Below are 57,671 nucleotides of genomic sequence, written 5' to 3' on the forward strand. Positions count from 1 at the left end.
GGGGAATGGGGAATGAAATTTTCATCCTATGTCTTGCAACGCCTTCTGCGAAATAACTACTATCTTCCTAAAGAAACGGCGGAACAATTGGCTGTGTATTTCCCTGCTGAAATGAGAGGTACGTTGGAGCGGATTGCCGCTTCGGTGACAAAGCAGGAGAACAATACGACTTTTTACTTTTGCCGGTTGGTACTGGAGTACATGGATGTAAAACAGAAAATAGATACCTTAATTAAATAACGAACAATAAAAACTGAAAGATATGAGCGCTTTATTGAGAGAACATGCCGAACAGCAATTTGCAGAAGAACTTCATGAGTTGAAAAAGAACGAGATTTATGCCATTCCGGAGAACTGGGAAATGTCTCCGCAGTCTGTGGTCACTTATCTGATGGGTGGCAAGTTGAAGAATAGTTTCGAAGTCTCTCCGAAATATATCGGCCACCGTCGTCTGATGGAAATAGCGGTCGCCACTTTGGCAACCGACCGCGCGTTGTTGCTTTACGGCTTACCCGGAACGGCAAAAAGCTGGGTGAGTGAGCATATTGCGGCTGCCATCTCGGGCAATTCGACGTTGATAGTGCAGGGTACAGCCGGAACAGGTGAAGAGGCCATCCGTTATGGATGGAACTATGCACGTTTGCTGGCGGAAGGACCAAGTGAGGGTGCTTTGATACAGACTCCTGTCATGAAAGCGATGCAGGAAGGAAAGATCGGGCGTATTGAAGAGCTGACCCGAATCGGTTCGGATGTACAGGATACTTTGATTACGATTCTCTCAGAAAAGACGCTCCCCGTTCCTGAGTTGAATAAAGAGATACAGGCTGTCCGCGGCTTCAATATCATTGCCACCGCCAACAATCGCGATAAGGGGGTGAATGAACTTTCGAGTGCTTTGAAGCGACGTTTCAATACGGTCATTTTGCCTTTGCCTGACTCTATTGACGAGGAGATTGATATTGTCCGTCGTCGGGTGGAAAGCTTTGAGAAGGTGATGCAGCTTCCGGCAGAGAAGCCGGCGTTGTCGGAAATTCGGCGGGTGGTCACCATTTTCCGTGAACTGCGGCAGGGGGCGACTGTCGATGGCAAGACCAAACTGAAAACACCGAGTGGTACACTTAGCACGGCTGAAGCCATCTCGGTTGTGAATAACGGCTTGGCAATGGCCGGTTATTTCGGCGATGGAGAAATCCATGCGGAAGATTTGGTATCCGGTATCTTGGGAGCAGTGGTAAAAGACCCGGTACAAGATAAAGTCGTTTGGCAGGAATACATGGAAACAGTCGTGAAGAACCGGGAGGGTTGGAAAGACATCTATCGTGCTTCAAGGGATATGATCTAAAAAGAAGAGAAAATGGCGATTCATTTATTAGGTATCAGGCATCATGGTCCCGGTTCATGCCGCAATGTGCTGAATTACCTGCAAGAACTGCAACCGGATTTGATTTTGGTAGAAGGTCCGGCAGAAGCAGAGGCATTGCTTGCTTGTGTGGGAAATCCGCAGATGGTTCCTCCCGTTGCGTTGTTGGCTTATCAGCCCGACGAACCGCAACGGGCAGTATTCTATCCGTTTGCTGAGTTCTCTCCGGAATGGCAGGCGATGCGATATGCCGTACAGAATGGGGTTCCTCTTCGTTTCTTCGATTTGCCTTTGGTTTATTCGATGGCTCTCCGTAAACAGGAAGAACTGAAGGCTTCGGAAGAATTGACGGAATCCGTTGACGAACAAACAGACCCGACCGAAAAGGAAACGATCGAAATGGAAGCTGCAGAAATGGAAGTGGCGGAAGAAACAGTCACAGCGGCAGAAGAAAAGAAAGAAGAATCAATCGGCGATCCGTTTGATTGGCTGGCTCGTGCCGCCGGATGTACCGATGGAGAATCCTGGTGGGAAATGATGATTGAACACCGAAAGGAATCTGAAGATATATTTCAGGCGGTGAAGGAAGCGGTCACTGCTCTTCGGGAAGAACTGTCCGGACAGACTTCCGCCCGTGATTTGCTTCGTGAAGCCTGGATGCGTAAAATGATACGGGCGGCACAGAAAGAAAACTTTGAGCGCATTGCCGTTGTTTGCGGTGCTTGGCATGTGCCCGCACTGGAGGATATGCCTAAAGTGAAAGAGGATAACGCATTGCTGAAAGGCTTGCCGAAAGTAAAAATAGAATGTACATGGATTCCGTGGACATATAATCGGTTGGCTCTGCGTAGCGGTTATGGCGCGGGAATCGAATCTCCGGGATGGTATCACTATCTTTGGCATCATCCGGAAGATGACGGTACGCTTTGGATAAGCCGGATAGCCTCCTTGTTGCGGCAGAAGAATATGGATATTTCGGTGGCTCACGTCATTGAGACTGTCCGACTGGCACAAGCTACGGCCGCACTCCGAAATCTGCCCTATCCTTCACTGAACGAATATAACGAGGCTGTGACTACAGTGATGGGGTTTGGAGATGACATCCTGTTGCAAATCATTCGTGAAGAGCTCATTATCAGCAACCGTTTGGGAAGCGTTCCCGATAATGTGCCCAAGGTGCCGTTGCTGGTAGATGTGGAGAAGACACAGAAAAGTCTGCGTGTTCCGTTCACTGCCGAAATAAAAGAGCTGATACTGGACCTCCGCAAACCCAATGACCTCGAACGGAGTATCTTTTTTCATCGTCTGCAATTGTTGGGAATTGACTGGGCGATTCACGGAGAAATAGACGGTAAAGGTACTTTTAAAGAACAATGGACCTTATATCATAAACCGGAACAGATTATCGATATCATTGAGCGGGCGATATGGGGGAATACGGTGATGGAAGCTACCCAAAAGTATTTGCAGGCAACCATGGAGGAGATTTGTCATATTCCTGAGTTGACCGCATTATTGAACGGGGTGCTTCCGGCAGATCTTCCCGCATTGGTGGAGACTATGACCGTGCGGCTGGATGCGCTTTCGGCAGCCTCGACCGATATTCTTGAAATGATGGAAGCGATTCCCGGACTGGTGAATATCGTCCGTTACGGAAATGTCCGCAACCTCGACTTCTCGAAGGTAGGCAGTATGCTTGAGGCGATGGTTGCGCGTATTCTTGCAGGCGGTGTGTTGGTATGTATCAATATTGATGAAGAAGCGGCAAGCGGTCTGCTCGACAAATTAGTTGCCACAGACTATGCCCTTTCTATTCTGAATCGGGAAGAACTGAACCGGATGTGGCGTAATTTTATCTGTCAAATACGCTTATCGGCCAATGTCCATCCGTTATTGTCCGGTTACGCCACTCGTTTGCTGAATGATAAAGGCGAGATAACGATGGAAGAAATGCAGGATACGTTAAGTTACTATTCGTCGGTTGGTAATTCTCCGGCAGACATGGCTTATTGGTTTGAAGGATTCCTGCGCTCTTCGGGTTCGGTGTTACTATTGGACGATCGTCTTTGGAATCTGGTAAATACTTGGGTGTGTGCGCAGGAGCAAGAGACGTTTATGGAGTTGTTGCCGATTCTGCGGCGTACTTTCAGTGAATTTACTTCGGCCGAGCGCCGTAAACTGGGAGAAAAGGCACGTCATGCCGGAACTGCCACCGCCCGTCCCCTTGCCGGAACAGAGGATTTGAATCTCGACCGGGAAGAGGCGGCAAGAGTAATTCCGGTGATTCGTCAGTTGTTGGGACTTGAAACAAAGTAAAAGAAAAGAAATGGAAGAAGAATTACTGAAAAGATGGCGTTTGATATTGGGGGGTGATGAGGCCGATGGTACAGGCGTATCGTTGAGCGTGGAAGAACGGCGGATCGACCAATCCTTGGAAGCCGTATATGATAGCGACAGGAGGGGAGGGCTGGGCTCCTCGGCTCCCAAAGTCAGCCGATGGCTGGGGGAGATTCGTGAGTTTTTCCCACAGACAGTGGTGCAGGTGATTCAGCGGGATGCCATCAAACGGTTGAATCTGACTACGTTGCTTACAGAAAAGGAGATGTTGGAAACGGTGGTTCCCGATGTGCATCTGGTGGCTACCTTGATGTCTTTAAGTCAGGTGATTCCGGAGAAGAATAAAGAGATGGCGCGTCAGGTAGTCCGTCGGGTGGTTGATGAATTGCTCCGCAAACTGTCGGCACCTACCCAACAGGCGGTGACCGGTGCGTTGAATCGCTCCGCCCGTCGCCGGAATCCCCGCTATAATGAAATAGACTGGAAAACAACCATTACGAAGAACCTGAAAAATTACCAGCCTGAGTATAAGACGATTATTCCTGAAATACGTATCGGATACGGCCGTAAGAGGAAAGCCATGAAAGATATCATTCTGTGTTTGGACCAGAGTGGTTCTATGGGGACATCCGTGATTTACTCCGGCATTTTCGGTTCTGTATTGGCGTCTATTCCGGCTGTCTCTACCCGAATGGTCGTGTTTGACACGGCGGTTGTCGACCTTACGGACGATTTGCAAGACCCTGTCGATTTGCTTTTTGGGGTGCAACTGGGCGGAGGGACGGATATTGCCCGGGCTTTGACTTATTGTCAAGGCATAGTGACCCGCCCGCAAGATACAGTGCTCGTATTGGTGACCGACCTTTATGAAGGGGGCGATCCGCGAGAGATGCGAAAGAGGTTTGCGTCTCTTGTCGACAGCGGCGTGCAACTGATTGTGTTGCCGGCATTGAATGATGATGGTGCTCCGTCTTATGACAAGAACCATGCGGAGTTTTTAGCTTCTATCGGCGTACCTACTTTCGCCTGCACTCCGGATAAGTTTCCCGACCTGATGGCGGCTGCTCTTAGCAAACAGGATATCGGTATGTGGGTTTCTCAAAACATAAAGATGTCCTGACAATCGAATACCGGATATTCGGTGGCAACGAAAAAGGCCGTTCCTCGTTGTGAAGAACAGCCTTTCTTGATATATAAAGTAAGGGGATTAATTACAGAGCACCTACTTCTTTCAAAGCAGCGTTCGTTCCGTGAACAGCTTTTGCGCTAGCTGCGAACTTAGCTTTTTCGTCTTCGTTCAGGTTCAGTTCAACGATTTTTTCGATACCGTTCTTGCCAAGGATTACAGGAACGCCGATGCAAAGATCTGATTCGCCGTATTCACCTTCCAATAATACAGAACAAGGAATCATCTTCTTTTGGTCATGAAGGATAGATTCAACTACGAATGCTCCTGCTGCACCCGGTGCATACCATGCAGAAGTACCCAGCAATTTAGTCAGCGTAGCACCACCTACCATAGTAGCAGCAGCAACTTCTTCCAATTTCTCTGCAGAGATGAAATTAGCTACAGGCATACCTTTGTAAGTAGCGAAACGAGTCAAAGGAATCATCGTAGTATCACCGTGACCACCGATAACCATACCTTCTACTTCGTTAGCGTTGCAACCGATAGCTTGAGACAAGAAATATTTGAAACGAGAGCTATCCAAAGCACCACCCATACCGATTACACGGTTTTTCGGCAAGCCCAGAGCCTTCAATGCCAAATAAGTCATTGTATCCATCGGGTTAGAAATAACAACGATGATAGCGTTAGGAGAATATTTCAACAGGTTTTCTGCTACCGACTTAACGATACCAGCGTTCACACCGATCAATTCTTCACGAGTCATACCCGGTTTACGAGGAATACCTGAAGTAATCACAACAACGTCAGAGTTAGCAGTTTGAGCATAGTCGTTAGTGCAGCCTACCAATGTAGTGTCGAAACCCAGCAATTGAGCTGTCTGCATCATATCCATTGCTTTACCTTCTGAAACGCCTTCTTTAACGTCCAGCATTACTACTTCGTCTGCTACTTCATTAAAAGCAAGTACATTTGCACATGTAGCACCTACGTTACCTGCGCCTACTACGGTTACTTTTGACATAATACTATATATTTAAAAAGTTGATAATTTGTTTTATCTTTTAGCGCGACAAAATTACAACGATAATCCTGATTAAAGAAATTTTTCCGTAATAATTTTAGTTAAAGGTCAAACTTCCTAATAATATGACGTCAGTTTGATATAAGCCATGCGGGCGAACTTATATCGAACTGACGTTAATATAATAGGTAGGATGAAAAGTTTGGGCAAAGGAAGCTGTTTGAGGTACGGTTATAAACCGAATGTAGCTATAGTGAGAGTGCACTGTTATGGAGAATTGTTTATTTAGCCATTTTTTTATAGCTGCTTGCCTATTCGGATTTACTTCGTTCGCTACTATTACTTCGTTTCACTATAGTTATACGCAAGAGTAACTATAGTTAAACGAAGTAAAAATAGGCAGTGGAGTTAATAATAGTAGGCAATAAGATAAGTTTAATTGGCATCTTGGCGAAAAAAGGTGTTTGAGTGCTTTGCTTTTGCCAATTTGAATAAATTAGCAAGCAAATAAGTTAAAATTATATGGATTAGCAGCGGGGGATAAAAAACTCTCTGTATTTCTGCTTGACTTCTGTTGCGAAATGATTACTTTTGCGCACGTTATCAATTCACAACTGAAACTATGAGTAAAAAAAGCCTTCTTATTGCGGCCGTGGCTATCTTGGTGATAGCTATTATTGGTATTACTTATTTATTGTTTACCGAAAAAAAAGCTAATCGGGAGTTAGTGCAGGAATTCCAATTGGATAAGGAAGATCTGGAAAACGAATATAGTCGTTTTGTGCAAGAATATGATGAATTGAAGTTTAAGGTTACTAATGACTCGTTGGGAGTATTATTGGAGCAGGAACAGTTGAAGACCCAACGTCTATTGGAAGAACTTCGTACTGTGAAGAGTTCGAATGCAACAGAGATTCGTCGTCTAAAGAAAGAATTGGCTACCTTGCGTAAAGTAATGGTTGGTTATATTAATCAGATTGATTCACTAAATAAACTGGCTGCACAACAGAAACAGGTCATTGCAGAAGTAACACAAAAATATAATCAGGCTTCACAACAAATCAGCAGTCTTTCCGAAGAAAAGAAAAATCTGGATAAGAAGGTGACGTTGGCAGCGCAACTTGATGCAACTAATATTCGTATCGAACCACGTAATAAACGTGGTAAAGTGGCTAAGAAAGTGAAGGATATTGTGAAATTGGCTATTAGTTTTACCATTGTGAAAAATATAACCGCTGAAAATGGTGAGCGTACCATTTATGTGCGTATTGCCAAACCGGATAATGATGTGTTGACCAAAAGTGCATCAAATACATTTCCTTATGAGAACCGTACATTGGCTTATTCTATCAAGAAGTATATTGATTATAACGGGGAAGAGCAGAATGTGAACGTATTTTGGGATGTAGAAGAATTCCTGTATGCCGGAAACTACCGTGTTGATATCTTCGAAGGTGGCAATCTGATCGGTTCGCAGTCGTTTACATTAAATTAATATCAGGGTATTATTTTTCTCTACCGATATTTTAATTTTCTTCTATATTAACTAACCCGATGGTCTGTTTTTAATATTTCTTCGGGTAACAGCTGTTCTTTTATGGATGAACTGGGGAAAGAACTGCATAAATAATCGCAATAATATACAGAAAATAGGGTGAATGTAGCATGAATTTGCATACAATATGCGGCTTTTTAATCGTAGAAGCCTTCGTTGGATTAAAATCAACGAGATGTCCCTCACCGAGGAAGCATAAGTTCTTCGGTGAGGGACAACTCTTTTCTCGGTGAGGAACTCATATGGGAATGATTGGAAGCAGTTTTTCTCTCTAGTTTGTATGCGAATAAAGATAAGGAGAAATTGATAAAATGAAGGACTGTTGTCTATAAAAGAATGATTTGTAAATGCAATCAGTATAATTTTAATTTTATTGAGTAAATATAAGGGGAAATTATGTTAATCTAATTTCTGAAGATAGTAAATCTTGGCCCTTCTTCTCTTTAGTTGGAATCTATACCCAATTTGTTGCATTCCCAACAACTTGAATGTCCCTTTTTTTTAGAAGTTCTATTTTTAAGTACCGTATAGTTGAATCGGGTGATGAGGAATAACGGTTGCATAATGTGAACTGCTTACCGTCTTCCGTCAGCTCCCCACATCATTTTGCTGCGGAGTGTATCGAAAAAAATGTGATTAAAACGTTTCACTACCTTTATGCTGTAATCTGCCCGACGGATGGTTAGTTGAGTCGTTTCTTTGCAAGTCTCGCTCCTCCCGTCAATGGCGACGAGGAAGTTGTGACTTCTGCTTTCTACATCTAATGTAATCTCCCAGTCATCCCGAATAACGATAGGGCGGACGTTGAGACTATGTGGAGCCACCGGAGTGATGGCAATAGTGTTGGAATGAGGGACGATGATCGGGCCTCCTACACTCAAAGAGTAGGCTGTGGAACCTGTTGGAGTGGCAATTACTAATCCGTCAGCTTGATAAGTATTCAGATACGCGCCATTAATAGCTGTCCGGATACTAATCATTGAGGAGCTGTCTCGTTTGAGAATAGCTATTTCGTTGAGGGCATAAGGAGAATCTTGGAGATGTTTGTCGTTGCAGATCAACTGAAGTACACTTCGTTCCTCCACACTATATCTGCCGTTTTGGATTTCATCAAATGTTTCCTCCATTTCCTCCGGCGAAATATCTGCCAGAAATCCTAAACGTCCTGTGTTAATTCCCAAAATAGGAATCCCTTTTCTTCCTACGCGGCGGGCAGCTTTCAGAAATGTTCCGTCGCCTCCGATGCTGATTACCATATCGGCAGTAAAATCATCACCATCAAATAATTGATCTGCTTTAATATCCATATTTTCAGAAACTAGGAATTGATAAAATTCCCTGCACATACCAATCTCTGCTCCCTGTTTCTTTAAAAGTTTAAACAAGGTGACAGCATGAGAGGACTTTTTAGCCTGATAAGTATTTCCGAAAATGGCGAATCTCATAAGCAATATCATTAGTTTAGGATGCAAATTTGGCATTTTTTCTTGGATTTCTACTTTAAATAACCAAAAAAGAAACGAGAATGCGTTTCGTATTATTAGGCAACTAATAATAATATTTGTATTTTTGCGGCAAATATAACGTAGAACTATGACTAAATTAAGTGTAAATATAAACAAGATTGCTACGCTAAGGAATGCTCGCGGAGGAAATGTCCCCGATGTAGTGAAGGTAGCACTTGATTGTGAATCTTTTGGTGCAGACGGTATTACAGTTCATCCTCGTCCGGATGAACGTCACATACGTCGTTCGGATGTATATGATTTGCGCCCTTTGCTGCGCACGGAGTTTAATATCGAAGGTTATCCCGCTCCGGAATTTATTGACCTGGTGTTGAAAGTTAAACCTCATCAAGTAACTTTGGTCCCCGACGATCCTTCACAGATTACTTCTAATTCCGGTTGGGACACCAAAGCAAATCTGGAATTCCTGACTGAAGTGCTCGATCAGTTTAACAGCGCCGGTATTCGTACTTCCGTTTTTGTGGCAGCCGACCCTGAAATGGTGGAATATGCTGCGAAAGCAGGGGCGGATCGTGTCGAACTGTATACCGAACCATACGCAGCGAACTATCCGAAAAATCCGGAAGCTGCCATCGCTCCTTTTATCGAAGCCGCGAAGACTGCCCGTAAACTAGGTATCGGTTTGAACGCCGGACACGACTTGAGTATGGTTAATTTAAATTATTTCTATAAAAACATTCCTTGGGTGGATGAAGTCTCCATCGGACATGCGTTGATTAGCGATGCATTGTATCTGGGACTCGAACGTACCATTCAGGAATATAAAAACTGTCTACGCTCATGAATGCAATGATCTTGTTAGCCCAAGGGGCTATGAATATCGCCGACTCGCTGGCTACTGCCAATCCCGTATTGACGGAAGTAAACGCTCCTGAAATGAACATGCTTGATATGGCTATCAAGGGCGGATGGATTATGATTGTACTAGGGGTACTGTCTGTTGTCTGTTTCTATATCCTGTTTGAACGTAACTACATGATTCGCAAGGCTGGAAAAGAGGACCCTATGTTTATGGAGCGGATTAAAGACTATATCCATAGTGGTGAGATCAAAGCAGCTATTAACTATTGCCGCACAATGAATACCCCTTCGGCACGTATGATAGAAAAAGGTATCAGCCGTTTGGGACGTCCTATTAACGATGTGCAGGTAGCCATTGAGAATGTAGGTAATATTGAAGTGGCGAAACTGGAAAAAGGATTGACTGTAATGGCAACTATTTCCGGAGGTGCTCCGATGCTCGGATTCCTCGGCACGGTGACTGGTATGGTACGTGCATTCTACGAAATGGCGAATGCCGGAAGCGGTAACATCGATATCACTTTGCTTTCCGGTGGTATCTATGAAGCCATGATTACTACGGTCGGTGGTCTGATTGTCGGTATCATTGCTATGTTTGCCTACAATTATCTGGTGATGCTGGTAGACCGCGTGGTAAATAAAATGGAGTCTCGTACCATGGAGTTCATGGACTTGTTGAACGAGCCGGCGGGAAAATGAACCGGTATTCCAATCTGTTAATCACTAATCACTAACCCCTAATCAAACATAAAGTGGGATTAAAAAGAAGAAATAGAATATCGCCCAATTTCAGCATGGCTTCCATGACGGACGTCATCTTCCTGTTGCTGATATTCTTTATGATAACCTCTACGGTGGTGTCGCCCAATGCTATCAAAGTGTTGTTGCCGCAAGGTAAACAGCAAACTTCGGCCAAACCGCTGACAAGAGTGGTTATTGATAAAGACTTGAATTTCTATGCTGCTTTCGGCAATGAAAAAGAGCAGCCGGTGGCGCTGAACGATCTGACTTCATTCTTGCAGAGTTGTGCAGAGAAGGAGCCGGAAATGTACGTGGCATTGTATGCGGATGAATCGGTACCTTACCGGGAGATTGTAAGGGTATTGAACATTGCGAACGAGAATCATTTTAAGATGGTGTTGGCTACGCGCCCGCCTGAAAATAAATAAGAAACAATGGACAGAAGAAAAAAGGGTGAATATGTAGGAGCACTGGGTGCACTGTTGGTGCATGTGGCAGTGATTGCTCTTTTGATTCTGGTGAGCTTTACTGTCCCCCAACCGGATGAAGATGCAGGCGGAGTGCCTGTGATGATGGGAAATGTAGACGCGGCAAGTGGTTTCGATGATCCCTCTTTGGTGGATGTGGATATCATGGATGAAGATGTGGCAGCACCCGCGGAAACAACACCGGAACTTCCTTCGGAACAGGATTTATTGACGCAGACCGAAGAGGAAACAGTAACCCTGAAACCTAAGACGGAAGAACCGAAAAAAGAAACGGTGAAACCTAAAGAGGTAGTCAAGCCGAAAGAACCAGTGAAGAAGCCCGAAAAAACGGAAGCCGAAAAAGCTGCGGAAGCCAAACGGCTGGCAGAAGAAAAAGCGGAACGTGAACGTAAGGCTGCCGAAGAAGCTGCCAGAAAGAGGGTGTCCGGTGCGTTTGGAAAAGGAGCGCAAATGACAGGAAACAAAGGAACAGCGGCTAGTGGTACGGGAACCGAAGGCAGCAAGGAGGGAAACTCTTCTACCGGAGCGAAGACCGGAACCGGAGGTTACGGAACATTTGATCTTGGCGGACGTTCTTTAGGTACAGGCAGTTTGCCGAAGCCTGCATATAATGTGCAGGAAGAAGGACGTGTTGTGGTGAATATCACCGTGAATCCTGCAGGACAAGTGATTTCGACCAGCATTAGCCCTCAAACGAATACGGTAAATTCCGCTTTGCGTAAGGCAGCGGAGGATGCAGCGAAGAAAGCCCGTTTTAATACGATAGATGGAGTGACGAACCAGACAGGTACAATCACCTATTATTTTAACTTGAGATAGTATCATTAACCAAATATAGTAAGCATTATGGGAACTGTATACGCTTTTTTTGCAGATGGCTTTGAAGAAATTGAAGCTTTGACTGCTATTGACACGTTGAGACGTGCCGGACTTAATGTAGAAATCGTATCCGTTACACCGGATGAAATTGTAGTAGGAGCACATGACGTATCCGTCCTTTGCGATATTAACTTCGAGAATTGCGATTTCTTCGATGCAGAACTGCTACTGTTGCCGGGAGGAATGCCGGGAGCTGCCACACTTGACAAGCACGAAGGGTTGCGTAAATTGATTCTTGATTTTGCCGCAAAAGATAAACCTATTGCTGCTATTTGTGCTGCTCCGATGGTGTTGGGTAAGCTGGGACTGCTGAAAGGAAAGAAGGCTACCTGTTATCCGGGTTTTGAACAATATTTGGAGGGGGCAGAATGTGTAAATGAGCCCGTTGTACGTGATGGAAACACCATTACCGGTATGGGACCGGGGGCTGCCATGGAATTTGCTTTGACAATCGTTGACCTGTTGGTAGGTAAAGAAAAGGTCGACGAACTGGTAGAAGCGATGTATATTAAACGCTAAACCGTTCATGAAGAAATATGTAATTATTGTCGCCGGTGGAAAGGGCTTGCGAATGGGAAGTGACCTCCCGAAACAATTCCTTCCCATGGGTGATAAACCTGTGTTGATGCATACCTTGGAAGCATTCAGGAGATATGAAGAAACACTTCAAATCATAGTAGTGCTTCCACGGGAACAACAGGACTTTTGGAAGCAACTTTGCCAAAAACACAGCTTTGCGGTGGAACATACCCTTGCCGATGGAGGCGAAACACGTTTCCACTCTGTAAAGAACGGTCTGGCACTGGTGCAGGAGCCGGGACTGGTAGGGGTGCATGATGGAGTACGTCCGTTTGTGTCGGTAGAAGTGATTCGCCGTTGTTATGACTTGGCAAAAGTGCAGAAAGCAGTGATTCCTGTGGTAGATGTGGTAGAGACACTTCGCCATCTGACAGATGCCGGAAGAAGTGAAACGGTCAGCCGGAATGATTACAAACTGGTGCAAACACCGCAGGTGTTCGATGTAGAATTGTTGAAACAAGCATATACACAAGAATTTACCCCCTTCTTTACAGACGACGCTTCCGTTGTCGAAGCAATGGGAATACCTGTGTGTCTGGCAGAAGGTAACCGTGAAAATATAAAAATAACGACTCCTTTTGATTTAAAAGTAGGGAGTGCTCTTTTATAAATGTTTGATTTATCCACACGCGACATAAAATTTATCTCCGGTGTAGGCCCTCAAAAAGCCGCTGTATTAAATAAGGAATTGGAAGTCTACTCCTTGCACGATTTAATTTATTATTTCCCTTATAAATATATTGACCGGAGCCGCATCTATTACATTCATGAAATAGATGGCAATATGCCGTATATCCAGCTGAAAGGAGAAATCCTCGGTTTCGAAACCATTGGCGAAGGACGCCAACGCCGTTTGACGGCTCATTTCTCGGATGGTACGGGAGTTGTGGATTTGGTGTGGTTTCAGGGCATTAAATATATCTTAGGTAAGTATAAACTACACGAAGAATATATCATCTTCGGTAAACCGACCGTTTTCAACGGACGTATTAATGTGGCGCATCCCGATGTAGACAAACCGGAAGATTTGAAACTTTCTTCGGTGGGATTGCAACCTTATTATAATACGACGGAGAAAATGAAGCGCAGTTTTCTCAACTCTCATGCGATTGAGAAGATGATGGCAACGGTGATTCAACAAATACAGGAGCCTCTGCCTGAAACACTTTCTTCCAAATTGCTAGCGGAACATCATCTGATGCCTTTGACGGAAGCTCTCCGGAATATCCACTTCCCGACCAATTCCGATGTGCTTCGCAGGGCGCAATATCGCCTTAAGTTTGAAGAACTGTTTTATGTTCAACTGAATATCCTCCGCTATGCTAAAGACAGGCAAAAAAGATATCGTGGATATATCTTTGAGAAAGTGGGAGATGTGTTCAATACATTTTATACAAAGAATCTTCCTTTTCAACTGACAGGTGCACAGAAACGGGTATTGAAGGAAATACGGAACGATGTCGGCAGTGGCAGGCAGATGAACCGCCTCTTGCAGGGAGATGTAGGAAGCGGGAAAACACTGGTTGCCTTGATGAGTATGTTGCTGGCATTGGATAACGGCTATCAGGCTTGCATGATGGCGCCCACCGAAATCTTGGCGAACCAGCATTATGAAACAATCAAAGAACTGCTCTTTGGCATGGATATCCGTGTCGAACTGTTGACAGGCTCTGTTAAAGGCAAAAAACGGGAAGCGATTCTGACCGGATTGCTGACCGGAGATGTGAAGATATTAATAGGAACGCATGCCGTTATTGAAGATACTGTCAATTTCTCTTCTTTAGGTTTTGTTGTTATCGACGAACAGCATCGCTTTGGTGTGGCACAACGCGCCCGCCTTTGGAGTAAGAATGTTCAACCTCCGCATGTACTTGTGATGACGGCTACCCCGATTCCACGCACTTTGGCAATGACATTGTATGGTGATTTGGACGTGTCTATTATCGACGAGCTTCCACCCGGAAGAAAACCGATTACTACTATCCACCAATTTGATAACCGCCGGGAAAGTATGTATCGTTCGGTGCGCAAACAAATTGAAGAAGGACGTCAGGTCTATATTGTCTATCCGCTGATTAATGAAAGCGAAAAGATTGATTTGAAGAACCTTGAAGAGGGATATCAACATATTCTGGAAGAGTTTCCCAAATGTGCAGTTTGTAAAGTGCATGGCAAAATGAAACCAGCCGAGAAGGATGAGCAAATGCAGCTTTTTGTTTCGGGCAAAGCGCAGATCATGGTGGCTACTACCGTTATTGAAGTCGGGGTAAACGTTCCGAATGCTTCGGTGATGATTATTGAAAATGCAGAACGTTTCGGGCTTTCGCAGTTACATCAGTTGCGTGGTCGGGTAGGACGTGGGGCGGAACAGTCTTATTGTATTCTGGTGACGAATTATAAGTTGACGGAGGACACCCGGAAACGGTTGGAAATCATGGTACGTACTAATGATGGTTTCGAAATAGCCGAGGCCGATTTGAAATTGCGTGGTCCCGGTGATCTTGAAGGTACGCAGCAAAGCGGCATTGCTTTCGATTTGAAGATTGCGGATATTGTCCGCGACGGGCAACTGTTGCAATACGTTCGCGCCATAGCTGAAAGTATTGTGGAACAAGACCCTGCGGCACAGAATCCCGAGAATGAAATTTTGTGGAGGCAACTTAAATCCTTGCGAAAAACGAATGTTAACTGGGCTGCTATAAGTTGAAAAACGGTTAAACATGCAGTTTATTTGCGTATATGTGTTGCAAAACATGTTTCGCATCTATTCTCCCTATTTATAGGAGTTTAACGGCTCAATTGCTCCCTCTTTTCGTACTAAGCATCTGAAAAATAGTTAATAACTCTCTTGCCTTTTCATAGGAAAATACTACCTTTGGGGGAATTTTTTTAGTAAATGTATTGTTTAACCATTTGCAAAGTCGAGTATTATGCTTGAAAAAACGCTGGTCATTTTGAAACCGTGTACCCTTCAGCGGGGATTGATTGGTGAGATTACTCATCGTTTTGAATGTAAAGGATTACGGTTGGCCGGCATGAAGATGATGCAACTGACTGATGAATTGTTAAGTGAACATTATGCCCACCTTAGCGGCAAACCTTTCTTTCAGCGTGTGAAAGATTCGATGATGGCAGCTCCTGTCATTGTTTGTTGTTTCGAAGGTGTGGATGCTATTCAAACAGTCCGTACGTTGGCGGGACCGACTAATGGACGTTTAGCTGCCCCTGGCACTATTCGCGGGGATTATAGTATGAGCTTTCAAGAAAATATCGTTCATACATCCGATTCTCCGGAGACTGCAGCTATTGAATTAACGAGATTTTTTTAACCGGAAGAAATATTCGATTACAGACAGGCTACATTCGATTACCTGTACGCAAACGATGAATATTAATTGAATTGACAAAGAAGGAATGAATTTTAGCATTATTAAAACAGGATTGGTCGCTGTTGCGGCTATGGTCAGTCTGAGCTCTTTCTCACAAGACCTGATTGCCCGCCAAGCACCGATAGACAAAAAATTAAAATCAGTAGACTCTTTGGCATTGCAGAAGCAAATTCGTGCCGAACAGTCTGAATATCCCGCCCTAAGTCTTTATCCAAACTGGAATAATCAGTATGTACATGCTTATGCAAATGCTATCATCCCCGAGACGTATACAATTGACTTGACAGGATTTCACATGCCGACCACAAGTACAAAAATAACTTCGCCTTTCGGACCTCGTTGGAGAAGAATGCATAATGGATTGGATTTGAAAGTGAATATAGGTGATACTATTGTAGCTGCTTTTGACGGGAAAGTACGTATCGTAAAATATGAGCGTAGAGGATATGGAAAATATGTCGTTATCCGTCATGATAATGGACTGGAAACTGTGTATGGTCATTTATCAAAACAATTGGTTGAAGAAAATCAATTAGTGAAAGCCGGAGAGGTAATCGGATTGGGTGGTAACACCGGACGTTCTACTGGTTCGCATCTTCATTTCGAAACCCGCTTTCTGGGGATTGCAATTAATCCGATTTATATGTTCGACTTCCCGAAACAAGATATCGTTGCCGATACTTATACGTTCCGCAAGGCAAAAGGTGTGAAGCGTGCTGGTTCTCATGATACTCAAGTGGCTGACGGTGCTATTCGTTATCATAAGGTGAAGAGTGGCGATACGCTGTCCCGCATTGCTAAGTTGCGTGGCGTATCAGTTAGTACACTTTGCAAACTGAACCGTATCAAACCGACTACTACTTTGCGCATCGGACAGGTTTTGCGTTGTTCATAAAAAATATAGCTTATAAAACAGTAATACAATATCTTTAGAAGAGGGCACTTTAATATAATTTAGAGTGCCCTCTTTCTGTTTTTACTTAATTATTGTTACCTTTGCGCACTATTTGGAAGAAGATGAAAGATACCAAGCAACAATTTGAACATGTCATCGCTTTGTGCCGTGACTTATTTTCCAAGAAGCTGCACGATTACGGACCTGCATGGCGTATCCTGCGTCCGGCTTCGGTGACTGACCAGATTTTTATTAAAGCCAATCGGATTCGTAGTATTGAAACCAAAGGAGTAACCCTGATTGACGAGGGAATCCGTGCTGAGTTTATTGCGATTGTCAATTATGGCATTGTCGGACTTATCCAGTTGGAACTAGGGTATGCCGAGTCTGCCGACATCAGTAATGAAGAAGCGATGGCTTTGTACGATAAGTATGCAAAAGAGGCATTAGAACTGATGCTTGCCAAGAATCATGATTATGATGAAGCTTGGCGGAGCATGCGTGTCAGCTCTTACACGGACTTGATTCTGATGAAAATCTACCGTACCAAGCAGATTGAGAGCTTGGCCGGCAATACATTGGTGTCAGAAGGTATTGATGCCAATTATATGGATATGATTAATTACTCTGTTTTCGGACTGATTAAGATAGAATTTGAAAGATAAGAACTTACATATCATTCAGGAGGTAGTGGCGAATATGTGTCGCTTTCTGTTGGCGGCATCGTTCATCTTTTCCGGATTTGTAAAGGCAGTTGATCCGCTGGGTTTCCAGTATAAGATACAGGATTATCTGACTGCATTCGGAATGGCTTCCTGGTTCCCTTCATTCTTCCCTTTATTGGGAGGTATCGTTTTATCCGCCGTTGAGTTTTTTATAGGTATCTCTTTGTTCTTTGCAACAAGAAGAACATTGGCTACCTCATTGGCTTTGATGCTGATGATTTTCATGACCCCACTGACCTTGTATCTTGCCATCTTTGATCCGGTTTCGGACTGCGGTTGTTTTGGTGATGCCTGGGTATTGACGAATTGGGAAACATTTGGAAAGAATATCATTCTGCTGTTTGCGGCAATAATGGCTTTCCGTCACAGGAGGATGCTGATTCGTTTTATCAGTGTGAAGATGGAATGGCTGGTTTCTCTTTATACACTGTTTTTTGTGTTTACTTTATCGTTCTATTGCCTGGACCGTTTGCCTGTTTTAGACTTTCGTCCTTACAAGATCGGAAAGAATATCCTGGAAGGAATGACAATGCTCGAAGGAGCCAAACCAAGCGTATATGAAAGCATCTTTATCCTGGAGAAGAACGGAGAGCAGAAAGAATTTACGTTGGATAACTATCCGGATAGTACCTGGACATTTGTCGATACGCGTACCATCCTTAAGGAAAAAGGATATGAACCGGCTATTCATGATTTTTCTATGATAGATCTGAATACGGGGGAAGATATAACAGACGATGTATTGACAGATATAGGATATACTTTCCTATTGGTTGCTCATCGCATTGAAGAGGCGGATGATAGTAACATTGATTTGATTAATGAGATATATGACTATTCGGTGGAGCATGGCTACAAATTTTATTGCCTCACTTCTTCACCGGAGGAACAGATAGAATTGTGGAAGGACAAGACAGGAGCCGAATATCCTTTCTGCCAAATGGATGATATAACATTGAAGACGATGGTTCGTTCCAATCCAGGGCTGATGTTGATTAAGAATGGAACCATTCTGAATAAATGGAGCGATGAGGATATACCGGATGAATACGTACTGACGGACAAACTGGAGAATCTGCCGCTAGGAAAGCAGAAAGTGAGCAGTGACGCTCATACGGTAGGATATGTCTTCCTGTGGTTTGTTATTCCATTGTTGTTAGTGCTTGGGGTGGATGTGTTGGTCGTTCGCCGCCGGGAACGGAAAACCGCGAAGCGGAAGCAACAAGAAAAAGAGATAAAAAGCAAAGAACCGGAAACAAAGAATCAAGGAATAGAAGAACAAGAATAAGAAAGTAAAAGATAACGAGCGACCCTCTGTAACGAACACTAACTTGAATCGTTCAATCGTCAATCGTCCAATCGTAAATTTATTAACCCTTTAAAATAAAAAACAAAATGAGAAAGAACATTGTTGCAGGAAACTGGAAAATGAACAAAACCCTTCAAGAGGGTATCGCTTTGGCTAAAGAACTGAACGAAGCATTGGCTAACGAAAAGCCTAACTGTGATGTAATCATCTGTACTCCGTTTATCCACCTGGCTTCTGTTACTCCGTTGGTAGACGCTGCTAAGATTGGTGTAGGTGCTGAAAACTGTGCCGACAAAGTATCAGGTGCTTATACAGGCGAAGTTTCTGCTGAAATGGTTGCTTCTACTGGTGCAAAATATGTAATTCTGGGACACTCTGAACGTCGTGCATACTACGGTGAAACAGTTGCTATCCTTGAAGAAAAAGTAAAATTGGCTTTGGCTAACGGTCTGACTCCGATTTTCTGTATCGGTGAAGTGTTGGAAGAACGCGAAGCTAACAAGCAGAACGAAGTAGTAGCCGCACAAATGGAATCTGTATTCTCTCTGTCGGCTGAAGACTTCTCTAAGATTGTATTGGCTTACGAACCGGTTTGGGCTATCGGTACAGGTAAAACTGCTTCGCCTGAACAGGCACAGGAAATCCATGCTTTCATCCGTTCTATCGTAGCTGACAAGTATGGCAAAGAAATCGCAGACAATACTTCTATCCTTTACGGTGGTAGCTGCAAACCTTCTAACGCTAAAGAACTGTTCGCTAACCCGGACGTTGATGGTGGTTTGATTGGTGGTGCTGCTCTGAAAGTATCTGATTTCAAAGGTATCATTGATGCTTTTAACGCATAATTAAAACTTCTTTCAGGCACGGATTTCACGGATTAAACGGTATAGTTTGGTCCAAGAGATTTTAAAAACTGTGTAACCCGCGTAATCCGTGCCTAAATATTGTTTATAGAATGAGAAAACTAGCTTTATTTACTTTGATGTTGGTATTGGCAGTTGTCGGTGTACAGGCACAGAGCATTGTCAAAAGTCTGGAACGTAACGTTCCGGGACAAGGAAAGGTGACTATTCATCAAGATCCCCGTATTGAGGCTCTGATAGGGATGGAACGTCCTGCAACAGGTGAACAGAAAGTAATAAAGACTTCCGGGTTCAGAATACAGGCGTATGCCGGTAATAATACTCGTCAGGCTAAGAATGATGCTTATCATGTAGCATCACGCGTCAAAGTGTATTTTCCGGAATTGACGGTATATACTTCGTTCAATCCACCTCGTTGGCTTTGTCGTGTAGGTGATTTCCGGAGCATTGAAGAGGCGGACGCAATGATGCGTCGGTTGAAGTCTACCGGTGTGTTCAAAGAGGTTTCTATTGTAAGAGACCAGATTAATATTCCTTTATAATTGTATCATGTTAGAAAAAGAAGAAATTGTTTCTCCGAATCTGGAGGAGTTGAAGAGTCATTATCGTAGTATTATAACTTTGTTGGGCGAAGATGCCGAACGGGAAGGGTTGCTGAAAACTCCGGAGCGTGTGGCTAAAGCAATGTTAAGTTTGACGAAAGGGTATCACATGGATCCTCATGAAGTGCTTCGCTCTGCTAAATTCCAGGAAGAATACAGTCAGATGGTGATTGTGAAAGATATCGATTTCTTCTCCCTTTGCGAACATCACATGTTGCCGTTCTACGGGAAGGCACACGTGGCTTATATTCCTAACGGCTATATCACTGGGTTGAGCAAGATAGCCCGTGTAGTCGATATATTCTCTCATCGCCTGCAAGTGCAGGAACGCATGACACTGCAAATCAAAGAGTGTATTCAGGAAACACTGAATCCGTTAGGTGTAATGGTGGTAGTGGAAGCCAAACACATGTGTATGCAGATGCGTGGTGTAGAAAAACAAAACTCTATTACTACTACTTCAGATTTTACTGGGGCTTTCAATCAGGCAAAAACTCGTGAAGAGTTTATGAATCTGATTCAACACGGGACTTTGTAGAGAAAACCTGGTAAGAAACGCTATTGGGTTTCGGTATCGGGGAAGGCAGGCTTCGGTATCGATGAAGAGGATGTGCGTTACCGATGAAGACATCTCACGGCACCGATGAGGAGTCATCGCAGAACAACCCTGTCACCCAATCGTTTTGCCATGATGCTTTGTACGGTCTTCAACTCATTAAAGCGTTTCATAAGCGAGTCACATTTTTCATTATCTTGGGCGAGAGCAGGATCTTGCAGGGCATAAAGCATGTGCTTCAATTCCTCTGTTACGATTGCATATTTGAAGTTAATCATTAACATCGGAACCATTTCATAGAGACGCTCTTCATCTGTTACGATCTTTTGGGATTTGGAGTGGTATTTACTAAGCTGATACCGCACATTAATCAAATCCACACTCAATTTACTGATTACCGGATCAGGATGTGCCAGGAAGTAACGTTCAGCAATGAAATTGGAATCATACATGTGTGCAGCAGCTTCCGATAACATTTGGCGGTGCAACGGATTATGAAAAGCTAACTCATCTTCTTTCAAATCATTAATCACATATTCTATAACGGTTACCGGAATCTCGTTTCCTTCTTCATCAGTCAGGTTACACATGATTTTTTCTCCATAACGAACTACCGCTTGTAATATCAGCCGTTCGAATTTGTAGAATTCTTGTCCTTCCTTTCCTTCCTGGGGGATAAAAGATGCATAGTTGTCTTCCTGCAGAGCGGGAGGAACCTCTGTATATCCGTTATCTATTTCAGGGGACAACGGAATATCTCCGTTGGGCATCGGAGCATTTTCAGGCGGTGTCCCTTGAGACATTGTAGCTGTTCTTTCAGCCATCCGGCGTTCCCGTTCCGTTTGTTCAGCTCGTTTCTCTGCTTGAGTTTCCCGTCGTTTGGCAACTTCCGATACCAGTAACTTATCTTCTATATGAAGTAACTGTGCACATTCTTTGATATAGACATCTCTGACAATTGCTTCCGGGATAACAGAAATACTTTGCACCAAATTGCCAATCAGTTCCGCACGCTTGATGGGATCTTTTCCTGCATCCTCCAGCAGCAAGTTTGTTTTGAAGCGGATAAAGTCCGTTTCATGTTCGGAGATGAAAGCTTGGAATTCCGTTGAGTTATGTTTGCGGGCAAAAGAGTCCGGGTCGTCCCCATCGGGAAGAAGACAGACTTTGATATTCATACCTTCCTCCAACAACATGTCAATTCCCCGGATAGAGGCCTTGATACCCGCTGCGTCACCGTCGTAAAGCACAGTCATGTTGTTGGTGAACCGGTGAATCATACGGATTTGTCCCGATGTAAGGGCGGTTCCCGAAGAAGCAACCACATTCTCTATACCGGATTGATGCATGGAGATTACATCCGTGTAACCTTCAACCAAAAAACAACGGTCTTGTTTTACAATAGCCTGTTTGGCAAAATATATACCGTATAATTCGTTACTTTTATGATAGATTTCCGATTCGGGTGAATTGACGTATTTTACTTTAACCCCTTTCGTTGCACTGGCAAGTACACGTCCGCCAAAAGCCACCACTTTACCGGAAAGCGTATGGACAGGGAAAATCACACGTCCCCAAAAACGATCCCGCAATCGGTGGTCATCCGTTTCGTAGCAAAGTCCGGTTTTTACCAGATACTCTTTTTTATATCCTTTTTGGATTGCCTCTTTGGCGAATGCATCGTGACTTTCAGTACAGTAGCCTAATTGGAATTTCTCAATAATGTCGTCGCGAAAGCCACGGTTGCGGAAATAAGCCATACCGATGCTACGCCCGTCTATATGATTTTTTAGTATGTTCTGGAAATAATCGCGCGCAAAGTTATTGACGATAAACAGACTTTCGCGTTCGCTTTGCACAAACTTCTCTTCATCACTTAATTCCCGCTCTTTGATTTCAATATTGTATTTCTTGGCAAGGTACTTCAGCGCTTCCGGATATGACATCTGCTCGTGCTCCATAATGAAATGCACTGCGTTTCCACCTTTTCCACAAGCAAAACATTTGCATAATCCTTTGGCGGGAGAGACATAAAAAGAAGGGGTTTTATCACTGTGGAACGGACACAAACCGACGTAATTGACACCACGTTTGCGCAGGGTGACAAAATCCGAAACGACATCCATAATTTGTGCCGCGTCCAATATCCGGTCTATGGTAACTTGATCTATCATTCTTTCTCCTGTGAATCCGTTTTTGCGGATACAAAGGTACACATAAAAAAATCCCCTGCAAACAAAAAAGTATGCAGAGGATCGTTAAATCTTGCCTATATAAAGGATGGTTCTGTAACCGGAGAGGTACATGGAAGATTATTATTTCCCCTGATCCCTCTCTATATAATAGATAATGGATTATTTAATCTTCTCCCGAATCTTAGTCAGATACTTTTTCATTCCTTCCGCATCTTTGTTCTCAATAATTTCGAGAAGATTTTTCAACTCTGTGCGGATATTGGCTACCTGTCCCGGAGTGCGTGGGTTGAACAGGATTTCCTGAAGCAGGTAGTCGTCTTCGCTTAATAGGCCTTTGGCAATTGCCATGTGTTTTTTGAACGTAGTTCCCGGAGCTTCCTGATGTTTCATTACGGCAGCAAATACAAAAGTCGATACGAACGGAATAGAAAGCGAGTAGGCTACTGTTTCGTCGTGTTCGTCGAACGTATATTCGAAGATGTTTAAACGCAATGTCTGATAGAGATCTTTGAAGAATATTTTTCCCAGATGGTCTCCTTCACTGATGATGATGGCATTCTCGTTGCTTAGGTTACTAAGACTAGCAAAAGTAGGACCAAACATCGGGTGGCTGGAGACATAACGGAAACCGCTTTCTTCATAAAACTTCTTCAGTCCTGTTTTTACAGAGGCAATGTCACTAATGATACAGTCTTTCGGTAACACAGGCAATACTTTATGAAAGGCATCCAGCGTGTACTTCACTGTAACGGCATTAATAACCAGTTCCGGTTCAAAGTCCTTAATTTCCTCCAATGTGGTGAAACGATACGTGTTATAGACAAAACGCAACTGGTGCGGGTTGACGTCGAACACGGCCGTCTCATGTTGAAAGCTTAATATATCAGTAAAGAAAGAGCCCATTTTGCCGGCTCCAAGGATTAATATTCTCATAATATTTATTTAAAAATCCTTTCCCTGACCCTCTCCCAAGGAGAACAGACTAAAAGTTACTCTTGTCAATATGAACAGGAGGTTACTTTCTTTCCTCTCTTTGGAAGAGGGTTAGGGGAGAGGCTGCTTTTTATTTATTAATAATTTCCATCTGTTGACGAACCGATTCTTCGTGGATGGCTTCGAAAATTTTCTTCATAAACTCGCTGTCCATACCACACTGTTCGCCCTGCGCGCCACGTTTTTCCAAGATTTCATTGTAACGTCCGGCTTGAAGAACGGTGATTCCATGCTCTTTTTTGTAAGTACCGATTTCGCGGGCTACGCGCATTCTTTTTGATAGCTCCTGAATGATATTGTCGTCGCATTCGTCAATTTGTTTACGGAGTTGTGACAGACTTTCAGTAGATTGCGTATCAGTACGGATCACCAGCAGATTGAGGATATAGTCGAGTACATCCGGAGTGACTTGTTGAGAAGCATCACTCCAAGCACAGTCCGGGTTACAGTGGCTTTCTACGATCAGACCATCGAAGTTCAAGTCCATCGCCTGTTGGCAAAGCGGAGCTACTAACTCGCGTTTTCCACCGATATGACTCGGATCACAGAAAATCGGAAGATTAGGGATACGGCGGCGCAGTTCGATAGGAATATGCCATTGGGGAAGATTACGGTAGATCTTCTTGTCATAGCTGCTGAAGCCACGATGGATAGCACCCAGGCGTTTCAAACCAGCGTTGTTGATACGTTCCAGTGCTCCGATCCATAATTCGAGATCCGGGTTCACCGGGTTCTTAACCAATACAGGGATATCAACACCTTTCAGCGCATCGGCGATTTCCTGTACGGCGAAAGGATTGGCAGTGGTACGTGCGCCTACCCAAAGAATATCAATACCCGCTTTCAGACATTCGTAAACATGTTTGGCTGTTGCTACTTCCGTAGAAACATACATTCCTGTTTCTTTCTTTACCTCTTTCAACCAGGCAAGCCCTTCTACGCCGATACCTTCGAAACCTCCCGGTTTGGTACGCGGTTTCCAAATGCCGGCACGATATATTTTCTGTCCTTTTGCAGCCAGTTGTTTGGCTGTATCCATTACTTGTTCTTCAGTTTCTGCGCTACAAGGGCCGGCAATAACAATCGGTCTTTTAGCTTCAATGCCCGGTAATAAAATTGATTCGAGTTCCATATTCTTATTTGTTTTTATTCTTTTAATAACTTGTTTTCGTTGAATTTGTTCTGTCTCATTATGCTGCTGTTTTCTTCTCTTTTTCTTTGAAGAGAGAACAACAGAAACCTATATTCTTTTTATTCTTTCCAGTGCTTCCGCCAGTTTATTGTCTTTGCAACAAAGAGAGATACGAATATATCTTGCTCCGTTACTGCCGAAAATAAATCCCGGAGTGATAAACACTCTTGCTTCATGCAGCACCTTTTCCGTCAGTTCCTCTACATCCTTGCAGGAAGCGGGAATCTTTCCCCAAAGGAACATTCCTACTTGCTTTTCATCGTAGGTGCATCCCAATGTTTTCATAATCTCACCGGCGAGGTGACGACGGTTGCGATAGTTTTCGTTATTGCCTTCATACCAGTCTGCTTCTGCTTCAAGAGCAGTTGCTGCAGCCAGTTGCATGGCACGGAACATACCGCTGTCGATATTACTTTTCACTTTCAATATCCATTGCACGAATTCTGCGTTCGACGCCAACATACCGATACGCCAGCCGGGCATATTGTGACTTTTGCTCATAGAGTTGAACTCGATGCAACAGTCTTTGGCTCCCGGCACACTTAGAATACTGATAGGCTTATCGTTCAGGATAAAGCTGTATGGATTGTCGTTCACAATCACGATATTCTTTCGGCGGGCAAAATCAACAAGGCGCTCATAGATTTCCGGAGTAGCATTGGCTCCTGTCGGCATATTCGGGTAGTTGGTCCACATCAGTTTTACACGACTAAGATCCATCTTTTCCAGTGCCTCAAAGTCAGGCATCCAACCGTCTTCTTCTTTCAGGTCATAGTTGATAACTTCCGCGCCAAGTATCTTACTTAAAGAAGTATAGGTGGGGTATCCCGGATTCGGGACTAACACCTGCTCACCCGGATTGACAAATGCCAGCGTAACATGGAGGATTCCTTCTTTTGAACCGATCAATGGTTGTATTTCCGTATTCGGATTCAGTTCCACTCCGTACCAGCGTTGATACCAATTGGCGAAACCTTTGCGCAGTTCGGGGATACCTACATACGGTTGATAACCGTGTCCGTTAGGATCATGAGCATTGTTGCACAATGTTTCGATGGTTTCCCTTGAAGGAGGCATATCGGGGCTTCCGATACCGAGGCTGATGACATCTTTTCCTTCAGCATTCATCTGTGCTACCTCTTTAAGTTTCTTTGAGAAGTAGTATTCGCTAACGCTTGCCAATCTGTCGGCAGGAGCGATTTTATACGTTTGACTTTCCTTCTGCATATTCGCCTAATAATTTAAGTTCTTTGGTTAATGGAGTGATTGCGGTAATAGATTGCTTGTATCTTAGATAATCGTTGAAAGCTACATCTACGTAAAATTGGTATTCCCATTCCCGTCCGATGATTGGTAACGATTGGATTTTTGTCAGATTGATATTATAGAACGATAGAATAGACAAAACCTGCGACAGACTGCCTTCCGTGTGCGGAAGAGTGAATACCATACTTGCCTTGTTGGTTGCGTTGACATGATGTTGGCGGAGTTCGTCCACTTGCCAGGGATCGGCAACTACCAGAAAACGGGTGAAGTTGTGTTTGTTCGTTTCAATGCCTTCCTGAAGAATTTTCATGCCGTAACGTTCGGCTGCTGCTTTGGAGCAGATGGCGGCATGGCCTTTCAGATTTTCATTCTTGATGATTTCCGCGCTGCGGGCAGTATCTTCACCTTCCACTACTTTCAACTGTGGATGTTGATGCAGAAATTCGCGACATTGCATCAGGGCGATAGGGTGGGAGTTGACTTCAGTCAGGTCTTCCCAACTCTCATCAGGGAGACAGACGAAGCTGTGCGAGATACGCAGTTTGTATTCACCAATGATTTGTGTGCCGCTTTGTCGCAGCAACTCATTGTTGTGCAGCAAGCTTCCTGCAATCGTATTCTCGATGGCTAGCATTCCGATAACCTGGCTATCTTTTCGTATCGAAGTAAACACGTCTTCGAAGTTGGCACAACAGATTAACTCTATTTCTTCTCCCTCGAAGTACTTGTGTGCGGCGATATCATGATATGAGCCGAGTGTTCCTTGAATTGCTATCTTTTTCATTGTTCTAATGTATTATATAAAAAAATCCCGCGTCCATATTGGAGCGGGATTTATATGATTGATTTCTCTATTCAGTCCTTAAGCATCACTGTCACTTGATACATACAAACTCCCGCTCTACTTTGTTGCTAAAGTAAAAGTAAAAAAAGAAGTAATATGCATAAGTAAATGATTTCATTCGAATCTTTGTTTTTTGCTTTGGTTTCTAATTCTGGGGCAAAAGTAATAATTTTCTGTTAGATGCAAATAAAAAACGATATTTTTTTTGTTTTTTCATCTAAAAAGGATGAAAAAGGTATAAGATATAGGGAGGATTAAACGGAATGTTTCTGGATTGTAGAATTGAGTCCTTTTTAGTTAGATCCCTATATATAAAAGTAGTGGTCGTTTCCAAAATAGAAACGACCACTACTTTTATGATATATCTTACAAAACAATCAAAAAAAACAATCAAAAGATTCCCGGCAGTGCCTCCGGTTTCGGTCCCAAGTTTTTGAATTCTCCGTTCAGACCAGCTTCCTCCTTCGGATTCAGTTCCAAAGATTTCTTCATGTCCTCTACAGAACCATCTTTATCGCCATTCAGCAATTTAGCACGTCCGCGTTCTTTGTAGGCATCTGCAAAGTTCGGATTCAGTTCGATGGCTTCATCAAACAATCTGATGGCTTCCGTCAGCTTCTTCTGATTGATATAAAGTTGTCCTAAGTAAAGGTAAGCCTGTTCGTTGAACGGGTTTATTTCCGTCACCAGTTTGTAATCCTCTTCCGCTTCTTCGCCCTGGCCGTTGGATTCTTTCACTTTTCCACGCAGGAGCATGGCAGTTTCTTCCTCCGGATTTTGGGCAAGTACAGTGTCTATATCCTCCATCATTTCTTTATACTGTTTCAGGTTCAGCAAAGCTTCTGCACGTAACAGGCGGGCTTCGATGAAATCGTCTTTCAAAGTGATCGCTTTGGTGAGATGGGCAATGGTCATTAGCTCGTCGTTTTGTCCCTTGCGGGCTTTTCCTAGCAGATAATGAGCTACGGCATTCGCTTCCTCAATGGCAATTGCTTTATGGGCAGCCTCTTCCATGGCCTGATAATCTTCCTGGATAAAGCATACATTTGCCAGTGTCAGGAAAGTACTCGTGAGGTGAGGTTCCATGGCAGCCATTTTTTCCAACAGTTCGCGGGCTTTTGCCGTTTCTCCCATTTGAATGTAGAGTTGGCTAAGATAACCCATTGTTTCAAACTCTTCCTGGATGGCAAGAGCTTCTGTAAAACATTTTACTGCATAATCCGGACGTCCCATGCGTTGCGCACGTAAACCGTCGTATTTGAAAATCTCGAAATTTTTCTGATCGTTTTTCTGTTTTTCACTTTCTGGAGTTTCCGACTTACCGGAGAAGAAAGATTTAAAAAAGTTCGGCATGGTTGTGTTATTTTTGAGTTACCTTGCAAAGGTAGTAACTTATTTTGAAATATGTATCATTCCATTCTGCATCTTCCACTCACCTTCCTCCAATAAATATTGGATGACTTCACTGACTCTCTCTTTCTCCGCTTCTATTTTCTCGGCTATTTCTGCCGGCGTATGCGGTTTTTGGGCAAGTAATTCTGCTATTTTCTTTTTCAGTTCTTCAAGAGACTCCCCGGTCAGCGTATCTGTTGCACGGTGACTAAGGCAAACATCACATTGTCCGCAGTTATGCTCGTTTTTCTCTCCGAAGTAGCGGAGCAGCATCCGGCTTCGGCACACATTCTCCGAAATGACATATTCTTCCATCGCCTTGATGCGAGCTTCATACCGGGCTTTACGCTCTTCGTAGACAGCAGGGGGGATGTGGACAAAACGAAGTTCCTGCCGTTCGCGCGTATATATAATATAAGGAGTCTTTTTGTGCGGAATATAATCTACGATGCGACGTTTGGTAAGCGTGACCAATATGTTATAAATCTGTTCACGGGTCAGTCCGGTACGTACGGACAGGGTGGCTTCGCTGATATAGGCATAATCGGTGAACACTCCGGTGTACGAACGGAGAATCATCTGTATCAGAGCTTCCGCTTCCGTTCCCATTTCCCGCAGTTTGTACAGTTCGTCCCGGCGAATCGTAAAAAGAATACGGGAAGCGTTGTCCTGCTCGTCCGTATATTCCAGATAACCGGCTTGAGTCAGTATCTTCAGCGCACTGTCTACTGGAACCGGGAAGTATTTGAACTTCCGGCAAAACTCTTCCAGATTAAATTCGCGGACACATTGGAAACCGTCGCCCATTGCCATCTGATAGTAATATTGCAGATGCTCGTACACATTGAGGATATATTCTTTATCGGGAAAAGTATCCACTACACGCTTGTGTAACGTCGTTCTGTCCGTTTTAGTATATAAGATTACAGCATACGCTTTCTTACCGTCTCTTCCTGCACGTCCGGCTTCCTGAAAATAGGCTTCAGGAGAATCGGGGAGGTCGAGATGCAATACGATACGCACATCGGGCTTATCAATCCCCATGCCAAAAGCATTGGTAGCTACCATCACACGAACTTCGCCGCTTTGCCAACGTTTTTGACGGAGGTCCTTTACGGCATTATCCAGTCCGGCGTGATAAAAGTCGGCGGTGATATCTTCATTTACCAGTAATTCGGTGATTTCTTTGGTTCGTCGTCTGTTGCGGACATAGATAATGGCGCTGCCCGGTACCTTTCGTAAGATATGCAACAGTTCTTGAGTCTTGTTATCTGTTTGCCGTACCATATACGCCAGGTTTTTCCGCTCGAAACTCATGCGGAAAACATTCTCTTCACGGAAATCCAAGCGAGCTTGAATATCTTTCACCACTTCCGGAGTGGCGGTGGCGGTAAGTGCCAGTACCGGAATTCCCGGTAACAGTGCCCGTATCTCGGCAATTTTCAGGTAAGCGGGGCGGAAGTCATATCCCCATTGTGAGATACAGTGACTTTCGTCAACCGTAATCATAGAGACTTTCATCGACCGCAGTTTGGTGCGGAATATGTCCGTGTCCAGACGTTCCGGAGAAATATAAAGGAATTTGTAATCACCAAAGATGCAGTTTTCAAGTGCAGTGAGAATTTCCTGCCGCGTCATGCCGGAATATACGGCAAGAGCTTTGATACCGCGTTTGCGGAGGTTCTGCACTTGGTCCTTCATCAGGGCGATGAGCGGAGTAATGACAATGCAAATCCCTTCCTGGGCGAGAGCAGGCACTTGAAAGGTGATGGACTTACCGCCTCCGGTAGGCATGAGCCCCAGTGTATCTTTGCCTTCGCCGATACTGGTGATGATCTCCTCCTGCAAGTCGCGGAAGGAGTCATATCCCCAATATTGTTTTAATATCTCCTGATACTTATTCAATCGGTTTTATATCCTCGATTTGAAGTTGAACTTCGCCACGCTTGTGCGTGTTTTCTTCAATAGTGTAACAGATGTCGAACGAACGTTTCGTTTTGATATAGCGCACGTGCGAACTCTGTCCGAACGCGATGCCGTTCATTACATTATTCGATTTATTATCAACCAGTTCGAGCTTGATATGTTCCTGGTCGCGTCCCACTACTTTACTCGTTCCATAATCATAGACGTGATGAGTACAGAAAATGGGTTTCGTGTTGTCGGGGCCGAAAGGGTTAAACTTCTTCAGGTCGTTGAAGAACTTGGAAGAAATATCCCTGAAGTCGATTTCAGCATCAATCTCGATGACGGCACTGGTTTGTTCCGGCAGGATATGCTGTGAAACGTAGTCTTCGAACCGTTTGGTAAAAGCACCCACATTCTCCACTTTCATTGATAGTCCGGCGGCGTATGTATGTCCTCCGAAGTTTTCCAGCAGGTCGCGGCAATGCTCGATTGCTTTATATACGTCGAAGCCGGAAACAGAACGTGCGGAGCCTGTCGCCATGTCATCCGTCCGTGTCAGTACCACGGCAGGGCGGTAGTACACTTCCGTCAGGCGGGAAGCTACGATACCGATTACTCCTTTGTGCCATTCTTCGTTGTAGAGCACAATAGAGCGGCGGTCGGCTAATCCTTCCAGATTGGCAACGATGTTGTTTGCTTCTTCCGTCATACTCTTGTCGAGGTCTTTCCGGGTTTCGTTGTACTGGTTGATTTGTCCGGCTTTCTCAAGTGCCGCCGAGAAGTCTTTTTCCGTCAGCAGGTCTACTGCTTCTTTTCCGTTCTGGATACGTCCCGACGCATTGATGCGCGGTCCGATTTTAAACACAATATCGCTGACGGTGATTTCTTTTTCAGAAAGTCCGCATACATCGATAATGGCCTTCATGCCGATACTCGGGTTACTGTTCAGTTGTTTCAGACCGTGGTAGGCGAGAATACGGTTTTCACCCATAATTGGAACGATGTCCGATGCGATACTCACGGCTACGATGTCGAGCAACGGAATCAGATGATGGAATTCGATGCCGTTACTAATGGCGAACGCCTGCATAAACTTGAAACCGACTCCACAACCGGAAAGGTGGGTGTACGGGTACGTGTTGTCCAGGCGTTTGGCGTTCAATATAGCTACGGCAGGCGGGAGAATATCATCCGGCACGTGATGGTCGCAGATGATAAAGTCAATCCCTTTTTCTTTGGCATACGTAATTTCCTCTACTGCTTTTATTCCGCAATCGAGTACAATAATCAGTCCCACACCGGTTTCAGCGGCGTAGTCCACTCCTTTTTTAGAAATGCCATACCCTTCGTTGTATCGGTCGGGTATGTAGTAATCAAGGTTCGAATAGAACTGTTGAATAAACTTGTAGACCAATGCCACGGCAGTAGTACCGTCTACGTCATAATCTCCATAAATTAGAATACGTTCTTTCTTTCCCATCGCCCTGTTCAGACGTTCTACTGCAATATCCATGTCCTTCATCAGGAACGGATCGTGCAGGTCGGGCAACTGCGGGCGGAAAAACTTCTTGGCATCTGCTGCCTTCGTAATTCCCCGCTGTACCAAAAGTTGTCCAAGAATCGGGCTAATCCCTAATTCCTGGGCCAATGTCTGGCTTGTCTCTGCCTGTTCGGGTGTAATGGGTCGATAATTCCATTTGTGATTCATTTTATATATTGTTTTTTCTTTTTCTGTTCTCAAGGGTTGCGAAAGGCACTTCTTCCCAACAAGGGGTAAAAGTACGAAAAAAAGCGGAAGTGTATAGTAGATAAGACGAAAATATTTCAAGGGCAGTGGAAAACCGGAATGTTTTCAGAATGAACCGCCATGAGAACAAATCTATATAAATAGCCGATACGTTGAATATTAGCGTCAAAGGTGCCTTGCCTGGTTTCTAATCTAATACTACTTTACTTCCAATTAGTTAATAGATAATTTCTTTTGCATTAATACTAAACTTTTTCTTCATTAGCGGCAAACTTGTTTTTGGTTAATATTAAACTATAAATGCAAGTTCCGTTTTTATAATCAAAGCTTGCATTTATAAAAACGGAACTTGCATTTATATAATCAAAGCTTGCGTTTATAGTTTATAATTAAGCAAATAAAACTTTGCTGTTAGACTAAAGCAAGTTTGCATCTGATAAACAGCAACTTTTCTATTAATAGGTAAGGGGAGAAGAAGCAGTACTTTTCAAATCTATCTATGCTTTTTGCAAGTCCCGTTCTTCATATTTGCAGATTGCTTCTATCCATTCCTTTGTCAGTGGCATGGATTCATGTTTTTCAAGGTCGAAAGTAACCATAACAGACTTGCAGATACATTTTACTTCCTCCGTTTCTGTGTCGATAACCCGTTGGATCAGGTGAAAGCTTTTGGTACCTATCTTAGAAACAGCAGTCTGTACGGCGATATGGTCGGATGCGAATATCTGCTTGACGAAATCCGCTTCGATGTGGACAACAACAATTCCGATCTTTTCCCAATCTACTCCGGGGCATACTGAAGCAAAGTATTCAGTCTTTCCTAAGTCGTAAAAGGAGAAGTAAACAGTGTTGTTGACGTGACCAAATTTGTCTACATCATTGAATCGCAATTGGATAGGTAATATGTGATGAAATACGATTTCTTCCATTGTTTTCTCTTAAACATTTTAAATTTGACACAAAAATGGCGCTTTTGCTTTCTTGCTTGAATTTGAGGCAAAGATAGAGAATTCTAATGATTCTGCTTTTGGAGATAAGGAAGAATTTCGTTAATAATCGTTTAAAGCGGAGTCTGGGGATGCTTCTCCTGTTAGGGAAACAAGCTTGTAATCATGTAATGGATAAATTATTGTCTGCCAATAGTTGATTTTAAAGGGTAATTTAAAAACGTCAGGATAGATTTCACTAAATGGAATAAATATGTTATTTTTGCGTCTTGTTCTTAACGGAAATTAATCAAGGAATGATAGAAGATATTAAAAAAGCCTGTCAGGTGATGAATGAAGGAGGAGTGATCCTTTATCCCACTGATACCGTATGGGGTATAGGCTGTGACGCGACTAATGAGGAGGCTGTACGCCGGGTGTATGAGATAAAGAAACGTGCTGACAGTAAAGCTATGTTGGTGTTGGTGGACTCTTCGGTTAAAGTAGATTTTTATGTACAGGATGTACCTGATGTAGCATGGGACTTGATTGAAGTTGCCGACAAGCCGTTGACGATTATTTATTCCGGAGCACGTAATTTAGCACCTAATTTGCTTGCCGAAGATGGCAGTGTAGGGATTCGTGTGACGAATGAAGATTTTTCCAGAAGGCTCTGTCAACAGTTCCGTAAAGCAATTGTTTCTACTTCGGCTAATGTCAGCGGGCAGCCGGGTGCTGCTAATTTTAGTGAAATCAGTGATGAAATCAAATCGGCGGTAGATTATATCGTTGGCTTTCGTCAGGATGATATGAATAAGCCGAAACCCTCAAGCATCATTAAGTTGGGAAAAGGTGGAGTGATAAAGATAATTCGCGAATAAATGAAAGAAGAGAAACTTAGTTTATTGCAGCGTTGCATCAAATGGCGGGAAGCAAACATAAAGGAGAAGCAATTTATCCTGATATTAAGTTTTCTGGTCGGAATCTTCACAGCGTTTGCAGCTTTGGTATTGAAGTTCTTTATCCATCAGATACAGAATTTCTTGACTGATAATTTTAATGTAACGGAAGCCAACTACCTGTATCTGGTATATCCGGTTGTCGGTATTTTCCTTGCAGGTTGGTTTGTGCGTAATATTGTAAAAGATGACATCAGTCATGGGGTCACCAAAATTCTATATGCCATCTCCCGTAGACAAGGGCGTATCAAGCGACATAATATCTGGTCGTCTACTATCGCTAGTGCCATAACTATCGGATTTGGTGGATCGGTCGGAGCAGAGGCACCGATTGTACTGACAGGTTCGGCAATCGGTTCCAATCTCGGGAGCGTGTTTAAGATGGAACATCGCACGTTGATGCTGCTCGTAGGTTGTGGTGCGGCAGGTGCCATTGCCGGTATTTTTAAAGCTCCGATTGCGGGACTGGTATTTACCTTGGAAGTGCTGATGATTGACTTAACCATGTCTTCTTTGCTTCCCCTGCTGATTTCTGCTGTGACAGCAGCAACTGTTTCGTACATAGTCACCGGTACGGAGGCAATGTTTAAGTTCCACCTCGATCAGCCGTTTGAATTGGAACGTATTCCTTACGTTATCTTGCTGGGAATTTTTTGCGGACTGATTTCGTTATACTTCACACGTGCCATGAACTCGGTAGAAGGTGTTTTTGGCAAACTCAATAACCCTTACAAGAAACTGGCTTTCGGTGGTGTGATGCTGAGTGTATTGATTTTCCTTTTCCCGCCTCTTTATGGTGAAGGATATGATACGATTAATCTTTTGTTGAATGGAACGTCTGCCGAAGAGTGGGATACGGTCATGAACAACTCTATGTTTTATGGTTATGGCAATTTATTGCTGGTTTATCTGATGCTGATTATCTTGCTGAAAGTATTTGCTTCCAGCGCAACGAACGGTGGCGGTGGTTGTGGTGGTATCTTTGCTCCTTCGCTTTATTTGGGATGTATTGCCGGTTTTGTTTTCTCTCATTTTAGCAATGACTTTGCTTTCTCCCCTTATTTGCCGGAGAAGAATTTCGCATTGATGGGAATGGCGGGAGTCATGAGTGGTGTCATGCATGCTCCATTGACAGGAGTGTTCCTGATAGCTGAACTGACAGGTGGGTATGATTTATTTCTTCCGTTGATGATCGTATCTGTAAGTTCATATCTGACAATTATTGCTTTCGAACCTCATAGTATCTATTCGATGCGTTTGGCTAAGAAGGGACAATTGCTGACACATCACAAGGATAAAGCTGTGTTAACGCTGATGAAAATGGAAAACGTGGTGGAGAAAGATTTCGTTGTCGTACACCCGGAAATGGATTTGGGGCAACTGGTGAAGGCAATCGCAGCTTCCCATCGAAATGTCTTTCCGGTGACAGATAAGAAAACGGGTGAATTGTTGGGAATTGTATTGCTCGATGATATTCGTAACATCATGTTCCGGCAGGAACTTTATCATCGTTTCACTGTTAATAAATTGATGACATCTGCTTCTGCCAGGATTATCGATACGGATGGAATGGAGCAAGTAATGCAAACGTTTGATGATACGAAAGCCTGGAATCTTCCGGTCGTAGATGAGGAGGGGCGCTATCAGGGATTTGTCTCTAAATCAAAGATATTTAATTCGTATCGTCAAGTGCTGGTACATTTTTCTGAAGACTAATCCGTACCTTAGTAATGATAACATATTTAGAATATGAAGAAAGAAGATTTAAGAATAGTATATATGGGGACTCCCGATTTTGCGGTAGAGACCCTGCGTCAATTGGTAGAAGGCGGTTATAATGTAGTAGGTGTGATTACGATGCCCGATAAACCTGCCGGACGCGGACATAAGATTCAATATTCTCCTGTCAAACAATATGCGCTCGAACAGAATTTACCGTTGCTTCAACCGGAAAAGTTGAAAGATGAGGTTTTTGTGGAAGCGTTGCGTGAATGGAAAGCCGATTTGCAGATTGTAGTTGCTTTCCGTATGTTGCCGGAAGTGGTATGGAATATGCCGCGCCTGGGTACATTTAATCTTCATGCTTCTTTACTTCCTCAATATCGTGGAGCTGCTCCTATCAACTGGGCGGTTATCAACGGTGATACGGAAACCGGGATTACAACTTTCTTTTTGAAGCATGAAATAGATACCGGAGAGGTCATTCAACAGGTGTGCGTACCTATTGCAGATACGGATAATGTAGAAGTGGTACATGATAAATTGATGATGTTGGGAGGAAAACTGGTTCTTGAAACAGTAGATGCTATACTGAATGGAACGGTCAAAACGATTTCCCAAGAAGAAATGGCAGTTGTCGGTGAACTTCGTCCTGCTCCGAAGATATTTAAAGAAACTTGCCGGATTGACTGGAACCAGCCGGTGAAGAAGATCTACGATTTTATTCGTGGACTATCACCTTACCCCGCTGCTTGGAGTGAACTGATTGCTTCCGAAAAAGCAGAAAGTGTGGTCGTGAAAATATTTGAAAGTGAGAAGGTTTACGAATCACATCAATTGGCTGCTGGAACAATCGTGACTGATGGCAAGAAATTTATGAAAGTAGCAGTACCGGATGGATTTGTATCTGTTCTTTCTTTGCAATTACCTGGTAAAAAACGACTGAAAACAGATGAGTTACTTCGTGGTTATCACCTGGAAGATGGGTGCAAGATGAAGTGATCTGACAATAAGATAGAATAAAAACTGTCCCGAACACGAGACAATTAGAACCTAAAATAAAAGAATTATGAAACCGATTATCGCTCCTTCTATTCTTTCTGCCGATTTTGGATATTTGGCAAAGGATATTGAAATGGTAAACCGCAGTGAAGCAGAGTGGGTACATATTGATATTATGGACGGAGTATTTGTTCCGAACATTTCATTTGGCTTTCCGGTACTGAAATATGTAGCGAAGTTAAGTAAGAAGCCGTTGGATGTGCATTTGATGATTGTGAATCCGGAGAAATTCATTCCGGAAGTAAAAGCATTGGGCGCTCATACGATGAATGTGCACTATGAAGCTTGTCCACATCTGCATCGGGTGGTTCAACAAATCAGAGAAGCTGGGATGCAGCCTGCTGTAACGATCAATCCGGCTACTCCTGTAGCTCTTTTACAAGATATTATTCAGGATGTGTATATGGTGCTTATTATGAGCGTGAATCCGGGATTTGGCGGACAGAAGTTTATCGAACATTCGGTAGAAAAAGTTCGTGAACTGCGTGCCCTGATTGAACGGACAGGTTCGAAAGCCCTGATTGAAGTAGACGGTGGCGTGAATCTGGAAACAGGGGCTCGTTTGGTTGAGGCGGGAGCCGATGCGCTGGTGGCTGGAAATGCTGTCTTTGGTGCACAGGAGCCGGAAGAAATGATTCGTCAGTTGCATAAATTGTGACTAATCTATTGAATTCCTTTTATATCCATCGATATCCATTTATACGCCTGCTTATCCCTTGGATAGCAGGCATTTTTTGTGGAGATCATTTTTTTGATCGTTCATGGGATTCCCTTTGTGGTATTCTCTCCTTTGTTTTTTGGGCTGCATTGTCTTTTGCTCTTTATTTTCTGAAACGCTATTCGTTGCGATGGTGTTTTGGGATAGCTATCTCCGCCCTTTGTTTTACGGGAGGATGGCTTGGAATGACTGGACAATTGCAACAGGCTGTCTGCTCTTTTCCGAAAGAAGAAACTGTGTACCGGGTTTTGATAACGGATGTGCCTCAACCTAAAGAACATACTTACCTCTGTCAGGCATTATTAAAAGAACGTCGTGATACTGCGGGCATATATCCGATAGGGCATACTGCGGTTCTTTATCTACAGCAAGATTCGTCTGCCTCCCGTTTGAAGAGTGGAGATGAACTGTTGATTTCTGCCCGCATTTCTCCTCCTCTCAATAATCGAAACTTTGATGAATTTGATTATGCCCGCTTCCTGATGCGGAAAGGCATTAGCGGAACAGGATATGTTGCATCCGGGAAATGGATAAAATGCGACGGAATGAATAACTTTGACCTCCAATGTATAGCCAGCTCTTGTAGAAGAAACGTGGTTTCACTTTATCAGGAACTGGGATTCAACGGGGATGAACTGGCGGTACTTTCAGCACTAACAATAGGAGATAAGACAGAATTAAGTGATTCGGTTCGTGAAAGTTATTCGGTGGCCGGTGCAAGTCATATTCTTGCTTTATCCGGTTTGCATATCGGACTTTTATATGCAATGATCTTTTTCATTCTGAAACCTATTGCCCGAAGAGGAAATATAGGTAGATGTGTGCGTTCTGTTTTCCTTCTTGTCTTCTTGTGGACCTTTGCTTTTTTTACAGGGCTTTCTCCGTCGGTAGTACGTTCGGTCAGTATGTTTTCGATTTTAGCCATGGCGGATATGGTTCGTCGTGAACCTTTATCTTTAAATACATTGGCAGTAGCTGCGTGGTTGATGTTATTCTGCAATCCTGCATGGCTGTTCGATGTTGGTTTTCAGCTCTCTTTCCTTGCTGTTGCTTCTATCTTGTTTATCCAAAAGCCGATCTACCATTTGATTACCGTGAAAAGTAGAATAGGAAAGTATGTTTGGGGACTCATGAGCGTGTCTATTGCCGCACAAATAGGAACAGCTCCGCTTGTTCTGTTTTATTTCTCCCGATTCTCCGTGCATTTTCTATTGACGAATTTAGTAGTTATTCCTTTGATTACGATTATCTTATATGCTGCTGTCGTAATGCTTCTTCTGACTCCTTTTTCCTGGCTTCAGATAGGAATGGCCGGGGGTGTTAAAAAACTGTTGGAAGGGCTTAATTTCTTTGTCCGATGGGTAGAACAGCTTCCTTACGCTTCTATAGATGGGATTTGGCTTTATCAGTCAGAAGTACTGGGTATCTATATTGTCATCGCTCTGCTAGCCTATTATTTCATGAATCGCCGATACCGGAATCTGCAAATCTGTCTTTTTTCTATCTTGTTGATGGGGACTTATCATGCAACGCTGTATTGGCTGGATCGTCCTCAAACGAGTTTAGTCTTTTACAATGTGCGTGGTTGTCCGGCAGTACATTGCATAAAGAGTGACGGGCAATCCTGGATAAACTATATGGATACTCTCTCCAATGAAAAACGTCTGAAACGCATGGCTGCTAATTACTGGAAGCGTCATCACCTTCTTCCTCCCCAAGAAATAACAACTGATTGCCGGCATGCTGAACTTAGCCGTCAACAGCAGATTATATCTTATCATGGTTGTCGTGTATGTGTCATAAACGATAACCGTTGGCGAAACAAATCCGCCGTTTCTCCGTTATATATTAAGTATCTTTACTTATGCAAAGGATATGACGGTCGTCTGGAAGAGCTCGCCCAAGTCTTTTCTTTCTCTTATGTCATATTGGACGCATCCCTCTCGGAATACCGCAAACACCTCTTTGAAAGCGAATGTAAGAAATCCGGTTTGCGATTTATCTCTTTGTCCGACGAAGGTTCTGTTCGCTTTTTGCTCTAAGTACAAAGATTTATCGTACATTTGCACCTTGATAAAGTTTAAGAGTATGTTGACGAAAGTAATTGAACAAGCCAAAATAGACCATTTTACTAAATGGTTTGAAAGAGCTGACAAAATAGTAATTGTATCCCATGTTTCTCCTGACGGCGATGCTATCGGTTCTTCACTGGGATTATATCATTTCCTGAACTCACAGGAAAAAACAGTAAACGTAATTGTGCCGAATGCTTTTCCCGATTTCCTGCGATGGATGCCGGGCAGCAAGGATATTCTTTTGTATGACCGTTACAAAGATTTTGCCGATAAGTTGATAGCCGAAGCTGACGTAATCTGTTGTCTCGACTTCAATGCACTGAAGCGTATTGACGATATGGCAGACGCTGTAGCTGCAGCTCCTGCACGTAAAATCATGATCGATCATCACCTGTATCCCGAAGAATTCTGTAAGATTGTAATGTCCTATCCTAAGATTTCTTCTACTTCCGAATTGATATTCCGGCTGATTTGTCGTATGGGATATTTCAGTGATATCACGAAGGAAGGTGCGGAATGTATCTACACAGGCATGATGACAGATACAGGAGGATTCACTTATAATTCGAATAACCGGGAAATTTATTTTATCATCAGCGAGCTGCTTTCCAAAGGAATCGATAAAGATGATATTTACCGTAAGGTGTACAATACCTATTCGGAGAGCCGTTTGCGTTTGATGGGCTATGTACTGTCGAACATGACTGTTTATCCGGATTGTAATTCGGCATTAATCACATTGACAAAAGCCGAACAAAGTAAGTTCAACTATATAAAAGGTGATAGTGAAGGCTTTGTGAATATCCCCCTTTCCATCAAGAATGTTTGTTTCTCCTGCTTTTTGCGGGAAGATACAGAGAAGCCGATGATTAAAATCTCCCTTCGTTCGGTAGGAACCTTTCCGTGTAATCAGTTAGCCGCTGAATTCTTCAACGGTGGCGGACATTTGAACGCTTCGGGCGGTGAGTTTTTCGGAACGATGGAAGAGGCAAAAGCGGTCTTTGAGAAAGCGCTTGAGAAGTATAAACCTTTATTAACATCGAAAAGCTAAAGATGGAAGGTTAAAAGTGAATATGGAAAGGTTAAAAGATACGAACTTTCAACTTCCCTCTTTCAACTTTTAATGATTTTGAGATACATTTGTGCGGAATATAGCTAAATAACAGATAATGAAGAAACTTGTATTTTTATTTCTCTCTTTGTTAACCGCCGGAAGTCTGTTCCAGGCATGCGACAATTCGAAGACTTATGCAGAAATGCTGGAAGACGAGAAAAATGCGGTGAATAATTTCATCAAAGATAATGATATTCGTGTCATTTCCGAAGATCAGTTTAAAGAAAAAGGTTATCAGACCGATTTAAGCAGGAATGAATATGTTGCTTTTTCATCTAATGGCGTGTATATGCAAATAGTAAATAAGGGAGAATTGGTAGTGCCGGAACATCCGGCGGCTATAGATTCATTCGCTACTAATGATAATATTTGTACCCGGTATGTAGAAATGAATATAATGACAAGAGATACCACATGTTTCAATGTGGCTTTGGATAGATGGATGGATGTTCCTGATTACTATGAGCATCCACTGACATTCCGTTATGAGCAAAACATATCTACTACCTATGGAAAAATCATTGTTGAAGGGTTTGGTTATGACTATTTATGGACGTCTATGGGCTACGGAACTGCGATTCCATCCGGATGGTTGTTGGCTTTGCCATATCTATATAATAATGCCCATGTACGCTTGATTGTACCTTCTAAGATGGGGCATACAACTGCACAACAATATGTCAATCCTTATTTCTATGATATCCGTAAGTTTGAAAAAGCAAAAAGCTAAAGCACTAACATTAAATAAATCTTTTATTTAAAAACCTATGACTCTAATCAAATCTATCTCTGGAATCCGCGGAACCATCGGCGGAGGAGCGGGAGAAGGACTGAACCCGCTTGACATTGTAAAATTCACCTCGGCTTATGCTACGTTAATTCGTAAGACCTGCAAAGCGAAGAGCAACAAGATTGTTGTGGGACGCGATGCCCGTATCTCAGGTGAAATGGTAAAAAACGTAGTAGTCGGCACATTAATGGGAATGGGCTGGGATGTAGTAGATATCGATCTTGCTTCTACTCCCACCACAGAGCTTGCCGTAACTATGGAAGGCGCTTGTGGCGGTATCATCCTGACAGCTTCTCATAACCCTAAACAGTGGAATGCACTGAAGTTACTGAATGAACATGGCGAATTTCTGAATGCAGCCGAAGGCAACGAAGTACTTCGTATTGCTGAAGCAGAAGAATTTGACTATGCCGACGTAGATCACTTGGGCTCTTACCGCAAAGACCTGACTTATAATCAGAAACATATCGACAGTGTACTGGCTCTCGATCTGGTAGATGTAGAAGCTATCAAAAAAGCAGATTTCCGTGTAGCCATTGACTGTGTAAACTCGGTAGGCGGTATCATTCTTCCCGAACTTCTTGAACGTTTGGGGGTGAAACATGTAGAAAAACTCTACTGTGAACCTACCGGAAACTTCCAGCACAACCCCGAACCGCTTGAAAAGAACCTCGGTGACATCATGAACTTAATGAAAGGTGGAAAAGCCGATGTAGCCTTCGTTGTAGACCCCGACGTTGACCGTCTGGCAATGATCTGCGAGAATGGCGTAATGTACGGTGAAGAATATACACTGGTTACTGTTGCCGACTATGTACTGAAACATACCCCCGGTAACACTGTTTCTAATTTGAGCTCTACCCGTGCTTTGCGTGATGTAACTCGCAAGTATGGAATGGAATACAGCGCTTCTGCCGTAGGCGAAGTAAATGTTGTAACGAAGATGAAAGCAACCAATGCCGTTATCGGTGGTGAGGGAAATGGTGGAGTAATCTATCCTGCCAGTCACTACGGACGTGATGCATTGGTAGGCATTGCATTATTCCTTAGCCATTTGGCTCACGAAGGAAAGAAGGTTAGCGAGCTTCGTGCTACTTATCCTCCTTACTTCATTGCTAAAAACCGTGTAGACCTGACTCCGGAAATCGATGTAGATGCTATCCTTGCCAAAGTGAAGGAAATCTATAAGAACGAAGAAATCAACGATATCGACGGTGTGAAAATAGACTTTGCCGACAAATGGGTACATTTGCGCAAGAGTAATACAGAGCCGATCATCCGTGTGTATAGTGAAGCTTCTACCATGGAAGCTGCCGAGGAAATCGGTCAGAAAATTATGGATGTAATTAATGAATTAGCAAAATAATATCCTGTAAAATAGGATTTTATTTATAACATTTGAGTCTCGTATATCATAAAGATAACTGAATAAGTTGTCTCACATGATATACGAGACTTTTTTATTAGGATGATATCCACTGAATGATAAGAGTTACTCTTCTCCTTGAGTATTAACAATAAAGTTTCTTTTGATTAAGTCTAAACTTCCTTTCGTCTAATAGTAAACTTCTCTTTTGTTATTTACAAACTTAAAATGAAAGCTTGCATTTATAGATTGGAAGGGATGAAAAGCAACTTTACTGTTAATAAAAAGAAAGTTTGGACTTAATCAAGAGCAACTTTTCTATTAATAGATTACATGAGAAGTAAGCAGTGTTGAGAGAGAAGTAATCAACAAAGCTTACTTCTCTGCGTCGTTAGCATAGATACACCACAAGAATATCAATTGGTATACAACTTTATAGGTCTTATATCAATGATAAACACATGGCTTAAATATGCATATTGATAAACGTACGGCATGAAAATAAAACTGATTGCATTATTTATAATGATGAGATCATTGAAAAATGGAAGAGGCAGACTCTTAGATTGTGTGAACTTAGTAGTGAAGTAATTGTTGAAAATAGAGGTACTTGATAAAATAGAGTTGCATTTTCCGTATAAAAACGTATCTTTGTGTAAAGAGAATCAAAGGCATCGATTATTAATGGCTATTTTCTTTCGCACTGCGAAACAAAACATATAAGCGATTGCCTGATATTTAATAGATGATATTAATGATTAACACAATGAAAATGCGCTTGATTTTTCCTTTTGTTCTATTGATTTATTCATTGATCTGTCAGGCAGATGGTGGTAAAGATTCATATATCTTCCGGAAAGTAGATTATCAGCAAGGATTATCTAATAGCGCTGTGCTTTGTCTTTTTCAAGACAATACAGGGTTGATGTGGTTCGGTACTTACGATGGAGTCAATTGTTATGACGGCAGAAGCATGGAAGTTTTCCGTTCCGATTTTTCAGCTCCCAAGGCTTTGAGTAACAACGTAATCCATTCTATTCAGCAGGCGGATAATAATTGTTTGTGGATTTCTACTCATTTGGGGATTAATCGTCTTTCACAGAATTCACGGCAAGTTGTCGGATATTATGACTTTACAGATGATTATTATCTACATTCCAATTCTAAAGGAAACACATGGGTGGTGAGTCATGGTGGAATTTTCTACTATAATACATCTTATAAACGATTTGTACAGATTAAGAATCTGAAAGTACCCGTAGAAGATATGGATAAACGGGCATTCGTAACGGATGATGGTGTTTTGTGGATTTTCACCCAACAAACAGGGGAGCTGTTACAGGTTTCGCAGGATGCTTTTGATTGTGACACATTATCAATTCATTCAACTGTTTCATCTACTAATTTTCATGCGAAACCTATTGAAGATGTCTTTTATCAGAATGGTGTTCTTTGTTTTATCGATAGTGAGCATGATCTTTATGTTTATGATATTTCCCGACAATCTAAAATTTATATTCGTAACCTTTCTTCATTAGTGCAGAAGAATGGAACTATTGCAGGAATAGCCCTTTTCTATGAAGATATTATTATTGGTTTTCGAACGAATGGGTTAGTCCGTCTCCGTACTTCACAAAAATATAAAGAAGAAGTGGTCGACCGGAATGTACGTATATATAGTATTTATCGAGATCCTCATCAGAATGTCCTATGGGTTGCTTCAGACGGACAAGGAACGATTATGTATGCTAAGAAATATTCTATTGCTACCAATTTGATGCTCAATCAACTGTCATCTAACTTAAGCAGGCAGGTACGTTCTGTTATGACAGACGATAGTGGTGGGCTATGGTTCGGGACGAAGGGTGATGGACTGTTGCATATACCGGATTATCGTGAGAATGAAGAGGCTTCTACCGTTACAGTTTACTCTCCTGAAGGTAAGCAAAATGTTGTGTCTTATATACGATGGAATAAAGAATTTCCTGTTTATAAATTGGTTCAAAGCCGTTATATGGATGGCTTTTGGATAGGATCTGGAGATCCGGGACTATTTTACTATTCTTTTGAAGACAAAGCTTTGCATTCTGTGGAGAATCTGCCGGCACAACCCACCGAGATACATGGCATTTATGAGGAAAATGATAGTGTACTTTATGTGGTGACAGCCGGTTTCGGTTTTCATAAATTAATACTTGAGAAGCAGGCAGGTACCATTCGTTTCAAGTCGCAGAAAAGTTATCATTTTTTTCACGGTCAGCGAGAAATTACGATGTTCTATCCAATGCTGTCCGAGGGGGATTCTATTTTGTGGCTTGGCAGTCGGGAGAAAGGACTCGTACGGTTTGATAAGCGGACTGAAGAATATAAGGTGATTTCTTTGAAAGAAATGCTTCATAAGTCGGTAGACGATGTGCTTAGCCTGTATCGGACCAAAGAAGGGTTGTTATATGTAGGGACAACATCAGGATTGGTATGTCTGAATTCTAATGGAAAACAGATGAAAGCTACCTATATCGGACGGGAGCAAGGTTTGCTCAATGATATGATTCATGGTGTACTTGAAGATGAGAACGGACTCTTATGGCTTGGTACGAATCGGGGGCTGATTAAATATAATCCGATAAATGGCTCATCACATGCTTACTTTTACAGTGCAGGTGTTCAAATCGGCGAGTTTAGCGATGATGCTTATTACATGTGTCCATATACACAGGAGCTTTTTTTCGGTGGGATTGACGGGTTGCTTTATTTGGATAAAGAGGTGCAGGCTGCTCCGGAATTTTATCCGGATATTTTGTTACGTAAGTTGACTGTTGGACATACGCAAGTGGTTCAGGAAGATGGAGATTACTATACAGATGATGGTAAGGCATTACAGTTGAAGGGGACGGAGGTTTCATTTGCACTTTCTTTTGTTGTTCCGGATTTTTTATCAGGAGAAGATATAGAATATTCTTACCAGTTGGAAGGATATGATAAGGATTGGACCTCTTTTAGTAGTATTAATGAAGCCTCATATACAGGAGTGCCGGCAGGTGATTATATCTTTAAGGTACGCTATAAGAGGGATGTATTTGATATGGAATATCGGCATTTTTCTATTCCGGTATATATCCTTTCTCCCTGGTATCGATCGGTGGCGGCTTATTTTGTTTATTTGATCATTTTCTTGTTGCTGTTAGGGTACGTGATATATTTACTACGTAAAAACTACCTTCAGGAACGGATGATGAAAACACTGATGGGGACAGAAAGTTGTCGGAAATCCGAGACTGTATATACAAACCGTAGGATGCTTGAAGATTTTACTCTCATTTATAATTATTGTGACCAATTGCGTGCTGAGAATCTTTCTTATGAGCAATGTCTTGAGAAAGTGTCACTGATACGCGAAACTGTGATGAGCGCACTTCTTAATCCTGACGCTCTGTTTTTGGAAGAACTTAAACAATTCTTTCCGGATCGATTTATTGTTTCTGCACGTATGAGTATACAGGGAGTTTCTCAAGAGGTGTTGCGTACGTTGGAAGAACAAGGGATTGATCATTCTTCTATATCGTCAATGATTCCGGAACACTTAACATTTCCAGTTTACAAGAATGCATTATATAGTATTCTTTATTGCTGCTATCTCCGGATTACTGAAATGAAGGGTACTCATGGCGTAATAGTAGAAATGTCAGAACAGGATGGTAAGATGCAGCTACATTTTTCTTCTAAAGATGCTACTGCGAAAGCGTTGTATGAATATCTTTCAGATAAAGCTTCTTCGGTGACGGAGAAAGATTCCGATCATGTGTTCGCTGTGCATTTACTTTTAGGTTTTGTACGGTCAGCTTTGGAACGTATTCATGCCGTTCTTCGTTATGATAATGATGAGAGTGGTAATCGGTTGACGATTATCTTTGAACCGGCGATCTTGACAGTGGCAGGTGAACAAGGGAAAAAAACTGTGCTTTTGTTGGAAGACAGAGATGAAATGACTTGGTTGATTAGTAATTTCCTGGCTGATGAATATGTGGTTCATCAAGTAAAGAGTGTGCAGCTTGCTTTTGACGAAATTCGTCGGTCGGCTCCGGATCTATTATTAGTGGATATGACAATGTATGCCAATGCTGAAAGTACTTTTATGGAGTATGTTAGCCGAAATCGTACTCTGCTTTCAAAGACAGCTTTTATTCCATTGTTAACCTGGAAAGTTGGTTCGGCCATTCAGCGGGAACTGATCTTGTGGTCTGATTCTTATATTGTACTTCCTTATGATATATTGTTTTTGCGGGAAGTTGTCCATAATGCTATTTATGGAAAGCGGGAAGCGAAGCAGATATATATGGAGGAACTGGGAGATTTGGCGGGACAGATTATCTGTACAACTACCGAACAAGCTGATTTTATTCGCAAATTGTTAAAGGTGATTGAAGAAAACCTGGACAAGGAAGAACTGGGCTCAACGTTGATAGCTGATCGTATGGCAATGAGTTCCCGTCAGTTCTATCGTAAATTCAAGGAAATTTCCAATACTGCTCCCGGTGATTTAATAAAGAGTTACCGTATGGAAAAGGCAGCCCGCCTGTTACTTGATGAAGAACTTTCTATTCAAGATGTTATTATGGAGGTCGGTATTTCCAGCCGGTCTTATTTTTATAAAGAGTTTACCCGTCGGTTCGGGATGACACCGAAAGATTATCGGGAACAGCGAAAGGTATGCTGATTGTCAGATTAAATTCTTTCGTATAGGTGATTAGTTGGGAAACATTATTATTTATTTGTTTGTCACAACCTTGTGCTCTAAATCCCTTCTGTTAATTTTATTATATTGATTATTAGAGTATTAACCTGTGCTCTAATTTGCCATTCTGTGCTTTAAATATGTATCTTTATTTTGCCGTTTTTTTGGCAAGGTAGAGCATTGGAGTTTTATTCGAATAACCTTTATTTGCAACAATCTTTTTAAAGGGAATTAACCTTATTATTAATCAAATTTAAAGGAATTATGAATGAAAAACTAAAGTATCTTACCTTATTTATAATAGGTATGATGTTGAGTTTGGGCATGAATGCTCAATCTGTAAAATCAATCTCCGGTACGGTAACCGATGATCAGGGAGAGGCGGTTATCAGTGGTACGGTGAAAGTTAAAAACGGTAGTACAGGAACAATCACTGACATTAACGGTAAATACACTCTCTCTGTTCCTTCCAATGCCACCTTGGTGTTTTCGTATATTGGTTATATCACACAAGAATTTAAAGTCTCGGAATTAAAGAGTAATGTTCTGAACGTAGTTCTGCAATCGGATACGAAAGCACTGGACGAAGTAGTCGTTGTAGGTTATGGTACCATGCGCAAATCAGACTTGACGGGTTCCATTTCCACAGCCAAAGGTAAAGACATGCTGAAAGCACAATCATTCAATGCGCTTGACGGATTGAAGGGTAAAGTGGCCGGTGTGAATATCTTCTCTAATACCGGTCAGCCGGGTGGAGAATCACGTGTCATCATTCGTGGTATTTCTACTATCAACGCATCGGCATCACCGCTGTACGTAGTCGATGGAGTGGTGATGTCAAACTTCGAATTGCTTAATCCGAATGATATCGAATCTATCGAAGTATTGAAAGATGCTTCCTCTGCTGCCATCTATGGTGCCCGTGGTGCGAATGGTGTTATCATGGTGACTACCAAGCGTGGTAATGCAGGAAAAGGAGTCCATGTTTCCTATGATGGTTCATTGTCTATCGGTAAGATGGCTAGAAAAATAGACGTAATGGATGCTAACGAATGGATGTCTACCTTCAAGCAGGGATTGGAAAATGCCAACGAATTTCAAGGCAAGAACTTCACAACTGATCTGTCACAGATATTCACAGACGAACGTTTGTTCAATGCAGACGGTTCTCCGAAATATAATACCAACTGGCAGGATGAAGCATCCCGCACTGCCATCTCTCATAACCATCAGATCAGTATCCAACGTACAGGAGAAGGATCTTCTATCGGAGCATTCATCAATTATACCGATCAACAGGGTATTTTGCTGAACTCTTACTTCAAACGTATCAACGCAAAACTGGCATATGATGACAAACCGACAGATTGGTTGTCTACTTCCGTTAATTTGCTGGTGAACCATACTTGGGGTAACAGAACTTCTGATAACCCCTACGGACAAGGTGCATTGCGTACAATGATCGAACAGTTACCTTTCTTGCCAGTTAAGCTGGATGGCGAATATACGCAGACAAATATAATTAATACAAGTTCTATTCTCAACAATCAGACTGATCCTAATAGTGGAAAACAAGGTTTCAGCCCGGAAGGTGTAGGTAATCCCGTTGAGTTGCTCGAACGAATGCAGGCTATGCAATATCGTACGCAGATCTTTGGTAATGCGGCTTTGACTTTCCATCTCATGAAAGGATTAGATCTGAAAACCCAGTTCGGTATCGATTACCACAATAATCGCGACGCTAACTATACGCCGTTCACTCCGCGTCCGATGATTAATCAGAGTACTGAAGGATCAGCTTCTGCAAGTAATTCCAATTCACTGTATTGGCAGGAAGAAACTTACCTGACTTATGTGAAAGATTTTAATAAACATCATCTTAATGCAATGGCAGGTATGTCCTGGCAGGAATATCGCTATACCTCTTTCAATGCTTCCGACAGTAAGTATATCGATGACTTCTACGGATATTATAATTTAGGTTCCGGTACGAACCGTCCTTCTGTTGGCAGTGATTACGACAAGTGGGCGATGAACTCTTATTTCTTGCGTCTGGCATATTCTTATGACAACAAGTATATGGCTACCGTAACCGGTCGTTATGACGGTTCTTCCAAATTCGGACAGAACAATAAATATGCATTTTTCCCATCAGTCGGTTTGGGATGGATGATTTCTAATGAAGACTTCTTGAAAGATAACTCATTGATCAGCAAACTGAAGTTGCATACTTCTTACGGTCTGACAGGTAATTCGGAAATCGGTACTTATAAATCATTGGCTACAGTGAGCCAGTCGAATACAATCATTGGTGATGCTCTGCACGTTGTGTCTTATCTGGACAATATGCCTAATCCGGACCTGAAATGGGAAAAGACAGGACAGTGGGACTTAGGATTCGAGTTGGGTTTATTCAATAACAGGCTGAATTTCGATATTTCCTATTATTATAAGTATACTTCGGATTTGTTGCTCGACCGTCCGGTTCCTGAATCAACAGGTTACTCTTCCATTATGGATAATATTGGAGCCGTTTCCAATCGTGGTTTAGATATTCTGGTTACAGCATATCCTATTCAGACACATGATTTCCAGTGGACTTCCACTCTTAATTTAGGTTTCAACAAAAACCGTGTAGAGAAGTTGGATGAAAGTGCATCTGTTGATCCTGTCACCGGTAAGCGTCAGATTACGACCGACGGTTTTGTGGGTTACGATATGTTGATTCGTGAAGGTGAAGAGCTTTCTTCTTTCTATGGTTATAAGCGTGCTGGTATCTATGATGGAATCCCGTCTAACTGGGACCCGGAGACAATGAACATACCTTCCACTATCGGTGAGAAGGTGACTTATAAGAAACGTGAAATTATCGGTAACGGTTTACCTGACTGGATGGGCTCATTTATCAATACCTTCAATTATAAAGGATTCGATTTGACGTTAGATTTCCAGTTTACATGGGGGGTGGACGTGATGCAAGAATATTATCACTCTACTGTAGCCCGTTTCCTAACTAACGGTATAGACCGTCTTTATAAGGAAGCATGGCATCCAACTCTCAATCCGTCGGGTAAAGAACAGGCAATTCGTCTGAATAACTTTGGTCAGGGAGCTAATAACCAGGCAGATGATGACTGGGTTTGCAATGGTTCTTATTTGCGTTGTAACATGATTCAGCTCGGATATACCTTCAATCCGACACTGATTAAGAAGATCGGTCTGTCTTCATTGCGTTTGTATGCGAATGTGAATAACGCGTTCCTGATTACTTCTAAGGACTATAACGGATACGATCCGGATAACTCATCTCGTTTAGGTGACAACAAATGGGGGGCTAACCGCCAATTCTTCACCTATCCGCGTCCGAGAACGTTTACGTTCGGTCTTAATGTAGCATTTTAATTCACCGTTATAAAAACCATAAGAATTATGAAACTATTAAAAGTATATATATCTGTATTTTGTATGTGTTCACTTTCTGTGTTGTTGAATTCATGCGACGATTTCCTGAAAGAAGAACCATTGGATATGAAGTCATCTGACCAATTCTGGAAGACGAAAGCTGATGCGGAGTCGGGTGTGAACGCATTGTATTTCGGTGGTGTACCTTATTTACATAACACTGATGTAGGCGGTGGCTGGACTCCTAAAGCGACAATGTGGGGTGGTATTGTGTCCGGATTGTACGTTGATAAGCGTAAGGATAGAACATTTACTACGGCATCCGAAGGGTGTAACTTCAATATTGAGTCTTTTGATGATATTGCAATGAAATACTGGCATGAGTTTTATAAAGGTATTTCACGTGCCAACTTTGTTATAGCCAATATTCCGACAATGACCGGGGTGCTGGATGAAGCTACTATTAATAATTATGTGGCTCAAGGTAAATTCTTCCGTGCATATGGATATTTCTGGCTGGTCAAAGAATTTGGTGGTGTTCCTTATATTTCAGAACCTTACACATCTACAGAAGGTATGTACAAAGAACGTCTTTCTGCTGAAGAGGTTTATAAGAAAATTGAAGCCGACTTGCTGGATATTGTCAACGGGGATGCATTGCCGAATAAAACGTTTTATGATAATGGCTGTTATGTCACTAGGGCAATGGCGCAGACTTTGCTGGCACAAGTTTATTTGCAATGGGCTGGTGCACCGTTAAACGGTGGAACAGACTATTATGGAAAAGCAGCACAGATGGCTTTGAAAGTGATCAATGATAGTCCTCACGAACTTATTCATCCGAATGGAACGACTGATGATTTGAGCTCGGCATATAATGTAATCAAGACTACGAAAAGTTCTGCAGAAATCATTTATGCTAAAGAATATAATTATAGTGATTATAGTGTAGGTAACTCTTATGCTTGCCGTTCTATCGGAGCGGATGCATTTCAGTGGGGAGTGTTCCATCCGGGAGGAGACGTGTTATATAATGCATACCTTCCCTGTGATATGTTGCTTAACAGCTATGATCCTGCTGATATTCGGGGACATGAGAAACAGTTTTTCTTTAGGGAATATACCGATGCTGCAGGGGGGACTCATACTTTGAACAATGCAGGCAACTGGGCATGGTTTGATGAAAATGCTTTGATTAGCGGTCATGACGGCGATTATAATATGCCAGTATTCCGTTTTGCGGAAGTCTTGCTGATTGCAGCCGAAGGTCTGGCACGTACAGGGCATGAAGATAATGCTGTCGGTGGCGCTAAATATTACCTCAACCAAGTGCGTAAACGCGCAGGACTGATGGATGAGACTGCTACAGGAGACAATCTGGTGCAAGCGATTTTGACTGAACGTCTGCATGAATTGCCGTTGGAATTTAAGATTTGGGATGACATTCGCCGTACTCGTTTGTATCCGGAAGCATCTACTGAAACTGGAAAGTTGAAATGGACTGCCCTTTCATCTGCTCAGATTCAGAACAAGCCTGATGGAAGCACAAGAGCCGGAGCCATTCCTGAATATGCTTTGTTATGGCCTATCCCGTTAGATGAAATTCAGGCTAATCCTGCGTTGGAAGGACATCAGAACCCGGGATGGAACTAATTAGGTAATAATAAATATTTGTTTCTGATAGAATTGGAGAGAGGGTAAAGGCTAATTATCCTCTCTCTATTGCTTAAACGGTTAGTCTTTCGGTTGTACTCTCATTGTATACACATAAATATTATGTTTTGATTCTCAGTTATTTAACTTGTACTCTCGTTGACACTCGTTTCCTTTGGTTGACTATACTGCTATTTTTTCTTATTTTGGCGTATCAGAGGACTGATAATTGCTGAAAGATGCTTTAATTTGTAACATAAATAAAAAAGACTTGATAATCTAGTATTAATAGTTTAATTCGTAGACCATGAACAAAAAGAAACTACTATCTTTCGCAATAGCCCTGCTATTGGGAGTTTCCTCTACCTTTGCACAAAAGCAACCGGTAGACTATGTGAATCCTTTAATGGGGACTGATTCGAAAATATCACTATCCAATGGAAATACATATCCCGCCATTGCGTTGCCTTGGGGAATGAATTTCTGGATGCCACAAACCGGAAAGATGGGTGACGGTTGGGCTTACACTTATGCATCCGACAAAATCAGAGGTTTCAAGCAAACGCATCAGCCCAGTCCGTGGATCAATGACTACGGTCAGTTTTCAATCATGCCGATGACTAAACAGTTGAAGATTGATCAGGATAGTCGTGCTTCCTGGTTCTCTCACAAAGCAGAGAAAGCCACTCCTTATTATTATAGTGTTTATTTGTCGGAATATGATATGACAACTGAAATAGCTCCGACAGAACGTTGTGCACATTTCCGTTTCACTTTCCCTGAAACCTCCGATGCCTATGTGGTAATAGATGCTTTCGATCGCGGTTCGTATGTGAAGGTGATTCCCGAAGAAAATAAAATAATCGGTTATACGACACGCAATAGTGGCGGTGTTCCTCAAAACTTTAAGAATTACTTTGTGATAGAGTTCGACAAGCCTTTTACTTTCAATAAAGTATGGGCAGACTATCATTTGGTTGAAACACATCTCGAACTGCAATCCAATCACGTGGGGGCTGCTATCGGATTTTCGACGAAAAAAGGAGAACAAGTGCATGCAAAAGTGGCATCCTCATTCATCAGCCCCGAACAGGCGGAACTGAACTTGAAAGAAATTGGTAATAAGACCTTTGAACAGACAAAAGAGGCCGGTCGTAAGGCATGGAACAATGTCTTGGGGCGTATCAAGGTTGAAGACAGCGATGAGAACCGTATGCGTACGTTCTACTCTTGTTTGTATCGTTCGGTGTTGTTTCCCCGTATGTTTTACGAGGTAAACGGTAAGGGGGAAACTGTGCATTACAGCCCCTATAATGGTGAAATCCGTCCGGGATATATGTTTACCGACACTGGATTCTGGGATACTTTCCGTTGCTTGTTTCCATTTGTTAATTTGATATATCCTTCAATGGGTGAGAAGATGCAGGCAGGCCTGTTGAATACCTATCTTGAAAGTGGATTCTTTCCTGAATGGGCCAGCCCGGGCCATCGTGGTTGCATGGTTGGGAACAATTCTGCTTCTGTAGTGGCGGATGCTTTCATGAAGAATATAACCAAAGCGGATGCAGAAAAAATGTATGAAGGTCTACTGAAAGGGGCCAATAGCGTACATCCGAAAGTTTCTACTACCGGACGCCGTGGATATGAATATTATAACAAACTGGGCTATGTGCCATACGATGTGAAAATTAATGAGAATGCGGCACGCACATTGGAATATGCATACGATGACTGGTGCATTTACCGTATGGGTGAAAAATTAGGTCGTCCGGCAGAAGAACTGGATGTTTATAAGAAAAGGAGTCAGAACTACCGTAATCTGTTCGATCCGGAAACTAAGTTGATGCGGGGAAAAAATTCCGACGGAACTTTCCAGACTCCTTTCAATCCTTTTAAATGGGGAGATGCCTTTACGGAAGGAAATAGTTGGCATTATACATGGTCGGTATTCCACGATGTACAAGGACTGGTTGATCTGATGGGCGGCAAGAAGATGTTTGTCAGTATGCTTGATTCTGTATTCAATCTTCCTCCTGTATTTGATGATAGCTATTATGGAGGAGTGATTCACGAGATTCGTGAAATGGAAATTGCTAACATGGGTAACTATGCACATGGCAACCAACCTATCCAGCACATGATCTATTTGTATAACTATGCCGGCGAACCGTGGAAAGCCCAATATTGGTTGCGTGAGACGATGAACCGCCTCTATCTTCCTACTCCGGACGGTTATTGTGGAGATGAAGATAACGGTCAGACTTCGGCTTGGTATGTATTTACTGCATTGGGTTTCTATCCGGTATGTCCGGGCAGCAATGAATATGTGATGGGAGCTCCTTACTTTAAGAAAGCAACGATTACACTAGAGAACGGCAAGAAATTGGAAATCTCCGCCCCGAAGAATAACGATGATAATCGTTATATTCGTTCATTGAACTATAATGGCAAGAATTATACAAAGAATTATCTGAACCATTTCGATCTGTTGAAAGGCGGTCGTCTGGTGTTTGATATGGATAACAAACCGAATAAGGGAAGAGGTATCAACGAATCAGACTTCCCGTATTCATTCTCTCGTGACGCAAAGTAAGCTGATATGAATAATTTGAGAAAGAAAGTATTGATGATGACTATGGCGGCAGCAACTTTGTCCGCCATAGCCCAACAGCCGGTAGACTATGTGAATCCGATTATCGGGACCAATGGGATGGGGCACACTTTTCCCGGTGCTTGCACTCCTTTCGGATGGGTACAGTTGAGTCCGGACACAGACACAATTCCGCATAATGTAAATGGAGCTTATCAGAAAAATGCCTACGAGTATTGTGCCGGTTACCAATATAGGGACAAGACCATTGTTGGCTTCAGTCACACTCATCTTAGTGGTACGGGACATTCTGACTTGGGAGACATCTTGTTGATGCCTGCTGTTGGCGATGTGAAGTTAAATCCCGGTCGGGCGGATTATCCGGAAGAGGGATACCGTTCACGTTTTGACCATGCTACAGAAAAAGCTGTTCCCGGATATTATGAAGTGATACTGGACGATTATGGCATTAAGGCCCAACTGACAGCAACACAACGGACGGGTATACATAAATATACCTTCCCGAAAGGAAAAGATGGTCATTTGATTTTGGATCTGGTGCATGGTATTTATAATTATGACGGCAAAGTTCTATGGGCCAATTTGAGAGTCGAAAACGATACTCTGTTGACCGGATATCGTATCACCAATGGATGGGCGCGTACGAATTATACCTATTTTGCTATCTCTTTGTCACAGCCGATTAAAGACTACGGATATAAGGATAAGGAAAAAGTATTGTACAATGGCTTTTGGCGTCGTTTTAAGTTGGAAAAGAACTTCCCCGAAATCACAGGTCGAAAAATCGTGGCTTACTTTAACTTCGATACCGCTAACAATTCGGAACTGGTTGTAAAAGTGGCATTGTCGGCAGTCAGTACGGAAGGGGCCATTAAGAATCTGCATGCCGAGGCTTCCGGAAAGAGTTTCGAACAGTTGGCGGAAGCTGCTCGTACAGATTGGAATAGTGAACTGAAACATTTCGAGATCGAAGGTACGCCCGATCAGAAAGCAATGTTCTATACTTCTCTTTACCACACCATGATTAATCCGTCTGTGTATATGGATGTAGACGGTTCCTATCGTGGGCTGGATCATAACATACACCGGGCGGAAGGATTCACCAACTATACTATATTTTCCCTTTGGGATACCTATCGTGCGGAACATCCTTTCCTGAATCTGGTGAAACCGGGACGCAATGCGGATATGGTGGAATCCATGATTAAACATGAGCAACAAAGCGTGCACGGAATGTTGCCGATATGGAGTCTGATGGGAAATGAAAACTGGTGTATGAGCGGTTATCATGCTGTGTCTGTACTGGCGGATGCAATAACCAAAGGCGTCTTTTCGAATGTGGATGAGGCATTGGCGGCAATGGTCAGTACATCCACCGTTCCGTATTATGAAGGTATAGCTGATTATATGAAGCTGGGATATATTCCGCTTGACAAAAGTGGTACAGCAGCTTCTTCTACTTTGGAGTATGCATACGACGATTGGACTATCTATCAGACAGCTTTGAAGGCAGGTAACAAGGAAATAGCGGAGACTTACCGAAAGCGTGCCCTCAATTATCGTACTATCTATGATACAAGTATTGGTTTTGCACGTCCCCGTTATAGTGACGGTTCTTTCAAGAAAGAGTTTGATGTATTACAAACCTATGGTGAAGGTTTTATTGAAGGCAATTCATGGAATTTCTCTTTTCATGTGCCACACGATGTATTTGGCATGATCGACTTGATGGGAGGAGAAGGGACGTTCGTGCAGAAATTGGATGAACTGTTCTCCATGCATCTGCCGGAGAAGTACTATGAACATAATGAGGATATTACGGAAGAATGTTTGGTCGGCGGATATGTGCATGGGAATGAACCGAGCCACCATGTTCCTTATCTATATGCGTGGACTTCCCAGCCGTGGAAATCACAGTACTGGCTGCGTGAGATTCTGAATAAGATGTATAAGAATGATATTAACGGATTGGGTGGAAATGATGATTGCGGACAGATGTCAGCATGGTACCTTTTCTCCGTGATGGGCTTCTATCCGGTTTGTCCTGGTACAGACCAGTATGTATTGGGAGCTCCCTACCTACCTTATCTGAAGATGACGCTTCCTAATGGAAAGACATTGGAGATCAAAGCGCCGGGTGTCAGCGATAAGAAACGTTACGTGCAGTCGCTGAAATTGAACGGCAAAGTATACGACAAGATGTATATTACACATGAAGACCTTTTGAAAGGAGGCGTGCTTGAATTCAA

Annotated in this window: 42 protein-coding genes and 1 pseudogene (2 of these 43 running past the window's edge); 32 read left to right on the forward strand and 11 right to left on the reverse strand. The window is 42.7% G+C overall.

The features are described 5' to 3' along the window. The 4 genes in view from A4V03_RS01520 to A4V03_RS01535 are tightly spaced (at most 22 nt apart) and all read left to right on the forward strand, a layout consistent with a single transcriptional unit that may run on beyond the window. Window positions 1–240, forward strand: partial view of a DUF5691 domain-containing protein gene (locus A4V03_RS01520; RefSeq protein ID WP_065537683.1) — the end only. It extends 1,230 nt beyond the left edge of the window; only the last 240 of its 1,470 coding nucleotides appear in the window; its start codon lies beyond the left edge, outside the window; it ends in the stop codon at window positions 238–240. Between the two features lie 22 nt (window positions 241–262). Then, a complete protein-coding gene (locus tag A4V03_RS01525; RefSeq protein ID WP_065537684.1) occupies window positions 263–1,342 on the forward strand; it encodes an ATP-binding protein in 1,080 nt (359 codons plus the stop codon). 12 nt (window positions 1,343–1,354) lie between these two features. After that, window positions 1,355–3,676 (forward strand): DUF5682 family protein, encoded by a 2,322-nt coding sequence (locus A4V03_RS01530; protein ID WP_065537685.1) that lies wholly within the window; start codon window positions 1,355–1,357, stop codon window positions 3,674–3,676. A gap of 10 nt (window positions 3,677–3,686) precedes the next feature. After that, entirely contained in the window at window positions 3,687–4,817 is a 1,131-nt protein-coding gene (locus A4V03_RS01535; RefSeq protein ID WP_065540233.1) for a vWA domain-containing protein, read from the forward strand. A 91-nt stretch (window positions 4,818–4,908) separates the two neighbouring features. Here the strand turns inward: A4V03_RS01535 and mdh are convergent, their stop codons facing one another. Then, a complete protein-coding gene (gene mdh / locus A4V03_RS01540; protein ID WP_065537686.1) occupies window positions 4,909–5,850 on the reverse strand; it encodes a malate dehydrogenase in 942 nt (313 codons plus the stop codon). A 622-nt stretch (window positions 5,851–6,472) separates the two neighbouring features. Between mdh and A4V03_RS01545 the strand changes: the two genes are divergently transcribed. Next, window positions 6,473–7,345 carry a hypothetical protein gene (locus tag A4V03_RS01545; protein WP_065537687.1) on the forward strand — a complete coding sequence of 291 codons (873 nt, stop codon included), beginning with the start codon at window positions 6,473–6,475 and terminating at the stop codon, window positions 7,343–7,345. A gap of 635 nt (window positions 7,346–7,980) precedes the next feature. Here A4V03_RS01545 and A4V03_RS01550 read toward each other — a convergent pair. Beyond that, a complete protein-coding gene (locus A4V03_RS01550; RefSeq protein WP_065537688.1) occupies window positions 7,981–8,850 on the reverse strand; it encodes an NAD kinase in 870 nt (289 codons plus the stop codon). A 148-nt stretch (window positions 8,851–8,998) separates the two neighbouring features. Between A4V03_RS01550 and A4V03_RS01555 the strand changes: the two genes are divergently transcribed. From A4V03_RS01555 to folE, 14 genes and pseudogenes are all read left to right on the forward strand, one after another. Beyond that, the gene (locus tag A4V03_RS01555) at window positions 8,999–9,715 is read left to right on the forward strand and encodes a pyridoxine 5'-phosphate synthase (RefSeq protein WP_065537689.1); all 717 of its coding nucleotides are present in this window, start codon (window positions 8,999–9,001) and stop codon (window positions 9,713–9,715) included. Next, window positions 9,712–10,431 carry a MotA/TolQ/ExbB proton channel family protein gene (locus A4V03_RS01560; protein ID WP_065537690.1) on the forward strand — a complete coding sequence of 240 codons (720 nt, stop codon included), beginning with the start codon at window positions 9,712–9,714 and terminating at the stop codon, window positions 10,429–10,431. The genes A4V03_RS01555 and A4V03_RS01560 overlap by 4 nt, the downstream gene beginning before the upstream one ends. Window positions 10,432–10,484: 53 nt before the next feature. Continuing rightward, window positions 10,485–10,901: an ExbD/TolR family protein gene (locus A4V03_RS01565; RefSeq protein WP_024987410.1), complete on the forward strand. Its 417-nt coding sequence runs from the start codon at window positions 10,485–10,487 to the stop codon at window positions 10,899–10,901. A 6-nt stretch (window positions 10,902–10,907) separates the two neighbouring features. After that, complete coding sequence (locus A4V03_RS01570) at window positions 10,908–11,780, forward strand: cell envelope integrity protein TolA (protein WP_065537691.1); 873 nt, start codon at window positions 10,908–10,910, stop codon at window positions 11,778–11,780. A gap of 27 nt (window positions 11,781–11,807) precedes the next feature. Continuing rightward, entirely contained in the window at window positions 11,808–12,359 is a 552-nt protein-coding gene (locus A4V03_RS01575; protein WP_065537692.1) for a DJ-1 family glyoxalase III, read from the forward strand. Window positions 12,360–12,366: 7 nt separating this feature from the next. After that, window positions 12,367–13,029: a 2-C-methyl-D-erythritol 4-phosphate cytidylyltransferase gene (locus A4V03_RS01580; RefSeq protein WP_065537693.1), complete on the forward strand. Its 663-nt coding sequence runs from the start codon at window positions 12,367–12,369 to the stop codon at window positions 13,027–13,029. Then, on the forward strand, window positions 13,030–15,126 hold the full coding sequence (recG, locus tag A4V03_RS01585) for an ATP-dependent DNA helicase RecG (RefSeq protein WP_065537694.1): 2,097 nt from the start codon (window positions 13,030–13,032) through the stop codon (window positions 15,124–15,126). Window positions 15,127–15,349: 223 nt separating this feature from the next. Then, window positions 15,350–15,814, forward strand: a pseudogene (gene ndk / locus A4V03_RS01590) (nucleoside-diphosphate kinase). Between the two features lie 19 nt (window positions 15,815–15,833). Further along, complete coding sequence (locus A4V03_RS01595) at window positions 15,834–16,703, forward strand: peptidoglycan DD-metalloendopeptidase family protein (protein WP_065537695.1); 870 nt, start codon at window positions 15,834–15,836, stop codon at window positions 16,701–16,703. Between the two features lie 122 nt (window positions 16,704–16,825). After that, window positions 16,826–17,368 carry a DUF1599 domain-containing protein gene (locus A4V03_RS01600; protein WP_065537696.1) on the forward strand — a complete coding sequence of 181 codons (543 nt, stop codon included), beginning with the start codon at window positions 16,826–16,828 and terminating at the stop codon, window positions 17,366–17,368. Continuing rightward, window positions 17,358–18,716 carry a BT_3928 family protein gene (locus A4V03_RS01605; RefSeq protein WP_065537697.1) on the forward strand — a complete coding sequence of 453 codons (1,359 nt, stop codon included), beginning with the start codon at window positions 17,358–17,360 and terminating at the stop codon, window positions 18,714–18,716. Before A4V03_RS01600 ends, A4V03_RS01605 begins: the two co-directional genes overlap by 11 nt. Window positions 18,717–18,823: 107 nt before the next feature. Beyond that, window positions 18,824–19,582 carry a triose-phosphate isomerase gene (tpiA, locus tag A4V03_RS01610; RefSeq protein ID WP_024987416.1) on the forward strand — a complete coding sequence of 253 codons (759 nt, stop codon included), beginning with the start codon at window positions 18,824–18,826 and terminating at the stop codon, window positions 19,580–19,582. 110 nt (window positions 19,583–19,692) lie between these two features. Beyond that, entirely contained in the window at window positions 19,693–20,142 is a 450-nt protein-coding gene (locus tag A4V03_RS01615) for an SPOR domain-containing protein (RefSeq protein WP_065537698.1), read from the forward strand. Window positions 20,143–20,149: 7 nt separating this feature from the next. Continuing rightward, the gene (gene folE, locus A4V03_RS01620) at window positions 20,150–20,740 is read left to right on the forward strand and encodes a GTP cyclohydrolase I FolE (RefSeq protein ID WP_004324710.1); all 591 of its coding nucleotides are present in this window, start codon (window positions 20,150–20,152) and stop codon (window positions 20,738–20,740) included. A 113-nt stretch (window positions 20,741–20,853) separates the two neighbouring features. Here the strand turns inward: folE and dnaG are convergent, their stop codons facing one another. The 9 genes from dnaG to A4V03_RS01670 form a co-directional block, all read right to left on the reverse strand. Next, entirely contained in the window at window positions 20,854–22,932 is a 2,079-nt protein-coding gene (gene dnaG / locus A4V03_RS01625; protein WP_065540234.1) for a DNA primase, read from the reverse strand. Window positions 22,933–23,112: 180 nt separating this feature from the next. Continuing rightward, complete coding sequence (locus tag A4V03_RS01630) at window positions 23,113–23,886, reverse strand: prephenate dehydrogenase (RefSeq protein WP_065537699.1); 774 nt, start codon at window positions 23,884–23,886, stop codon at window positions 23,113–23,115. A 130-nt stretch (window positions 23,887–24,016) separates the two neighbouring features. Continuing rightward, on the reverse strand, window positions 24,017–25,078 hold the full coding sequence (locus tag A4V03_RS01635; protein WP_065537700.1) for a bifunctional 3-deoxy-7-phosphoheptulonate synthase/chorismate mutase type II: 1,062 nt from the start codon (window positions 25,076–25,078) through the stop codon (window positions 24,017–24,019). A gap of 108 nt (window positions 25,079–25,186) precedes the next feature. Further along, entirely contained in the window at window positions 25,187–26,365 is a 1,179-nt protein-coding gene (locus A4V03_RS01640) for a pyridoxal phosphate-dependent aminotransferase (RefSeq protein WP_004307853.1), read from the reverse strand. Then, window positions 26,340–27,188 (reverse strand): prephenate dehydratase, encoded by an 849-nt coding sequence (locus A4V03_RS01645; protein ID WP_065537701.1) that lies wholly within the window; start codon window positions 27,186–27,188, stop codon window positions 26,340–26,342. Before A4V03_RS01645 ends, A4V03_RS01640 begins: the two co-directional genes overlap by 26 nt. 450 nt (window positions 27,189–27,638) lie before the next feature. Next, window positions 27,639–28,601, reverse strand: coding sequence for a tetratricopeptide repeat protein (locus A4V03_RS01655; protein WP_065537702.1), 963 nt, complete (start codon window positions 28,599–28,601; stop codon window positions 27,639–27,641). Between the two features lie 39 nt (window positions 28,602–28,640). Beyond that, a complete protein-coding gene (locus tag A4V03_RS01660) occupies window positions 28,641–30,545 on the reverse strand; it encodes a RecQ family ATP-dependent DNA helicase (RefSeq protein ID WP_065537703.1) in 1,905 nt (634 codons plus the stop codon). Beyond that, entirely contained in the window at window positions 30,538–32,256 is a 1,719-nt protein-coding gene (gene recJ / locus A4V03_RS01665; protein WP_065540235.1) for a single-stranded-DNA-specific exonuclease RecJ, read from the reverse strand. Before recJ ends, A4V03_RS01660 begins: the two co-directional genes overlap by 8 nt. Window positions 32,257–32,792: 536 nt before the next feature. Further along, window positions 32,793–33,224 (reverse strand): acyl-CoA thioesterase, encoded by a 432-nt coding sequence (locus A4V03_RS01670; RefSeq protein ID WP_065537704.1) that lies wholly within the window; start codon window positions 33,222–33,224, stop codon window positions 32,793–32,795. 314 nt (window positions 33,225–33,538) lie between these two features. On the opposite strand from A4V03_RS01670, the gene A4V03_RS01675 reads away from it, so the two are divergent. The 13 genes from A4V03_RS01675 to A4V03_RS01735 form a co-directional block, all read left to right on the forward strand. Further along, entirely contained in the window at window positions 33,539–34,102 is a 564-nt protein-coding gene (locus tag A4V03_RS01675; protein ID WP_065537705.1) for an L-threonylcarbamoyladenylate synthase, read from the forward strand. Then, complete coding sequence (locus tag A4V03_RS01680) at window positions 34,103–35,896, forward strand: chloride channel protein (RefSeq protein ID WP_065537706.1); 1,794 nt, start codon at window positions 34,103–34,105, stop codon at window positions 35,894–35,896. Window positions 35,897–35,929: 33 nt separating this feature from the next. Continuing rightward, window positions 35,930–36,901, forward strand: a complete 972-nt coding sequence (gene fmt / locus A4V03_RS01685) for a methionyl-tRNA formyltransferase (protein ID WP_065537707.1) — start codon at window positions 35,930–35,932, stop codon at window positions 36,899–36,901. A 67-nt stretch (window positions 36,902–36,968) separates the two neighbouring features. Continuing rightward, window positions 36,969–37,619 (forward strand): ribulose-phosphate 3-epimerase, encoded by a 651-nt coding sequence (gene rpe, locus A4V03_RS01690; protein WP_065537708.1) that lies wholly within the window; start codon window positions 36,969–36,971, stop codon window positions 37,617–37,619. Between the two features lie 8 nt (window positions 37,620–37,627). Next, on the forward strand, window positions 37,628–39,721 hold the full coding sequence (locus A4V03_RS01695; RefSeq protein WP_065537709.1) for a ComEC/Rec2 family competence protein: 2,094 nt from the start codon (window positions 37,628–37,630) through the stop codon (window positions 39,719–39,721). Between the two features lie 46 nt (window positions 39,722–39,767). Then, a complete protein-coding gene (locus A4V03_RS01700) occupies window positions 39,768–40,805 on the forward strand; it encodes a DHH family phosphoesterase (RefSeq protein WP_065537710.1) in 1,038 nt (345 codons plus the stop codon). A 118-nt stretch (window positions 40,806–40,923) separates the two neighbouring features. After that, on the forward strand, window positions 40,924–41,598 hold the full coding sequence (locus A4V03_RS01705; RefSeq protein WP_065537711.1) for a DUF4827 domain-containing protein: 675 nt from the start codon (window positions 40,924–40,926) through the stop codon (window positions 41,596–41,598). Between the two features lie 37 nt (window positions 41,599–41,635). Further along, a complete protein-coding gene (gene glmM, locus A4V03_RS01710; protein WP_004313060.1) occupies window positions 41,636–43,024 on the forward strand; it encodes a phosphoglucosamine mutase in 1,389 nt (462 codons plus the stop codon). Between the two features lie 754 nt (window positions 43,025–43,778). Next, window positions 43,779–47,738 (forward strand): helix-turn-helix domain-containing protein, encoded by a 3,960-nt coding sequence (locus A4V03_RS01715; RefSeq protein ID WP_065537712.1) that lies wholly within the window; start codon window positions 43,779–43,781, stop codon window positions 47,736–47,738. Between the two features lie 282 nt (window positions 47,739–48,020). Next, window positions 48,021–51,158 (forward strand): SusC/RagA family TonB-linked outer membrane protein, encoded by a 3,138-nt coding sequence (locus A4V03_RS01720; RefSeq protein ID WP_065537713.1) that lies wholly within the window; start codon window positions 48,021–48,023, stop codon window positions 51,156–51,158. Window positions 51,159–51,185: 27 nt separating this feature from the next. Further along, window positions 51,186–52,811, forward strand: coding sequence for a RagB/SusD family nutrient uptake outer membrane protein (locus A4V03_RS01725; protein ID WP_065537714.1), 1,626 nt, complete (start codon window positions 51,186–51,188; stop codon window positions 52,809–52,811). A gap of 307 nt (window positions 52,812–53,118) precedes the next feature. Continuing rightward, entirely contained in the window at window positions 53,119–55,404 is a 2,286-nt protein-coding gene (locus A4V03_RS01730) for a GH92 family glycosyl hydrolase (protein WP_065537715.1), read from the forward strand. Between the two features lie 6 nt (window positions 55,405–55,410). Continuing rightward, window positions 55,411–57,671 carry the 5' portion of a GH92 family glycosyl hydrolase gene (locus A4V03_RS01735; RefSeq protein WP_065537716.1) on the forward strand. 82 nt of this gene lie beyond the right edge of the window, so the window shows 2,261 of its 2,343 coding nt (coding positions 1–2,261); its start codon is at window positions 55,411–55,413; its stop codon lies off the right edge, out of view.

Origin of the sequence: Bacteroides caecimuris, assembly GCF_001688725.2 — a bacterium.
Classification (GTDB): domain Bacteria; phylum Bacteroidota; class Bacteroidia; order Bacteroidales; family Bacteroidaceae; genus Bacteroides; species Bacteroides caecimuris.

Coding starts and splice junctions, on each gene's coding strand:
- A4V03_RS01700 (WP_065537710.1), top strand. CDS start 39,768: ATGTTGACGAAAGTAATTGAACAAGCCAAAATAGACCATTTTACTAAA.
- A4V03_RS01535 (WP_065540233.1), top strand. CDS start 3,687: ATGGAAGAAGAATTACTGAAAAGATGGCGTTTGATATTGGGGGGTGAT.
- A4V03_RS01525 (WP_065537684.1), top strand. CDS start 263: ATGAGCGCTTTATTGAGAGAACATGCCGAACAGCAATTTGCAGAAGAA.
- A4V03_RS01615 (WP_065537698.1), top strand. CDS start 19,693: ATGAGAAAACTAGCTTTATTTACTTTGATGTTGGTATTGGCAGTTGTC.
- A4V03_RS01675 (WP_065537705.1), top strand. CDS start 33,539: ATGATAGAAGATATTAAAAAAGCCTGTCAGGTGATGAATGAAGGAGGA.
- A4V03_RS01720 (WP_065537713.1), top strand. CDS start 48,021: ATGAATGAAAAACTAAAGTATCTTACCTTATTTATAATAGGTATGATG.
- A4V03_RS01655 (WP_065537702.1), bottom strand. CDS start 28,601: ATGCCGAACTTTTTTAAATCTTTCTTCTCCGGTAAGTCGGAAACTCCA.
- A4V03_RS01575 (WP_065537692.1), top strand. CDS start 11,808: ATGGGAACTGTATACGCTTTTTTTGCAGATGGCTTTGAAGAAATTGAA.
- recG (WP_065537694.1), top strand. CDS start 13,030: ATGTTTGATTTATCCACACGCGACATAAAATTTATCTCCGGTGTAGGC.
- A4V03_RS01680 (WP_065537706.1), top strand. CDS start 34,103: ATGAAAGAAGAGAAACTTAGTTTATTGCAGCGTTGCATCAAATGGCGG.
- A4V03_RS01545 (WP_065537687.1), top strand. CDS start 6,473: ATGAGTAAAAAAAGCCTTCTTATTGCGGCCGTGGCTATCTTGGTGATA.
- A4V03_RS01550 (WP_065537688.1), bottom strand. CDS start 8,850: ATGAGATTCGCCATTTTCGGAAATACTTATCAGGCTAAAAAGTCCTCT.
- A4V03_RS01705 (WP_065537711.1), top strand. CDS start 40,924: ATGAAGAAACTTGTATTTTTATTTCTCTCTTTGTTAACCGCCGGAAGT.
- A4V03_RS01560 (WP_065537690.1), top strand. CDS start 9,712: ATGAATGCAATGATCTTGTTAGCCCAAGGGGCTATGAATATCGCCGAC.
- rpe (WP_065537708.1), top strand. CDS start 36,969: ATGAAACCGATTATCGCTCCTTCTATTCTTTCTGCCGATTTTGGATAT.
- A4V03_RS01600 (WP_065537696.1), top strand. CDS start 16,826: ATGAAAGATACCAAGCAACAATTTGAACATGTCATCGCTTTGTGCCGT.
- dnaG (WP_065540234.1), bottom strand. CDS start 22,932: ATGATAGATCAAGTTACCATAGACCGGATATTGGACGCGGCACAAATT.
- A4V03_RS01715 (WP_065537712.1), top strand. CDS start 43,779: ATGATTAACACAATGAAAATGCGCTTGATTTTTCCTTTTGTTCTATTG.
- A4V03_RS01645 (WP_065537701.1), bottom strand. CDS start 27,188: ATGAAAAAGATAGCAATTCAAGGAACACTCGGCTCATATCATGATATC.
- A4V03_RS01635 (WP_065537700.1), bottom strand. CDS start 25,078: ATGGAACTCGAATCAATTTTATTACCGGGCATTGAAGCTAAAAGACCG.
- A4V03_RS01730 (WP_065537715.1), top strand. CDS start 53,119: ATGAACAAAAAGAAACTACTATCTTTCGCAATAGCCCTGCTATTGGGA.
- A4V03_RS01670 (WP_065537704.1), bottom strand. CDS start 33,224: ATGGAAGAAATCGTATTTCATCACATATTACCTATCCAATTGCGATTC.
- A4V03_RS01630 (WP_065537699.1), bottom strand. CDS start 23,886: ATGAGAATATTAATCCTTGGAGCCGGCAAAATGGGCTCTTTCTTTACT.
- A4V03_RS01555 (WP_065537689.1), top strand. CDS start 8,999: ATGACTAAATTAAGTGTAAATATAAACAAGATTGCTACGCTAAGGAAT.
- folE (WP_004324710.1), top strand. CDS start 20,150: ATGTTAGAAAAAGAAGAAATTGTTTCTCCGAATCTGGAGGAGTTGAAG.
- A4V03_RS01725 (WP_065537714.1), top strand. CDS start 51,186: ATGAAACTATTAAAAGTATATATATCTGTATTTTGTATGTGTTCACTT.
- fmt (WP_065537707.1), top strand. CDS start 35,930: ATGAAGAAAGAAGATTTAAGAATAGTATATATGGGGACTCCCGATTTT.
- tpiA (WP_024987416.1), top strand. CDS start 18,824: ATGAGAAAGAACATTGTTGCAGGAAACTGGAAAATGAACAAAACCCTT.
- A4V03_RS01595 (WP_065537695.1), top strand. CDS start 15,834: ATGAATTTTAGCATTATTAAAACAGGATTGGTCGCTGTTGCGGCTATG.
- A4V03_RS01570 (WP_065537691.1), top strand. CDS start 10,908: ATGGACAGAAGAAAAAAGGGTGAATATGTAGGAGCACTGGGTGCACTG.
- mdh (WP_065537686.1), bottom strand. CDS start 5,850: ATGTCAAAAGTAACCGTAGTAGGCGCAGGTAACGTAGGTGCTACATGT.
- A4V03_RS01530 (WP_065537685.1), top strand. CDS start 1,355: ATGGCGATTCATTTATTAGGTATCAGGCATCATGGTCCCGGTTCATGC.
- A4V03_RS01580 (WP_065537693.1), top strand. CDS start 12,367: ATGAAGAAATATGTAATTATTGTCGCCGGTGGAAAGGGCTTGCGAATG.
- recJ (WP_065540235.1), bottom strand. CDS start 32,256: ATGAATCACAAATGGAATTATCGACCCATTACACCCGAACAGGCAGAG.
- A4V03_RS01640 (WP_004307853.1), bottom strand. CDS start 26,365: ATGCAGAAGGAAAGTCAAACGTATAAAATCGCTCCTGCCGACAGATTG.
- glmM (WP_004313060.1), top strand. CDS start 41,636: ATGACTCTAATCAAATCTATCTCTGGAATCCGCGGAACCATCGGCGGA.